Source organism: Streptomyces sp. NBC_01261, assembly GCF_036226385.1.
Lineage (GTDB): Bacteria > Actinomycetota > Actinomycetes > Streptomycetales > Streptomycetaceae > Streptomyces.
Window position 1 is genome coordinate 4,866,890 of record NZ_CP108463.1, and the last position, 53,733, is coordinate 4,920,622.

Here is a 53,733-nt window from a genome sequence, read left to right on the forward strand (position 1 = left end):
GCCCGCCTCACAGGTAGTCCTCCAGGCGGGCCACCGCGTAGCCCTCGGCCGTGACCTTGCCCAGGAAGCGGCGCATGTCGTCGACCATCGTGCCCTTCCAGTCCTCGCGGCCCCGGAAGTGCGTCAGGACGATGTCGCCTGGGTGCAGGGACCGGTCGTCCTCGCGGTACTCCCAGTGGTCGACGAACACCTCCTCGTCCCAGATCGGGGCGTACTTGACGCCGCAGGACTTCGCGGCGACGAGGGTGTCGTGGTTGTAGTTCCCGTACGGCGGCCGGAAGACCGTCGGGGCCTTGCCGAACTGCTTCTTCATGATGTCCTGCATCCCGCAGATCTCGCGCTTCTGCTCGGCGTAGGACAGGCCCGGCAGGTACGGGTGCGTGAGGGTGTGGTTGTTGATGGTGTGGCCCTCGGCCTGCATCTTCCGGAAGTAGCCGTAGTCGTCCTTCACCAGGTAGTTGCTGAGGAAGGCCGTGTACGGGATCTTCAGGTCGCTCATCATCCGCAGGAACGCGGGGTCCTTGTTCTCGCCGTCGTCGATCGTGAGGAAGACGATCTTCTGCTTCGTGGGGATCGTCGTGAACACCGGCGGGAGGTTCAACTCCTCCTGGTCGTCCACCTCGAAGCCCTTGCGCGCGGTGATCTCCGGCTTGTGCGCGGGCGCCGGCGGGGCCGTGAGCGGCACCTTCGCCAGCCCCCAGCGCTTGGCCGCGGCGACCCGCGCGGCGTACGCGGCGCGCAGCTTGGTCGCGTAGGAGTCCAACGCGCGGGCCGGGGGCGCGTGCAGCGGCTGCGCGCCCTGCGCCGGGTGCACGGCCGCACCCGAGCCGGGCTGTCCGCACCCGGAGACGAGAGCGGCCAGCGCGAGGGCGGCGAGCGCGCCACGGGCGCCTCCCGTCATCCGACCCCGGTTGCCGCGGTCGTCCCGGGTTCCCCGATCTTCCCGGCCCCCACGCGCCCGATTGATGTCATTTTGTACGACTACTCGCATGGGGTCGGATCTTTTCAGCCCCTGGCCCCGATCCCGCGCCGACACCGCCAACACACCGCGACCGGAGGCACACCGTCCACCGACTGGCCCACAATGACCCGGTGAACGACCCCGTACTCGCCTTCGCCGCCCTGCTCACCCCCGAGGGCCGCGCCCTCCTCGACGAGGTCCGCGGCACCGACCCGGCCAAGGAACTCGGCGTCGCCACCCGCCTGCGCCGCGACCACCCCGCCGACCTCGTCTCGGCGGCCCTCGGCCAGGCCCGGCTGCGTCAACGCGCGGCAGCGGCGAAGTTCACGCCCGAGGACGCCGACCGGATGTTCTTCACCCCGAACGGCTTCGAACAGTCCACCCGGACAAGCGTCGCCGCCTACCGCGCCACCCGCCTCCTGGACCTCGGCGTGACCTCCGTCGCCGACCTCTGCTGCGGAATCGGCGGCGACGCGATCGCGCTGGCGCGAGCGGGGGTGCGCGTCCTGGCCGTGGACCGCGATCCGCTGACGGTGGCCGTGGCACGGGCCAACGCGGAGGCACTCGGCCTCGCCGACCTGATCGAGGTGCGCGAGGCGGATGTCACCGACGTCGACACGTCCACGTACGACGCCGTGTTCGTCGACCCCGCACGGCGCGGCGGCCGCGGCCGCATCTTCGATCCCGAGGCGTACTCACCGCCGTTGTCCTGGGCCGTCGGCGCCGCTACGACGGCCCCGCTCGCCGCACTGAAGATCGCCCCCGGGGTACCGCACGAGGCGATCCCGGCAGCGGCCGAGGCGGAGTGGATCTCGGACGGGGGTGACGTGAAGGAGGCGGTGCTGTGGTTCGGGACGGGGGCACGGCCGGGAGCGGTACGGGCAACCCTGCTGCCCGGCCCACGAGTTCTGCACGGACGCGGGCTTCCCGACCCCGAAGTCCGTTCCGTGGGGCGGTACTTGTACGAACCCGACGGCGCCGTCATCCGCGCCCACCTCGTCGCCGAGGTCGCGGAGGAGGTCGGAGGCGGACTCATCGACGAGACCATCGCGTACGTGACAGCGGATGAGCCACGGCCGACCGCCTATGCCTCCGCCTACGAGATCACCGATCAACTCCCCTTCGGCGTCAAGAAGTTGAAGGCGCTGCTACGGGAGCGGGAGGTCGGCGTCCTCACCGTGAAGAAGCGGGGGTCGGCCGTCGAACCGGAGGAACTGCGGCGGAAGGTGAAGCCCCAGGGGCCCAACTCGGCGACGGTGTTTCTCACTCGGGTGGCGGGGGCGCCGGCGATGTTGATCGGGCGGCCTGCCTAGGACGCCTCCAGGTCGCCTCATCCACCCGGCGCAGCAGCAGTTGGCGTTCGCGTTCGTTGCGGGCGAGGGAGGCGGCCCGGGTGAACTCCTCCTTCGCTTCCGTCCTACGGCCGAGGCGGAGCAACAGGTCGCCGCGGACGCTCGGTAGCAAGTGGTAGTCGCGCAGGGCCGGTTCGGAGGCGAGGGTGTCGACGATCTCCAGTGCCGGGGCCGGGCCCTCGGCCATCGAGACAGCGACCGCGCGGTTCAACTCGACGACCGGGGAAGGGGATCGGGCGGCGAGGAGGGCGTACAGGGTGGCGATCGTCTGCCAGTCGGTCTCGTCGTAGGTGTACGCGTGGGCGTGGCAGGCGGCGATGGCGGCCTGGAGGGCGTAGGGACCGGGGGCGCCGGTGGACGTGGTGTCCGCGCGGCCCAGGGCGGTGATGCCGCGGGCGATGAGGAGGCGGTTCCAGCGGCGGCGGTTCTGGTCCTTGAGGAGGACGGGGTCGCCGTTCGGGGCGGTGCGGGCGGCCGAGCGGGAGGCCTGGAACTCCAACAGGGAGGCCAGGGCGTGCACTTCGGGTTCCTTCGGCATCAGGCCGGAGAGGAGTCGGGCCAGGCGGAGGGCGTCCTCGCAGAGGCCGGGACGGAGCCAGTCGTCGCCGGCCGTCGCCGCGTACCCCTCGTTGAAGATCAGGTAGATGACGTCCAGGACCGAGCCCAGGCGGGCCTCGCGGTCGGGGCCGTAGGGGACCTCGAAGGCGACGTTCTTGGTGGCGAGGGTGCGTTTGGCGCGGACGATGCGCTGGGCGATGGTCGGCTCGGGGGCGAGGAAGGCGCGGGCGATCTCGGGGGTGGTCAGGCCGCCGAGGAGGCGCAGGGTGAGGGCGGTGCGGGCCTCGGCGGAGAGGACCGGGTGGCAGGTGGTGAAGACGAGGCGCAGGAGGTCGTCGTCGATGTCGTCGGGGGCCGGGGGTTCCTCGGGCGGGGCCGTCGTCTCCAGGGTGCGGCCGATCTCCTGGAGCTTGCGGGCGTAGTTCTCCCGGCGCCGGATCAGGTCGACGGCTCGGTGCCTGGCCGTGGCCATGAGCCAGGCGCCCGGGTTGTCGGGCACCCCGTCCCTGGGCCACTGCTCCAGCGCGGCGACGAGCGCGTCCTGCGCGAGTTCCTCGGCGATGCCGACGTCGCGGACCAGGCGGGCGACGGCGGCGATGATGCGGGGGGACTCGATGCGGAAGACGGTCTCGATGGTGCTGTGCGGGTCCGTGGCGTTGCCGTGCGGGTCTGCGGTGGGCTGTGATTCCGGAGTCACAACCCACCATGCAACACCCCAGGCGGCCTCAGACCAAGGAAGACCGGCGGGACGAGCGGTGCCGAGGAAGGCTCAGCCCTCCGCGATCTCCCGCACCTCGCACGTCACGGTCCAGAACTCCTCGTGCACCTTCAGGAACCGCTTCGTCCACTCGATCGCCTCGGCCATGTCCTTGCACTGCATGAGCGCGTAGCCGCCGACGACCTCCTTGGACTCGGTGAACGGGCCGTCGGTCACGGAGATCTTGCCGCCCTCCCAGTGCACGCGGGCGCCCTGCGCGGTCGGGGTGAGGCCGGCGGTGTCGAGCATGACCCCGGCCTTGGTGATCTCCTCGATCAGCTCGCCCATGCGCTGCATCAGCTCGGGGCTGGGGCCCTCGGCGGGCGTGGTCTTCTCGTCGATCTGCACGAGGGAGAGGTAGCGGGGCATGGTGACTCCTCGGTTCGTTCGCTGGCGTTCTCCGGCCGGGCTCCTCCCGGCCTTTCAACCATGCGTCGAACGAGGGGCGAGCGGATCGACACACTCGCCGGAAAACCCCGAAGATTTTTTCCGCCCACCCGTTTCCGCAGGTCAGCCGATCCCCTCCCTACGATCGCTCAACGCAGCGACTCCCACAGATCGCTCGCCGCGGGCTCCTTCGCCACCACCCGGTTCGGGTCGGACGGTGCCGTGATGTTCGGCATCGTGACCGTGGTCACCGCCTCCGCCGACAGGCTCTTCAGGCTCTGGCCGAGGCTGATCAGTTCGCTGAGGGAGTCGAGGCCGGTGTCGGTGGTGAGGCTGTCGGTGACCGCGTCGGTGACCTCGTAGAGCTTGGTGGGGTCGGTGAGGAGGTCGTGGGTGGAGATCTGCGTCAACAGGGCCTTCACCAGCATCTGTTGGAGGCCTATACGGCCGAGGTCGCTGCCGTCGCCTATGCCGTGCCGGGTGCGGGCGAGGGCCAGGGCCTGCTTGCCGTCGAGGTGATGGGTGCCCTTCTTCAGGTGCAGGTGGCTGTCGTCGTCGTCGATGTCCTGCGTCGTGGTGACCGTGACGCCGCCGAGCGCGTTGACCAGCTTCGCGAAGCCCGCGAAGTCGATCTCCAGGTAGTGGTCCATGCGGACGCCGGTGATCGACTCGACCGTCTTGACCGCGCAGACCGGCCCGCCCACCGAGTACGCCGTGTTGAACATCGCGTTGTACGCCACCGACGTGGACCCGCCCGACGACAGCGGGCACGACGGCCGGGTGACGAGCGTGTCGCGCGGAATGCTGACGATCGTGGCCTTCTTACGGCCCGCGTCGATGTGCACCACCATCGCGGTGTCGGAGCGGGCGCCGGAGCTGTCGCCGCCGCCGAGCGCCTTGTTCTCCTTGCCGCTGCGCGAGTCGGAGCCGAGGACCAGGATGTTCAGGGAGCCGGTAGGCACGGGGACGGCGGACGCTGACGCGGACGGTGTCGTCACCGCTTTCGCGGGGCGGTCGGTGCCGAGCGCGCTGTCGATGTCGACGCTCTTGATGTTGCTGTTGAGGTGCCAGTAGGCCCAGCCGGCCGTGGCGACACCCAGGACGAGGGCGCCGGCCAGAGTGAGGCCGGCGATCTTCAGCACTCTCGACCGCCGGCCAACGCGTCTGTCCTCGTCAACGTTCTCTGTGTCCGTCACGGGGAGGAACGTAAGTCCGAATTATTAGGAGAAAGTTAGGGGAGACGTCCCAGGACGGTTTTCTACGGAAAATCTCACGGTTCTCAGCCCCGCTTCACTCCCCCGAAGCTCCCCCGCGCGCCTCCCCCGCCTCCCTCAGCCCAGGGTCACCACCGGCACCGGATTGCTCCCGCTCCACGACGCGTTGAAGCCGAACGTCACCGAACCGCCGTCCGGGACCGTCCCGTTGTAGCTCGCGTTCGCACAACTCACCGCCGTGCCCGACTGGGTGCAGGCCGCGTTCCAGGCCTGGGTGATCCGCTGGCCCGCGCCGTACGTCCAACTCACCTTCCAGGACGACAGGGAGGCCCCGGAGCAGGCGATCGTCACCTGTCCGGTGAACCCGGTGTTCCACTGACTGCCCACGCTGTACGTCGCCGAGCACGCCCCGGTCGGCGGCGGGGTGGTGGTCGTACCGCCGAGCGCCTCCGAGAGGCCGTAGTACGCCGGTTTCGGCGCGTAGTTGGCGTCGTACGGTGTCGCCGCGCCGTAGCCGGGGAACGTGCTGTCGACCCAGGAGTCTGAGTCGGTGAAGCCCCAGACGGTGACGTTCACGCAGCGTGTCACCGCCACGCAGGCGGCCATGACGCTCTTGAAGTCGGCCTTCTGCTGCGCGAGTTGCGCGCTGTCGGCCGGGAGCGCCATCCGTACGTCCAGCTCGGTGATCGCCACGTCCACGCCCAGGTCGGCGAAGCGCTGGATGTTCTGCTGGAGGGTGGCCGGGACCTGGCCGAGGATGAGGTGGGCCTGGAGGCCGACCCCGTCGATCGGAACGCCCGCCGCCTTCAGGGACTTGACCAGGTTGTAGAGGGCGGTGGACTTCGCGTTGACGCCCTCGACGTTGTAGTCGTTGATGTACAGCTTGGCGGCCGGGTCGGCGGCGTGCGCCCAAGTCAGCGCCTGGGCTATGTAGTTGGCGCCGAGGCCGTTGTACCAGAGGGTCGAGCGGTACGTGCCGTCCTCGTTGAAGGGTTCGTTCACCACGTCCCAGGCGGTGATCTCGCCCTTGTAGCGGCCGACTTCGGTACTGATGTGGTTCTGCAGCAGGCTGCTCAACTGGGCCGACGTCCAGGTGCCGTTGGTCAGCCAGCTCGGGTTCTGGCTGTGCCAGACCAGGGTGTGGCCGCGCACCTGCTGGTTGTGGGCCTGCGCGAAGGCGACGATCTGGTCCGCCTCCGACCAGTTGAAGCTGCCCTGCGTCGGCTCGACCGTCTCCCACTTCATGGCGTTGCCGGGGGTGAGCGAGCTGAACTGACCGCCCGCGATGTCGCCGTACGTGCCGGTGAGCTTGGAGCCGGTGACCGCGGTGCCGATGACTTTGCCCTTCGCGGCGGCGAGGTCGCGCAGCGGGGTGTCGGCGGCGTGCGCGGCGGGTGCCGCGAAGAGCAGGACGGCGCCGGTGAAAAGGGCCGCCAGGGACAAGCCGGTTCTCAGAGATCTCATGCGGGTGCCTCCGAAAGTTTCGGTTGTGCAACCGATTGGCTTCGGAGGAGTGTGGGACGGCTCACCCCACTCGTCAATACGTCACCTTCCGGCCACGTCCGTCACTCACGGAAGCGGGAACGGCCTTACCGCGCAGGTCATTTCGCCGAAGCCGGCGCCGCCGTACTGCTCCGCACCACCAGGCTCGTCGCCAGTTCCACCCGCCGCGCCGCCGAGGTCTCCTGCTCGCGCCCGAGGTCGAGCACCAGTTTGGCCGCCGCCTCGGCCATCTCGGTGAGGGGCTGTCGTACGGTCGTCAGCGGCGGGCCGACCCAGCGCGCCACCGGCAGATCGTCGAAGCCGACCACGCTCAGGTCCTCCGGGATGCGCAGCCCGAGTTCGCGCGCGGCCTCGTACAGGCCGAGGGCCTGGAGGTCGTTGCCGGCGAAGACGGCGGTGGGCCGGTCCGGGCGGCGCAGCAACTCCAGCCCCAGCCGGTAGCCGGCCTCGTGATGGAAGTCGCCGGTGGTGATCAGCGAGGGGTCGACCGGCAGCCCGGCCGTCTCCAGCGCGGCCCGGTATCCGTCCACGCGGGCGCGGCTGCACATCATCCGGGACGGTCCGCTGATCGCGCCGATCCGGGTGTGGCCGAGTTCGACCAGGTGCCGGGTGGCGGCGAGCCCGCCCTGCCAGTTCGTCGCGCCGATCGACGGCACGTCGGCGCCCGGGTCACCGGCCGGGTCCATCACCACGAACGGGATGGAACGGCTGGTGAGCAGCGCCCGCTGGGACTCGTCGAGCCCGGAGAGGACGAGGATCACGCCGTGCGGGCGGCGGGCCGCGACCTGGTCGGCCCAGGTCCGGCCCGGGGTCAGCCGCCCCGCGCTCTCGCTCAGCACCACGCTCAGCCCGGAGTCCCGGGCCACGTTCTCCACGCCCCGGATGACCTCCATCGCCCAGGCGCTCTCCAGCTCGTGGAAGACCAGGTCGATCAACGGGGAGCGGGTCGCCTCGGCGCGGCGGCGCCGGTAGCCGTAGACGCGGAGCAGGTCCTCGACGCGGGTGCGGGTCGCGGGGGCGACGTCGGCACGGCCGTTGAGGACCTTCGAAACAGTCGGAGCCGACACTCCGGCCTCGCGGGCGATCTCGGCGAGCGTGGCGGTCTGCGTCGGCCGACCCGCTGTCTGGGTTTCGGCGGAATCCGGGGCTGTCATGGCGGCGATCGTATCCCTGCGCGACCTCTTGACGAACCCCCCAGCGCGCCTTAGGTTCCCGGAACATTCGTAGAACGGCTCGAAACATTCGCACGAGAGGTGCTGTCCATGGAGCCCAACACGTCCAACGGCGGGCGTACGTTCAGCAGGCGCTGGGTGCTCGGCGCCGGTGCCACCACCCTGCTCACCACCGGGCTCACGGCCTGCGGCTCCAGTGACAGCACCGGCGGCGGCAGCACGGTCACCGCCTTCACCTACGGCGACGACGCGGCGAAGGTGCAGGCCGAGGCCGTCACCCGGTTCAACGCGTCGGCGGCGGCCAAGAAGGCCAAGGGCAGGATCAAGCTGGAGAAGGTGCCCGGCACCGACTACCCGGCCAAGCTGCGCACCGCGATGGGCTCACCGAACGCGCCGGACGTCTTCTTCAACTGGGGCGGCGGCTCGATCAAGGCGTACCAGGAGGCGAACCAGCTGGTCGACCTCACCGACACCATCAAGAGCGACCCGGTCCTCAAGGACGGTTTCCTGCCGTCGGTGCTCGCGGCGGGTGCGCTCAAGGGCAAGAACTACGGCATACCGATGCGCGGCATGCAGCCGGTGATCCTCTTCTACAACAAGACCGTCTTCGCCGCGCACAAGCTCCAACCGCCCACCACCTGGGCCGAGTTGCTCGACATCAACAAGAAGCTGAAGGCGGCGGACATCACGCCGTTCGCGCTCGGCGGGGCCGACATCTGGCCCGAGTTGATGTGGCTGGAGTACCTGGTCGACCGGATCGGCGGGCCCGAGGTCTTCGACAAGATCAAGAACGGGGACGCGTCCGGGTGGGGCGACCCGGCTGTCCTCAAGGCCGCCGAGACCGTCAAGCAGCTCATCGACGACGGGGCGTTCGGCAAGGGGTTCAGTTCCGTGTCGTACGTCAACGGGGGCGCGCCCGCGGTGTTCGCCAAGGGCAAGGCGGCGATGCATCTGATGGGGTCGTGGGAGTACTCGACGCAGCTCGGGAAGTTCCCCGACTTCGCGAAGAACAACCTGGGGTGGTCCGCGTTCCCGAAGTACGAAGGCGGCGCCGGTGATATCCGTAACGTCGTCGGGAACCCCACCAACTACTGGTCCGTGAACGCCCGTACGGGCAACAAGGACGCGGCGATCGCGTTCCTCCGTGACTGTGCGTCGGAGGCGTATGCGAAGGACCTGGTCGCCAACGGAGATATTCCGACCACCTCCAACGCGGAGAAGCTCCTGGACTCCTCGCCCAACCCCGAGTTCGCGAAGTTCCAGTACCAAATGGTGCAGCAGGCACCGGCGTTCACGCTGAGCTGGGACCAGGCGGTGGATCCGGATGTGTCCACGCCGATGCTGACCGAGATCAACAAGCTGTTCGTGGGAAAGAGTTCGCCCAGCCAGTTCGTGTCCGCGCTCAAGGGGTTGAAGTGAGCGAGCGCTCCGCAGGTGGGGTGGTTCGTCGGGTGCCGGTGCGTCGTGGCTGGTCGCGCCCCGCGGCGGAGCCGCGAAAAGACACAGCCCCGCGCCCCTATCGGAGCGCTCCAGCACAGCGGAGTTCATCAGCGCACCGGAATTCACCTCACGTCGTGTGGGCTGTGCCCGGGGTTCTCTTCTTCGTCTTCTTCGCTGTTGCGCCCATGGTGTTGGCCGTCTACCTCTCCTTCACCACGTGGAACGGGCTCGGCGACCCCAAGCCGGTCGGGCTTGCCAACTGGCAGAAGCTGCTGCACGACTCCCGCCTCACCCAATCCCTCACCGTCACCGTCCTGTTGACGGTGACCAGCTGGGCCTTCCAAACCGTCGTGTCGCTGCTCCTCGGTGTCTGGGCGGCCGGGCGGCAGCGCAACCGGGCCATCCTCTCCGCGATCTTCTTCGTGCCGTTCCTGCTCTCCTCGACTGCCATCGCGCTGCTCTTCTACGCGTTGCTCGACCCGAACTTCGGCGTGATCCACCAGGACACGCTCGGGTCGACGAGCGGTGCGTTTCTCGCGATCGTGTTTGTCGGGGGGTGGCAGTTCATCCCGTTCCACACGCTGATCTATCAGGGCGGGGCCCGGCAGATTCCCGAAGTGCTCTATCAGGCGGCGGCGATTGACGGTGCGGGACGGTACCGGCAGTTCTTCTCGATCACGCTGCCCCAGCTCCGCAATACGGCCACGACGTCCAGCGTGCTGATGATCGTCGGCTCGCTCACCTACTTCGAGACCGTCCTGATCCTCACCCAGGGCGGTCCCGGCACGGACACGGCGATCCTGCCGTACCTGATGTACGAAGCCGGCTTCAAGAGCTACGACTTCGGGTACGCGAGCGCGATCGCGACCTTCCTGGTCGTCATCGCCACCGCGCTCTCCCTGGTCCTGGTCAGGCTCACCGGTTTCGGCGCCATGCGCAGTACCCGCGAAGGGATGTGACGGAGTGTCACACGACACGTTGCCGCGTCCGGTGAAGACGGCGGAGGAGCCGGTGGAACCCGCCCGAACGCGAAGGCGCCGGCACTGGACCAAGCGCCCCAACCCCGTCGCCGGCCTCGGCTCCCTCCTCTGGCTCGCGGTCGTCATCATCCCGATCTACGCGATGATCTCGGCCTCCCTCACCCGCCAGGACAAGGCACTGGGCAACAACGCCCTGAAACCGCCCACCGATCCGACCTTCGCCAACTACAACACCGTCCTGCACAACGGCTTCGGCCACTTCCTCGCGAACACGGCACTGGTCGCGGCGGCGGTCGTAGGCATCGTGCTGGTGCTGTGCGTGCCGCTCGCCTACGTGGCCGTCCGCACGAGGACGGTCTGGTCGACCGGCGCCTTCCGCCTGTTCCTGATGGGAGTGGCGATCCCGGCGCAGGCGGTCGTGGTCCCCCTCTACCTGATGATCGCCAAACTCGACCTGTACGACAGCCTGTTGGCGGTGATCCTCCCTACGGCGGCCTTCGCGATGCCGGTCTCCGTGCTGATCCTGACCGGCACGCTGCGGGACATCTCGGAGGACCTGTACGAGGCGATGGCGCTCGACGGCGCGTCGGCGACGCGGATGCTGTTCCAGTTGGTCATCCCGATGACCAAGGGCGGTATCAGCACGGTCGTCATCTACGCGGCGCTGCAGGCCTGGAACGGCTTCCTCTTCCCGCTGATCTTCACCCAGTCCGACGGACCGAGGGTCCTCACGCTCGGACTCTTCAACTACGTCAGCCAGTTCGGCGTGAACATCCCGGCCCTGCTCGCCTCGGTCGTCCTCTCCGGTATCCCGATCTTCGCCGTCTACCTGGTGGCCCGGCGCGCCCTGGTCGGCGGCCTGATGGGCGTGGGCGGCAAGTGAGCTGCCCCAACTCACCCTTTCCGAACGGAGTTTCATGACCACCGCCCCCTGGCGCGACCCCGCCCTGCCCGCCGCCGCCCGCGTCGACGACCTGCTCGCCCGGATGACCCTGGAGGAGAAGACCGCCCAGCTCTACGGCGTCTGGGTGGGCGCCGCGACGGACGGCGACGGGGTCGCCCCGCTCCAGCGGGAGATGACCTCGGAGTACGACTGGGACGAGCTGATCACCCGGGGTCTTGGCCAGCTCACCCGTTCTTTCGGTACGGCGCCGGTGGACCCGGAGCTGGGCGCGCAGGCGCTGGCCCGCGCGCAGCGCCGGATCGCGGCGGCGGGGCGTTTCGGCATCCCGGCGGTCGCCCATGAGGAGTGCCTGGCGGGGTTCACGGCGTGGGGTGCGACGGCGTACCCGGTGCCGTTGGCGTGGGGTGCCAGCTTCGACCCGGGGCTGGTCGAGCAGATGGCCCGGCGCATCGGCGCGGACCTGCGCGCGGCCGGCATCCACCAGGGTCTCGCCCCGGTCCTGGACGTCGTACGGGATCCGCGTTGGGGCCGGGTGGAGGAGACGATCGGGGAGGACCCGTACCTGGTGGGGACCATCGGTACGGCGTATGTGCGGGGGCTGGAGTCGGCCGGGGTCGTCGCGACGCTGAAGCACTTCGCCGGGTACGCGTCGTCCGTGGGGGCGCGGAATCTGGCGCCGGTGCGGGCGGGGGTACGGGAGTTCGCGGACGTCACTCTTCCCCCCTTCGAGATGGCGCTGCGGGAGGGCGGGGCGCGCTCGGTGATGGCGGCGTACAACGAGACGGACGGCGTGCCGGCGTCGGCCGACCCCGCGCTGCTGACCCAACTCCTGCGCGAGGAGTGGGGGTTCACGGGAACGGTGGTCGCCGACTACTTCGGCATCGGCTTCCTGGAGACGCTGCACCGGGTGGCGGGCAGCCCGGCACAGGCGGCGCGGGCGGCGCTGGAGGCGGGCGTCGACGTAGAACTGCCGACGCTGAAGTGCTACGGGAAACCGTTGGTGGAGGCGGTGCGGGCGGGGGAGGTCCCGGAGGCGCTGGTGGACCGGGCGGCGCGGCGAGTGCTGGTGCAGAAGGCCGAGTTGGGGCTCCTGAACGAGGACTGGTCCCCGGAGCCGACCGGGCGGATCGACCTGGACTCGACGGCGAACCGTACCCTGGCCCGCCAACTGGCCGAAGAGTCAGTCGTGTTGCTGGACAACCCGGACGGTCTGCTGCCGCTGGGGGCGGACGCGCGCATCGCCGTGGTCGGCCCGCGGGCGGCGGACGCTCTCGCCATGCTCGGCTGCTACTCCTTCCCGTCCCACGTGGGTACGCACCACCCCGAGGTGCCGATGGGCATCGAGATCCCCACGGTGCTGGAGTCGCTGCGGGCCGAACTCCCGGACGCCAAGGTGACGTTCGCGGAGGGGTGCGACGTCTCCGGCCCGGACACCTCGGGTTTCGCGGAGGCGGTGGCGCGGGCGACGGAGGCGGACGTGTGCGTGGCGGTGCTCGGCGACCGCGCGGGCCTGTTCGGACGCGGCACGTCGGGCGAGGGCTGCGATGTGGCGGACCTCCAACTACCCGGCATACAGGCCGACTTGCTGGACGCACTGGTCTCGACGGGCGTCCCGGTCGTCCTGGTCCTGCTGACCGGCCGCCCCTACGCGCTGGGCCGCTGGCACGGCCAACTGGGCGCGGTGATCCAGGCGTTCTTCCCTGGGGAGGAAGGCGGCCCGGCAGTGGCGGGAGTGCTGTCGGGCCGCGTCAACCCCTCCGGCCGCCTCCCGGTGAGCGTCCCGCACGCACCGGGCGGCCAGCCCTGGACGTACCTCCAACCTCCGCTGGGCCTGGCCGACGAGGTCAGCAGCCTGGACCCGACCCCGCTGTACCCCTTCGGCCACGGCCGCTCGTACACGACGTTCGAGTGGGAGCCCGCCGAATCAGGGGAGTTGGAGATCGACACGGACGGCTCCTACGACCTGCCCGTCACCGTCCGCAACACGGGCGACCGCACCGGCACGGAGATCGTCCAGCTCTACCTCCACGATCCGGTCGCCTCGGTGACCCGCCCGGACGTCCGCCTGATCGGTTACCAGCGACTGGAGTTGGCCCCCGGCGAGGCGACACGGGTGACCTTCCACTTCCACGCAGACCTGTCGGCGTTCACGGACCGCTCGGGCCGCCGGGTCGTCGAACCGGGCGCACTGGAACTGAGGTTGGGGGTGTCCAGCGCGGAGGTGCGGCATACGACACGGGTGACGCTGACGGGTCCCGTGCGGGTGGTGGGGGCGGAGCGGCGGCTGCGGTGCGAGACGGAGGTGCGGCGCGAGGGGTGAAAACCGCCGTTACCCGCCCACCGACTCGAACCGCCACCGGTGCACCGCCCGAGTCACCAACTCCCCGCCCGGCTCGGGCAGTTCAGGCAGGTCCGCGTCGTACTCCGCATCCCACCAGGTGATGACGAGCACCCGGTCCCGGGGTGCGCGCAGGAACTCCCGGCGCAGCGGCTCGGCGGGAAGTCGCTGTGCTCGCGCCCAGGCGAGGAGTTCCGCCCCTCGCCCGTCCGCCGCCCGGGCCTCCCACATCAACGCGACCGTCGTCACGAGTACAGGTTCTCCTTGCTGACCTCGTGCACGTGGTCGTGATCGTGGGAGTGGCCGGGGACGTGCGGGTCCGTCACCGGGAGGGAGGAGTCCGCGGACAGGTCCCAGTCCGAGGGGATCCGGTTCCGCGCGACCATTTCCGCGCCCAGCGCGGCGACCATCGCGCCGTTGTCCGTGCACAGCTTGGGACGCGGGACGCGGAGGCGGATGCCGGCGGCCTCACAGCGTTCCGCAGCCAGGGCGCGCAGGCGGGAGTTGGCCGCGACGCCGCCGCCGATCATCAGGTGGTCGACGCCCTCGTCCTTGCAGGCACGGACGGCCTTGCGGGTCAGGACGTCGACGACGGCCTCCTGGAAGGACGCCGAGACATCGCGGACCGGCACGTCCTCCCCCGCGGCCCGCTTCGCCTCGATCCAGCGGGCCACGGACGTCTTCAGTCCGGAGAAGGAGAAGTCGTACGCCGGGTCGCGCGGACCGGTCAGGCCGCGCGGGAACGTGATCGCCGTGGGGTCGCCCTCCTTCGCGTACCGGTCGATGACCGGCCCGCCCGGGAAACCGAGGTTCAGGACGCGGGCGATCTTGTCGAAGGCCTCGCCCGCCGCGTCGTCGATCGTCGCGCCCAGCGGCCGTACGTCCGAGGTGATGTCCGAGGAGAGGAGGAGGGAGGAGTGGCCGCCGGACACCAGGAGCGCCATCGTCGGTTCCGGCAGCGGGCCGTGTTCGAGCTGGTCCACGCAGATGTGGGAGGCGAGGTGGTTGACGCCGTAGAGGGGCTTGCCGAGCGCGTAGGCGTACGCCTTGGCCGCCGAGACGCCGACCAGCAGGGCGCCGGCGAGACCGGGCCCGGCCGTGACCGCGATGCCGTCCAGGTCCCGCGCGCTCACCCCCGCGTCCTTCAGCGCGCGCTGGATCGTCGGGACCATCGCCTCCAGGTGGGCGCGGGACGCCACCTCCGGTACGACCCCGCCGAAACGGGCGTGCTCGTCGACGCTGGACGCGATCGCGTCCGCCAGCAGGGTGGTGCCGCGGACGATGCCGACGCCGGTCTCGTCGCAGGAGGTCTCGATGCCCAGGACGAGGGGCTCGTCGCGTGAGTCAGTCATGGATCTCGGTTCCTTGTACGGAAGTTGACCCCGCAGCGGAGCTGCTGTCGGGATCTGTGGTCAGGCGCATCACCAGGGCGTCGACGTTGCCCGGCTGGTAGTAGCCGCGCCGGAATCCGATCGGGGCGAAGCCGAAGCGCTCGTACAGTTTCTGCGCGCGGACGTTGTCGACGCGGCATTCGAGCATGACCTCGGCGCACTCGAACTCGCTTGCCGCGCTGAGGAGTTCGGTCAGGAGGGTGGAGCCGAGGCCGGTGCCCCAGTGGTCGCGGGCGACGGCGATGGTCTGGATGTCGGCCTGCTCGCCGGTGGTGGCGAGACCCGCGTAGCCGATGACCCGCACGCCGCTCTCGGTCTCCGCACCGTCCACCTCGGCCACCAGGTACCGCCGGGTCGCCTCAGCCCCCCGCGCATGCGCCAGTTCGGACCAGAACATGCCCCGGGACCAGGCGTCCTCGGGGAAGAGGTCCTTCTCCAGCTCCAGCACGGAGTCGATGTCCCACCAGCGCATCTCGCGCAGCCGAGGACTCAGGGATTCGGTCACTTGGGGGTGACCACCTTGTAGTTCTTGGGCACCTGGGCGTCGGGACGGCGCAGGTACAGCGGCCGGGGCGCGGGCAGTTCGACGCCCGCCGCGAGTCTCTCGACGGCCAACGCGGCGAGCGCGGCGGCGGAGACGTGCTCCGGCTCGTGGGCGGACGGGAAGGTGTCCGGGTAGAGCAGCGCGCCGGCGCCGACGGCGGGCAGTCCGGCCACCCGCTCCGCGATGTCGGCGGGCCGGTCCACGGCCGGGTCGGTGAGGCGGGTGCGGGAGTCGGCGTAGCGCGCCCAGTAGACCTCCTTGCGCCGCGCGTCCGTGGCGACGACGAAGGGGCCGTCGAGGTCGGCGGCGTAGGCGAGGCCGTCCAGGGTGCACACACCGTGCACGGGCACGCCGAGCGCGAGTCCGAAGGTGTCGGCGGTCATGAGGCCGACGCGCAGCCCGGTGTAGGGGCCGGGGCCGATGCCCACGACGATTCCCGTGACGGCGTCGAGCGTGAGCCCCGCGTCGGCGAGCACGTGGTCGACGGCCGGGAGCAGCAGTTCACCGTGGCGGCGCGCGTCCACCTGACTCGACGAGGCGATGACGGCCTCGCCGTCGTGCAGGGCGACGGTGACGGCTGGGGTGGCGGTATCCAGAGCGAGCAAGAGCACGCAAACAGCCTACGGCTCCGGCGCCGCGAGCACGGCCGCCCCGGTCGGCCCGGCCCCGGCTGCTACGGTCACCTGGGGTCACCGGACTTACGGGACGTAAGGGACCGTACGGGGCTGTACGAGGCACCGTCACAGGACGTAGACGTATGAGACGCGGAGGTGGGCGCTGATGGCCGGCAGCAGCTCGGGAATCGTGGCCGGGCTCACCGTGGCGGCCGTCGCCACGGTCGGTTTCCTCGCCTATCAGGCATCGGCGACCGTCCCGCCCGGACTGGCGGACAAGGCCCGTGCGAGCGCCTCACCCGTGGCGGTGGCCACCTCGAAGGCCCCGCGCGACAAGAAGAACCCCGCCGCGCTGCCCGCCGCCTCCGGCAAGGGCGAGCGGGTCGTGTACTCGGTGGACGACGACCGGGTGTGGCTGGTCGCCGAGAACAACAAGGTCAACCGCACGTTCAAGGTCACCCCCGGCACGGTGGACCCGCCCACGGGCACCTATCCGGTCACCTCCCGCTCGAACGCCATCACCGGCACCGACGGGATCCCCATCCAGCACGTCGTCCGTTTCACCAACGCGGACAACGTCGCCATCGGCTTCAGCGCGGCGGTCAGCGGCGCGACGGACGCCCCCGACCCCACGAACAAGTCGGGCGGCATCCGCGAGTCGCCCGAGGACGGCGCGGCAATGTGGGAGTTCGCGACGATCGGCCAGAGCATCGTCGTAATCCGCTGAGCAATTCAACTGGGGGCAGCGCAACCCACCAGGGGCGCGGGGAACTGCGCGACCAGCCACGACGCGCCCGCAGACGAACGACTACGCCGCTTTACGCTGACGCTGCTCGCCCGGCACCTCCACCGGCTCCGGCGCGCGAGGAGGCGTCGAAACGGCCAGCGCCGCATCCCCCGCCGCCAACAGCTCCCGCATGGACACCCCGGCGAACGCATACCGCCGCGCCTGCTCGCACTGGTTCTCTGCAGCCGACATGGACGCCTCCTGGGAGCCGGGGGCAGACGTAGTTAGGTAGACCTAACTACGAACTGGATACCATGTGACCACGCGCGAGACCCGGAACGCAACATCTTGCCGACACCTTGTCGGAACCCACACCCCTCGCACCCCCGGTCAGCCGCCGAGCACGCCCAGTTCCACCGCGGCCCACCGCGCACCGAGCCCGGTGACAGTGACGTGCCGTACCTCGTCGGTCGTATCCCCGACGGCTCGGTGGATGACGAGCGACAGCCGGTCGTCGGTCAACTCCTCGACCTTCCCCTCGCCCCACTCCACGACGATCACGGACTCGGGCAGCGACACATCGAGGTCGAGGTCCTCCATGTCGTCGAGCCCGCCGCCCAGGCGATACGCGTCGACGTGCACAAGCGGCGGCCCGTCCCCCAGCGACGGATGCACCCGGGCGATCACGAAGGTCGGCGAGGTGACCGCGCCGCGGACCCCGAGCCCCTCCCCCAGCCCCCGGGTGAGTGTCGTCTTGCCGGCGCCCAGCTCACCCGTGAGCATCACGAGGTCGCCCGCGCGCAGCAATTCGGCGAGGCGGCGCCCCAACTCCCGCATCTGCTCGGGGGAGTTGACGGTGAGGGAGACGGACAGGGGCTCAGCCGCGTTGTGCGGTGCTGCTGGTGCTTCCATAGCCACTTACGGTAGCCCCTGCCGGCACGGCACCCGCGCGGGTGAGCAGGTCGGCGAGGCGGTCCGTCACCACTTCGGGGTGCTCCAGCATCACCAGGTGCCCGGCGTCCGGCACGAGCACCAGCTCGGCGTCCGGCAGCAGGTCGGCGATGGCCTCGCTGTGCTCACTGGGCGTGACGAGATCGCCGATCCCGGCCAGCACGAGCACCGGCATGTCCTTGAAGTGGGTCAGGGCGGCCGTCTTGTCGTGGTCGGTGAAGGCCGGATAGAACTCCGCCACGACATCGATGGGCGTGCCCTCGATCATCCGCTCGGCGAACCGCGCGACCGCCGGATCGACGTCCCGCGAAGCGAACGAGTACCGCTTGATGATCCCGGCGAACAGATCGGCGGTGGCCCGTCGCCCCCGCTCCACCAGCGCGGCCTGCTGTCCGAGCGCCTTCAGTACCTCGGGCAGCACCCGCCGTACCGCGTTGACCCCCGCGACGGGCAGCCCGAAGTTGACCTCGCCGAGCCGCCCGGAGGACGTACCGACGAAGGCCGTGGCGACGACCCGGTCGCGGATCAGGTCGGGGTACTGGTCGGCGAGCGCCATCACCGTCATGCCGCCCATGGAGTGCCCGACGAGCACGATCGGCCCCTCGGGCACGGCCGCGTCGATCACGGCCTTCAGGTCGCGCCCCAACTGGTCGATGGTGAGCGGCATGTCGTCTTCCAGCTGCGCCACCCCGCGCGCGGAACGCCCATGGCTGCGCTGGTCCCAGTGCACGGTCCGCACGACCCCGCGCAGGGCGGCCCGCTGGAAGTGCCAGGAGTCCTGGTTGAGGCAGTACCCGTGGCTGAAGACGACCGTGACGGGGGCCGGGGCCTTCCGCCCGAAGAGCCGTCGCCGCTTGGGCGTGACGGCGACCTCCGGCTCGATGTCGTCGACCTCGTAGTACAGCTCGGTGCCGTCGTCGGCCTGTGCCGTGCCGGGGGTGCCGCGCAGCGAACCGTACGGTCCGGTGGAGTCGAGCGCCAGCCGGGCCCGCTCGCGCATCCCACGCCCGACGGTCATCCGCTCTATGGCGACACCGGCCGCGGCCCCGGCGGCGATCACCCCTATCGCGGCGCCCGCGATACCGGTGACCTTCCGCCAGTTCCCGCCCGCCCCCGCGGCGGCGGAGGCGACCGCGGCAACCGCCTCCGCACTGCTCTCGCTCACGTGCCGCTCCTCTTCACGTCAAGACCCTGCGCTACGTCGTCTCCCTCATACCCGGGGACGACCTCGGAGACGACCTCGGGGCCGCCCCCGGAACCGCCCTCACCGGCGACCTCATTGACGTAGACGCGGGGAACGCGTGTTCCGATGCGGGTCACGATCTCGTACGCGATGGTTCCGGCGGCCTGCGCCCAGTCCTCGGCGGTGGGCTCACCACGGTCACCGGCCCCGAACAGAATCGCCTCCGCCCCGGCCTCCAGCTCTTCCCCACCCAGGTCCACGACGAACTGGTCCATGGCGACCCGTCCCGCGACGGTCCGCCACTTCCCGCCGACGAGCACCGGCCCGGTACCGGAGGCGTGCCGCGGGATGCCGTCCGCGTACCCGACGGGGATGAGTCCGAGGGTGGTCACGCCCGGGGTGACGTAGTGATGCCCGTAACTGACCCCGTGCCCGCCCGGCACCTGCTTCACCAGCGCGACGGACGCCTTCAGGGACATCACCGGCCGCAGCCCGAAGTCGGCCGAGGACCCCACCTCAGGGCTGGGCGAGATGCCGTAGACGGCGATGCCGGTGCGGACGAGATCGAAGTGCGAGTCGGAACGGGTGAGCGTGGCGGGCGAGTTGGCGATGTGCCGCACCTCAGCCCGCACCCCACGCTCCTCCGCGTACGCCACCATCTCGCGGAAGAGGGCGAGTTGGGCATCGATGGAGGGATGCCCCGGTTCGTCGGCGCAGGCGAGGTGGGACCAGAGCCCGGTAATACGGAGAAGCCCGTCGGCCTCCGCGCGGAGAGCAGCGCCGACCAGCTCGGCCCAATCTTCACCGGGCTGGCACCCATTACGACCCAGCCCGGTATCGGCCTTGAGCTGCACGCGCGCGGGAAGCCCGACAGCACGAGCGGCCGCGACGACCTCCTCCAAGGCCCACATCCCGCTCAAGGACACATCGAGGTCGGCCTCGATGGCCTCCCGCCAGGGCCCGCCCGGGGTCCACAGCCAGCACATGATCCGCACGCCGTCGGGCAGCCCGGCGCGCGCCCGCAGGTCAAGCGCTTCCTCGGGCGTGGCAGTACCGAGCCAGGTGGCCCCGCCCTCCACGGCGGCACGCGCACAGGGCACCGCCCCATGGCCGTAGGCGTCGGACTTCACCACGGCCATGAGGGCCGCGCCCGGCGCGAGGGCGCGCAGGGTCCGCACATTGGCCCGCAGGGCGCCCAGATCGATCTCGGCGCGGGCGCGCAACGGTGCGGTGGGCTGTGTCGCTGTCTCATTCATGGCACCCCCAGTGTCTCAGAGGGGACCGACACCCCCTCTGAGCCCTCCTTGTTCGCTAGTTCCCGGGCCGGTGCCCCCACACATACACACGGTCGCCCTTCTTGAGGACACCCCAGAGCTTGCGGGCGTCGGCCAGCCGCAGATTGACGCAGCCCCAGGAGCCGACGGTGGTGTAGATGCTGCCGTAGACGGCGTGGAAGGCGATGCCGCCGTCGAAGAACTGGGCATACGGCATAGGGCTGTTGTAGAGCGTCGACCAGTGGTTCTTGTGCTTCCAGTAGATCTTGTGCCACCCGCCCCGGGTCACGTGCCCGGTCCGCCCACTGCGCATGGGCACGGGCCCGAAGACGACCTTCTTCCCCTTCTGCACCCAGGTGAGCTGCCGGTCGAGATCGACACAGGCGACGCGGTACGAGCGGACGGGGCATTTCCGGGCGGCGTTCGGATTCCTCTTGGCACCGATCTGCTGCATACGAGCCCAGGTGACAGGCCCGGCGAACCCGATAGCGGGCTTGATGCCCTGCTTCTTCTGAAAGGCACGAATGGCCGTGCAGTCGCGGCCCGACTGCTTCCCGTCCACCGTGAGTTTCAGCCACCGTTCGACGCCCCGCTGATACGGTCCGGTCTGCTTGCTGCAGCTCACCTTGGCGACGGCGTCCGCGATCGGCACGTACTCGACGAGCGCGTAGGTCCCCACGGCGGCGTCGCGCGGCTCGACCCGGTCTTCTTCGGCGGTGGGCGTGTACACCGCCGGCGGAAGCGCCTGATCCGGCGTATCGATCTGCCACGGCTGATACGGCCCCGGCGGCACCCCCGGCACCAACTCGCTCTCCCCCGGCCCCGCCGCCGGCGGCACCGGCCCGTCCGCCCAGGCACTACCGGCCCCGACGGGGAGAGCGATCACCGCGGTGAGCAGCACCGCGATACTTCTGTGCGCGATTCGTGTACTGATCATGTGATCAGAGAAACGCGACGGTACGACCGGAAGTGGGTGCCGCGCGGAGGGGTCACCCTTATTGACGAGCGCGGATGCGTGCGGCGGGGGTACGGCGCTTTCAGCACAGGCCAGTCATATCCAGCCCGTCCGGCGTTTGAGGACGAGGCCGTTCAGGCCGACGGGGGCGAGAAGAGTCAGCCCCGCACATCCCGCCAGGCAAGCCGAACCGCCTCAGCCACATCATGCGCCCCCACAGGCGCCCCATCCGCGGCCAACCTCCCCGCCAGCCCATGCAGATACGCCCCCACACTCCCCGCGTCGAACGCCGACAACCCCGCCGCCAACAACGACCCGCAGAGCCCCGACAACACGTCCCCACTGCCCGCCGTAGCCAGCCACCCCGTTCCCGTCGCATTGACCCGCACAGCCCCACCCCCCGAGTCCGCGACAAGCGTGGTCGACCCCTTCAACAACACGGTCGCCCCGTACCGCCCGGCCAACTCCCGCACGGATTCCAACCGAGCCCCCTCAACGTCCCCCCGAGGAACCCCGAGCAACGCAGCCGCCTCCCCCGCGTGAGGAGTCATCAACGTCGGCGCCCGCCGCCCCCGCACGGCACCCGCATCGACCAACCGCAACCCGTCCGCGTCAATGAGCACAGGCACATCGGCGGTCACCACATCAGCCACGGTCGAGGCGTCATCACCACCCCCGGGCCCCACGACCCAGGCCTGCACCCGCCCGGCCTTGAGCGGACCGCCCTCCGACACCAACACCTCGGGGAACCGGGCGATCACCGCGTCAGAAGCCGGCCCGACATACCGCACGGCCCCCGCCCCACCCCGCAAGGCCCCGGCGACAGCCAGCACAGCGGCCCCCGGATACCGCCCGGACCCGGCGGCGATCCCCACAACTCCCCGCCGGTACTTGTCGCTCTCTGCCCCCGGCACGGGCAACAGCCGCGCCACGTCCGCGTGTTGGAGGGCCTCCAGGGCAGGCCCGTCGGGCAGCTCACCCCCCAGCCCGATGTCAACAAGCCGCACGGCCCCGGCGTAGTCCCGCGCAGGATCGATCAACAACCCAGGCTTGTGCGCCCCGAAGGTGACGGTGACATCGGCCCGCACGGCAGCCCCCCGCACCTCCCCGCTGTCCGCGTCGACCCCGCTGGGCAGATCAACGGCGACGACAATCCCCCGTGCCTCCGAGGCAAGCCCGGCCAAGCGCGCGGCATCGGGCCGCAGCCCACCCTTGCCGCCGATCCCGACGATCCCGTCGAGGACAAGGTCGGCACGGAGAAGCAGCCCCTCGGCATCACCGGGCGCGACGCTCCGCCCACCGGCCCGCACCAACGCCTCAAGCCCCCCGGCATGGGCCCGCTCAGCCGCAAGCAGCACAGCCACCACCCCGGCCCCCCGCCGCGCGAGCCGAGCCCCCGCGTACAGGGCATCACCCCCGTTGTCCCCGCTACCCACCAGCAGCACGACCCGGCTGCCGTAGACCCGCCCCAACAACTGAGCACAGACAACGGCCAGTCCGGCGGCGGCCCGCTGCATGAGCGCACCCTCCGGAACCCGCGCCATCAGCCGTCGCTCGGCGGCCCTTACCGTCTCCACGCTGTACGCAGTACGCATACGTTCGAGTCTGCCCCGCAAGCCCCAAAGCCGCAGCCGCCGACGGCGATCGGCCCCGACAGGGGCACCCGCACCCGGGCGTCACCCCCGAGACCCGCCCCCCAAAAAAAGCCGCACCCGCCAACGGCGATCTACCCCCACAGGGGCCACCCGCAACAGACGACGAAAGCCGCACGGGCGGTGCGGGTGGGAATCAAAAAAGGCCGAAGGTGAAGCCGGGGCCGTACAGCCCCCACCCGCCCGTCACCCCTCCGCAATGACCACCGCCGAGGCCACCCCCGCGTCATGGCTCAACGAAACATGCCAGGAGCGCACCCCCAACTCGGCCGCCCGAGCCGCGACAGTCCCGGTAACCCGCAACCGAGGCCGCCCGCTCTCCTCGACGTACACCTCGGCGTCCGTCCAGTGCAGCCCGGCCGGCGCCCCCAACGCCTTCGCCACCGCCTCCTTCGCCGCGAACCGCGCGGCGAGAGACGCCACCCCCCGCCGCTCCCCGCTCGGCAACGACAACTCGCTGTCCAGGAACAGCCGCCGAGCCATGCCCGGCGTACGCGCCAGCGACGCCGCGAACCGGTCGATCTCGGCCACATCGATACCAACCCCGATGATGCTCATGCCGAGCACCCTACGACCGCGTACACCCCCGTCCCCCTTGTCACATACGGCTGCTAACCTGCGGCAACTCACATCACACGCATGACACCACTCACGTTCGCGCGCCCTGGGGGGCCAGTAGCCGCGCCGTGGGTTCAGGATTCGCCAGGGGGCGGAGCATGACCACCACCAGCACGACGACGGACGACGACGAAAGACCCGTAGCCCTGTCGGAACCGGTCACGGACCCGTTCACCACGCTGCCCGACCTCACCCCGCTGCGGGACGCGGCCCAGGCAGGCGACTGGCAGGCGACGCAGGCCTTCTTCACCACCCTCGACTCGACCGAGAACCCGGTCGAGAACCCGGTGGAGAACTCCGTGGAAAAGATGTCCTTCGCGGCAGGCCAACTCGCGGGCCTGGACGGCGTGGAGACCTACCTGGAGCAGGCGGCGGCCGACCACCCCGCCGACCCCCTCCCCCGCACCCTCCTCGCCGAGCGCTACATCCGCATCGGCTGGGCCATCCGCAGCCGCGCCCGCGCGGAGCGCGTGTCGCGCGACCAGTTCGCCCAGTTCCACGACTGGCTGGGGCGGGCCGAGCGCCTGCTGATCGACGTGTGCGCCGAGCAGCCCGGCAACGCCGCCGCCTGGACCGCCCGGCTGCTCACCGCCCGCGGCCTGGAACTCGGACACGCCGAGGCCCGCCGCCGCTACGACCGCCTCTCCGCCCACCACCCCCACCACTTCCGCGCGCAGTCCCAGCTGCTCCAGCAGGTGTGCCCCAAGTGGAGCGGTTCGTGGGAGGCGGCACACTCCTTCGCGCAGGAGTGCGTGGCCGCGGCCCCCGCCGGTTCGCACGCCGGGGCGCTGGTCGCCGAGGCGCACATCGAGCACTGGGCGGACCTGGACGGCGTCGAGCAGCGCACATACCTGCGGAGTGTCTCCGTCCGCAACGAACTGCGGTCCGCCGCGCGGGAGTCCGTGCTGCACCCGGACTACGCCCCCGGGTGGAACTGGATCGCGGCGGACAGCGCGTTCGCCCTGGCCTTCTCGATCGGCGGCCATGCCGAGGACGCGGCCGCGCACTTCGTCTCCCTCGAAGACCGGGTGAACGAGTACCAGTGGCAGTACCTGCCCGGCTGGCAGGCCGCGTTCGTGAAGTACCGCAAGTCCGCGCTCGCGACGCTCTAGGGGGAGCCGACGATGAAGACCACCGAGTTCGCGCCGGAGGCCCTCGCCGGCCTGATCGGCTGCACGACCACCCAGGGCATTCCCACGCTGTACGCCCCGCGCCAGGGCGGCGAGGTCACGGCCGGCCTCTTCTTCCGGGTGGGCCGCGCCGACGAGACGCTGGCGACGTCCGGGCTCACCCATCTCGTCGAGCATCTGGCCCTGCACCGGCTCCAGTTGACCGACCTGCACTACAACGGCGCGACGGCGAACGCGTACACCCTCTTCCACGCGACCGGCGACGAGGACGAGGTCGTAGCGCACCTCAACAGTGTCTGCGCGGCCCTGCGCGAACTGCCGCTGGCCCGGCTGGACACCGAGCGGGAGATCCTGCGCACGGAGGCCGCGGGCCGCGCGAACGGCGCCAACTCCCAGCTCCCGCTGTGGCGTTACGGCGCTCAGGGCTACGGACTGTCCAGCTACAGCGAGTTGGGAACCTGGGGCGTGACGCCCGACCAGGTCGGCGAGTGGGCGCGGACCCGTTTCACCCGTGAGAACGCGGTGTTGTGGATCACGAGCGAGTCCGTCCCGGAGGGCCTGGACCTCACCCTGCCGTCGGGCACCCGTTTCCCGCCCCCCGCGGCGACGAGCACCCTCCCGACGACCCCCGCGTACATCTGCGGCGAGGACGGCCAGGTGGTCCTGACCTCGGTCGTACGACGGTCGACGGCGGGCGCGGTCTTCGCGGACGTGCTCGGCCGGGCGCTCTTCCAGGACCTGCGCCAGGAGGGCGGTTACTCCTACTCGGCGCAGGCCGACTACACCCCGCGCGACGCCGACTTCGCCACGCTCACCGCGTACGCCGACGCGCTGCCGACGAAGCAGGACGCGGTGGTCGGCGGCTTCGTCGACACCCTCGCGCGCCTCCGCAACGGCACCATCGCGCAGTCCGAACTGGACTCCGTCCGCGGCAAGAAGCTCAAGATGTACGACGCCCCGGACTTCGCCGCCGCCTCCCTCCCCGGGTACGCCCTGAACCTCCTCCTCGGCCATCGCGTCCTCTCCCCCGCCGAGCACCGGGCCGAGCTGGAGGCGGTCGCGGTCGCGGACCTGCGCGAGGTGGCCCGCGAGGTGTGGGCGTCCGCCCTGCTCCAGGTCCCGGGCCACCGGGGCGTCGACTGGGCGGGCCTGACCCTGGCCCCGCAGTACTCCGGGACCACGGTCACGGGGAGCCGCCACCAGTCCCTGGAGAACGAGAACGTCACGCTGGTCATCGGCGAGGAGGGCGTGAGCGTCACGACCCCGCGCGGCGCGGTGACGGTCCCCTACGACACCTGCGTGGCGATGACCACCCGCCCCGACGGAGCCCGCGGCCTCACGGGCCCCGACGGCTTCGTGGTCACCGTGGAACCGACGCTGTACCTCGACGTGACCCCGGACCGGATCGCGACGATCGACGCGGCGGTCCCGGCGACGGCGGTGGTACGACTGCCGGCCCGCGCTCCGCACCACATCCCGCGACCGCGGCAGGGGACGCCGGGGCCCCGGCCGTCCAGGGGCCCCGGACCGGCGACGTGGGTCCCGACGTGGCTCCGGACCGTCGGCGGCTGGCTGCTCGCCGCGGTGGCGGCCGCGTGGGTCCTGATCGGCGGAATCACGATCGTCCGCGACTTCATCGGGCCCGACGGGGACTTGGGTGGCGCGTTCGCCGTCGCCCTCCTTGAGGTCCCACCGTTCATGCTCTTCCGGAGGCTGTACCTGGTGCATCGCGCGCGCCGGCGGCGATGACCGGCCCGGCCTGATCCGGTCCGATCCGGCCGGTTCACGCGGCGTCGAGGGCCCCGGTGATCTTGCGGACCATCTCCAGCATGACGGGGCCGGGCTCGCCCTTCTTGGGCCGGACGGCCGCTTCGAGGGCGACGAGAACGGTACCGCGGAAGTTGTCGGCCTCGGCCGGGTCCTGCTTCTTGAGCAGGCTCATGGCGGTGGTGAGCGCCGGCAGCACCTGATCGGCGATCTCGGCGACGGACTTCCCGTTCAGGTTCGGGATCTTCGAGTTCTCGGCGAGCACGTACCCGACCGGCCCGGTCGCCGAGGCCAGGGCGAGGCTGCCCTGGGTGGCGATCCGGTGCGGCGAGCCGGTGGTGGCACCGGCGGCGGCCATGAGCGTGATGGCGCCGTACGCGGCGGTACGGAGGGTGAGCTTGTCCTGGTCGGTGAGGTTGATGCCCATGATGATGTGCTCCTGTGTTCGTCGGTTCCGCATCGGCTTCCTTCTGACACAGAGCCTGCACGCACCCGGTTTCACGACGCCCTCAGCACGCTTTCAGCGAACCGCAACCAGCCTGAAGGCCATGCGTCGGTCCCGAAGCCGCGACCGGCGGCCCACTCATCACGCGGGGACGGCCCAACACCGGGTTCCGGCCCCGGCAGTTGAGATCGAGGGGCCGACGTGGTGATCGTCGGCTCCTTCTCCGGCGGCGCCAAGAAGATGACGTTGCCCCATTCCTCGCGAACTCTCCTGACCTACGGCAGGGTTCGCGAGGCGGCGACACGCCGCGAGCGGACGAACGCCGACGCGGCGGTCTTCGTGGGCGGCCTGACACAACGTCAATGTCGCTTACTGCCAGGGATGTTGGGTGCCCGGCTGTAAGCCCTGCCGATGCCCTCGCATCCGCGACTCAAAGACCCCGGCCAGGGCCACCCTCACGTTCCCGGCCGGAGCCTTCACCCCTCTCAGGGAAGCCCTGAGGAGCGAGTCCTACTCCACGGTCACCGACTTCGCCAGGTTCCGAGGCTGATCGACCTCGTTTCCCCGAGCCGTGGCCAGCTCACAGGCGAACACCTGCAACGGCACGGTCGCGACGAGCGGTTGGAGCAACGTCGGTGTCGCCGGGATCCGGATCAGGTGGTCGGCGTACGGGACGACCGTCTCGTCCCCCTCCTCCGCGATCACGATGGTCATCGCGCCCCGCGCCCTGATCTCCTGGATGTTGGACACGATCTTGTCGTGGATAACCGACCGCCCACGCGGCGACGGAACCACGACAACGACCGGCATCCCCTCCTCGATCAGAGCGATGGGCCCGTGCTTCAACTCCCCCGCCGCGAAGCCCTCGGCGTGCATGTACGCCAACTCCTTGAGCTTCAGGGCGCCTTCGAGAGCAACGGGATAACCGACATGCCGGCCCAGGAACAGCACGGTGTTCTTCGACGCCACCGACCGCGCCAACTCCCGTACAGGCTCCATCGTTTCCAGCACCCGCTCGACCTCACCGGAGATCTGCGACAGATCCCGGATGACGGCCTGAATCTCGTCCCCCCACTTCGTGCCCCGCACCTGACCGAGATACAGCGCGACCAGATAACACGCCACCAACTGCGTCAGAAACGCCTTCGTCGACGCCACGGCGACCTCGGGCCCGGCATGCGTGTACAGCACCGCGTCCGACTCACGGGGAATCGTCGACCCGTTGGTGTTGCAGATGGCCAGCACCTTCGAGCCCTGCTCCCTCGCGTGCCGTAGAGCCATCAGCGTGTCCATCGTCTCGCCGGACTGGGAGATGGCGATGACCAGGGACCGCGCGCCGAGGATCGGATCCCGGTACCGGAACTCGCTCGCCAGCTCCACCTCGCACGGAATCCGCGTCCAGTGCTCGATGGCGTACTTGGCGATCAGCCCGGCGTGGAAGGCCGTACCGCACGCGACGATGACGACCTTGTCGATCTCCCTCAACTCATGCACGGGGATGCGGACTTCGTCCAGCGTGAGCAGGCCCGCCGCGTCGATCCGGCCCAACAACGTGTCGGCGACCGCCTTCGGCTGCTCGGCGATCTCCTTGAGCATGAAGTAGTCGTAGCCGCCCTTCTCCGCTGCGGACGCGTCCCAGTCGACGTGGTACGAACGCACCTCGGCCGGAGCCCCGTCGAACCCGGTGACGGTCACCCCGTCCCGGCGCAGCTCGACGACCTGGTCCTGCCCCAGCTCGATCGCGGAGCGCGTGTGGGCGATGAACGCGGCGACGTCGGAGGCGAGAAAGGCCTCCCCTTCCCCCACCCCGACCACGAGCGGCGAGTTCCGCCGCGCGCCCACCACCACATCCGGCTCGTCCGCGTGCACGGCGACCAGCGTGAACGCGCCCTCCAGCCGCCGGCACACCAGCCGCATCGCCTCCGCCAGATCCGCGCACCCCGAGAACTCCTCGGCCAGCAGATGCGCGACCACCTCGGTGTCCGTGTCGGAGGCGAGATCGTGCCCGCGCTCCGCCAACTCGGCCCGCAGACAGGCGAAGTTCTCGATGATGCCGTTGTGGACGACCGCGACCCGCCCCGCGTTGTCGAGATGCGGGTGGGCGTTCGCGTCCGTCGGCCCGCCGTGCGTGGCCCAGCGTGTGTGCCCGATGCCCGTCGACCCCGCCGGCAGCGGCTGATCGACCAGTTCCTTCTCCAGATTGACGAGCTTCCCCGCCTTCTTGGCCGCCGCCAGCCCCCCGTCCGCGAGCACGGCGACCCCCGACGAGTCGTACCCCCGGTACTCCAGCCGCTTCAGCCCGGCCATCACCACATCGAGCGCCGACTGCGACCCCACGTATCCCACGATTCCGCACATGCGCCGCAGCCTAGGCGCCGACCCCCGTCCGAACACGGCACTCCGTGCCCGATTTCGGAAATTACGGCCACCGGCCGAAGGGCCTGATAGAGCGTCCGGACACCCCACGTGACGCACCCCACCCACCACCCCGTTCAAACTCCGTTAACAATGGACTGTGATCTCTCCGGTCTCCCCGATGCCCCGGAGCGCCCACCGGCACAAGCCGGAGGCGACTCCCTACGTCGACCTCACCCGAGCCGAGTGGAGCGCGCTGCGCGACAAGACGCCGCTGCCGCTCACCGCCGAGGAGGTCGAGAAGCTGCGCGGCCTGGGCGATGTCATCGACCTCGACGAGGTGCGTGACATCTACCTCCCGCTGTCCAGACTCCTCAACCTCTACGTCGGCGCCACGGACGGCCTGAGAAACGCGCTGAACACCTTCCTGGGCGAGCAGGGCTCCCAGTCCGGCACCCCGTTCGTCATAGGCGTCGCGGGGTCGGTGGCCGTAGGGAAGTCGACCGTCGCGCGGCTTCTCCAGGCGCTGCTCTCGCGCTGGCCCGAGCACCCCCGCGTCGAGCTGGTCACCACCGACGGGTTCCTGCTGCCCACGCGGGAGCTGGAGGCACGCGGGCTGATGTCGCGGAAGGGGTTCCCCGAGTCGTACGACCGCCGCGCGCTCACCCGCTTCGTCGCCGACATCAAGGCCGGCAAGGACGAGGTCACCGCGCCCGTCTACTCCCACCTCATCTACGACATCGTCCCCGACCAGCGGCTCACCGTCCGCCGCCCCGACATCCTCATCGTCGAGGGGCTCAACGTGCTCCAGCCCGCGCTCCCGGGCAAGGACGGCCGGACCCGCGTCGGGCTCGCCGACTACTTCGACTTCAGTGTGTACGTCGACGCGAGCGCCGAGGACATCGAGCGCTGGTACCTGAACCGGTTCCGCAAGCTGCGCGCCACCGCGTTCCAGAACCCGGACTCGTACTTCCGCAAGTACACCCAGGTCTCCGAGGAGGAGGCCGTCGACTACGCCCGCACCCTCTGGCGCACCATCAACAAGCCCAACCTGGTGGAGAACATCGCCCCCACCCGGGGCCGCGCCACCCTCGTCATCCGCAAGGGCACCGACCACAAGGTCCAACGGCTCAGCCTGCGCAAGCTGTAGCCCCGCAGACCCACACCCGCGGCCTGTTAAAAAGGCGTCATGCTGCACCTGCGCCTCATCACCCCCGCCGACAGGACCGACGACGTGGTCCGGCTCATCGAGACGACCGTCGGCACCGCACACCTCATCGTCATGACCGGCGCCGCCCGCAACCCCGTCGGCGACGTCGTCATGTGCGATGTCGCCCGCGAGGCCGGTGACGAACTCATCGGCGCACTAAGGGAGTTGGAGCTGGACCGGACCGGCTCGATCGCCGTCGACAACATCGACCTGTCCCTGTCGGAGCGGGCCGACCGGGCCCAGGACGACGCACCCGGCGAAGGTGCCGACGCCGTGCTGTGGGAGCACCTCGCCGACGCGACGCACGAGGAGTCCACCCTCACGGTCACCTACGTCGCGTTCCTGACCGTCGCCACCATGCTCGCGGCCTGCGGTGTGATGCTGGACAACGCGATCCTGATCGTGGGCGCGATGGCCGTAGGACCGGAGTTCGGGCCGCTCGCGGGGATCTCGACGGCGCTGGTGCGGAAGGCTCCGCAGTTGGTGTGGCGGTCGCTGTGGGCGCTGCTCGCGGGATTCGCCGCGGCCATGGTCCTTACGGTGGGCTTCAGTTGGCTGCTGGACACCCTCGGGCTCTTCGAGAAGTCCATGGTGGAGGCCGCGCGGCCCAACACCGCCTTCATCTGGAAGCCCGACTGGATGTCCTTCGTCGTGGCCTTCCTGGCCGGCATCGCGGGCACCCTGTCCCTGACCTCCGCCAAGTCCGGCGCCCTGATCGGCGTGGCCATCTCGGTGACAACCGTCCCGGCCGCCGCGAACGCCGCCGTCGCCTTCAGCTACCGCGACTACTCCCAGACCTGGGGCTCCACCTGGCAACTCCTCGCCAACCTCGGCGGCATCGTCCTGGCCGGCACGCTCACCCTGCTGACCCAGAAGTGGTTCTGGACCACCCAACGCGAGCGCACCACACAACTCACCTGACCAGGCGCCGACTTCACGGCAGCACCCGCTCAACTCACCGAACCGGACACCGGCTTCACGGCACCCGCCCAGCCGGACGGCGACTTGACGACGTCCGCTCACCTCACCCGACCGAGCACCGATCCCACGGCACCGACACAACTCACCCAGCCGAGCACCGACTCCACAACATCGACTCGGCTCAGCCCACCCAACCGATCGCCGCCTCGACGACACCCGCCCGGCTCACCCGGCCAAGCACCGATCCCACGGCACCGACACAACTCAGCTCACCCGACAGAACGCCGCCTCAACGGCACCGGCTCAACCCACTGAACCGGACGCCACCCCGACCGCACCCGCCCAAGCCACCTACCCCAGCGCCGACTTCACCGCATCGGCCAACCGCCCCGCCACCGACCGGGCACGGCACCGACCCAGCTCACCCGACCGAACGCCGCCTTCACGGCACCAGCTCAACCCACTGAACCGCACGCCACCCCGACGGCACCCGCCCAAGCCACCTACCCCAGCGCCGACTTCACCGCGTCGGCCAACCGCCCCGCCACCGACCGGGCCTGGTCGATGTCAGCGGCCTCGACCATCACGCGTACCAGCGGCTCGGTACCCGACGGACGCAGCAACACGCGCCCCGTGGAGCCGAGTTCACGCTCCGCCTCGGTGACCGCGGCGGCCAGGTCGGCGGACGTGCCGACCCGTGTGCGGTCCACGTCCGGCACATTGATGAGCACCTGCGGCAGCCGCGTCATCACGGACGCGAGGTCCTTGAGCGTGCGGCCCGTGTCGGCGACGCGAGCCGCCAGCATCAGGCCGGTCAGCGTGCCGTCGCCCGTGGTCGCGTGGTCCAGGATGATGACGTGGCCGGACTGCTCGCCGCCCAGCGCGTAGCCGTGCTCCTTCATCTCCTCCAGGACGTAGCGGTCGCCGACCGCGGTCTGGACGAGCTTCAGGCCCTCGCGCTCCATGGCCAGTTTGAAGCCGAGGTTCGACATGACGGTCGCGACGACGGTGTCGGAGCGCAGTGCGGAACGCTCCCGCATCGCCAGCGCGATCACGGCCATGATCTGGTCCCCGTCGACCTCTTCACCGGTGTGGTCCACGGCCAGGCAGCGGTCGGCGTCACCGTCGTGCGCGATGCCGAAGTCGGCGCCGTGCTCGACGACGGCGGCCTTGAGCAGACCCAGGTGGGTCGAGCCGCAACCGTCGTTGATGTTCAGCCCGTTGGGATCCGTGCCGATCGTGATGACCTCGGCGCCGGCCCGCGAGAACGCCTCCGGGGAGACCCGCGCGGCGGCACCGTGCGCCTCGTCGAGGACGATCTTCAGCCCGTCGAGCCGGTTCGGGAGCACGCCCATGAGGTGGGCGACGTACTGGTCGAAGCCCTCGTTGTAGTGCCGGACGCGGCCGACGCCCGAGCCGGTCGGGCGGTCCCAGGGGGCGCCGGTGCGGTGCTCGTCGTAGATCTTCTCGATCCGGTCCTCCAGCTCGTCGTCGAGCTTGTGCCCGCCGCGCGCGAGGAACTTCACACCGTTGTCCGGCATCGCGTTGTGGCTCGCGGAGAGCATCACACCGAGGTCGGCGCCCAGCACACCGGTGAGATACGCCACCGCGGGGGTGGGCAGCACACCGACGAGCAGTACGTCCACTCCCGAGCTGGCCAGGCCCGCGACCACGGCGGCCTCCAGGAACTCCCCGGACGCGCGCGGGTCCCGCCCGACCACGGCCGTAGCCCGGTGGCCCGCGAAGGTGCCCGCCTCGGCGAGTACATGCGCCGCCGCGACGGAGAGCCCGAGGGCCATCTCGGCCGTCAGATCCACGTTGGCGACACCGCGCACGCCGTCCGTGCCGAAGAGTCGTCCCACTTGTCCTCCTGAGGAAGGCGAAAGTCCTGCATTCCAGGCATACGATGCCTGTTCATCCGATCACACAAGCCTTTGAGCGTCTTGTGCCGTTATACGCCCCCGGCTGTGATAAACGAACGCCCCGACGGCACAAGTGGCGTGCCGACGGGGCGTTCGGAGTACAGACAGCAGGCGCGATTTAGCGCTTGCTGTACTGCGGGGCCTTGCGGGCCTTCTTGAGACCGGCCTTCTTGCGCTCGACCGCACGGTCGTCGCGACGGAGGTAACCGGCCTTCTTGAGCGCGGCGCGGTTGTTGTCCACGTCGGCCTCGTTCAGCGCGCGGGCCACGCCGAGGCGCAGGGCACCGGCCTGACCGGAGACGCCGCCACCCGAGATGCGGGCGATGACGTCGTAGCGGCCGTCGAGTTCGAGCACCTTGAAGGGCTCGTTGACTTCCTGCTGGTGGACCTTGTTCGGGAAGTAGTCCTCAAGCGTGCGCCCGTTGACCTTCCACTTGCCGGTGCCGGGCACGATGCGAACGCGCGCGATGGCGTTCTTGCGACGGCCCAGGCCGGCGGCCGGCTGCGGGTCGCCGAAGCGGCCGGCGAGCGACTCCGACGTGTACTCACCCTCGACGGGGACGTCGGACTCGGTGGTGTAGCTCTCGATGTCGACGAGCTCGGTCTCAGTCTCTTCGACCGGCTGCTCAACGGTGGTCTCGGCCACGGTTCTCCTCAGATTCTTTTCTGTCTTAGGGGGTGTGTGGCCGGAACTACTGCGCGACCTGGGTGATCTCGAACGGCACCGGCTGCTGGGCAGCGTGCGGGTGCTGGTCGCCCGAGTAGACCTTCAGCTTGCTGATCATCTGACGGCCCAGGGTGTTCTTGGGGATCATGCCCTTGATGGCCTTCTCGACGGCCTTCTCGGGGTTCTTCGCCAGCAGCTCGTCGTAACGGACGGAGCGCAGACCACCCGGGTAACCGGAGTGGCGGTACGCCAGCTTCTGGGTCTTCTTGTTGCCGGACAGGTGAACCTTGTCGGCGTTGATGATGATGACGAAGTCACCCATGTCCATGTGCGGGGCATAGGTCGGCTTGTGCTTGCCACGGAGGAGGTTCGCAGCAGTGGTAGCCAGACGGCCGAGGACGATGTCCTGGGCGTCGATGACGTGCCACTGGCGAGTCACATCGCCGGGCTTGGGGCTGTACGTACGCACTTCGCAGCCTTCTTCTTCAGTGGATGGGTGCTGACACATGGCATCACTGAAGCGATCGTGCAGTTGGGGACGACAATGGCCGGGGACGATGCCCGTATGCCGCCCACTGGAAACTGCTCCAGGGAACCTACGTAAGGGCCTCTCGCCTGAGAGCGACCAAGCCGATACGCATAACAAACCGTAAGAGTACCCGCGCGGCCCCGGACGGGTCAAAACGCGGTCGGCGCCACCGGAACAGGCACGGAACGCGGCCAGAACAGATGCGCAAAGCAACGGCGGAAATACTTACCGTGACATCACCAACGTCAGTCGCCACAGGCCTCATTGAGGCGCACCGGTACCGCCGTCACCCCGTCTAGGATGCGACCCATGAGCTTCGGACAGGGGGGACCCCAGTCCCAGTGGGATCCCTGGAAACCCAATTCGCAGCAGCCGTGGGGCGGCAGCGTCGACGACGACACGCCTGACTGGGCCGCGCTCGCCGACCAGGCGGAGACGCGCAACAAGCGCAGGAGAGTGCTCCTGATAGGCGGCGGCGCGCTCGCGACGGTGGCCGTCGGGACAGCCGTGGCGATGGCCGTCATGTCGGCGAACGACGACACGAGCGCGTCGGGCAAGCCCACGAACCTGCCCGCGAGCGCCTCCGTGCCCAGCGCCGACGCCACCTCGCCGTCCTTCGCGCCGACCAGCGCGCCCCCGCCGCTGGACCCCAAGGAGTTCATCTCCAGCAAGGCGAAGGACACGGCACCACTCAGCCCCGCGACCCTCTTCCCGGGCACCCAGCTGACGGTCGCCTCGACGGTGTACAAGAAGGGCCCGACGGCCGACACCGCGAACTGCGCCACGGTCGCCTCGGGCACCCTCCCCAAGGTCCTCACCGCGAACGGCTGCACCCGCCTCATGCGGGTCTCCTACATCAAGGACAACGTCGCGGTCACGGTCGGCGTGGCCATCTTCGACACCGAGGCCCAGGCGACGAAGGCCAAGGGCCAGGCGGACACCAAGAGCGCCGTCAGGTCACTGTCCGGCAAGGGCGTCAAGCCCTTCTGCGACGGCGCGATCTGCCGCACGACGACCAACGCCTACGGCCGCTACGCCTACTTCACCGTCGCCGGTTTCACCAACGGCACGGACGTGACGGCGAAGGACACCAAGGTCTTCTCGATCGGCGACGACCTCGCCAAGTTCGCCTTCGACCAGATCCACGCCCGCGGCGAGGCCCAGGCTTCCGCGGCGGCGCAGTAACAAGCTGGGCGCCACCGGGAGTTGGCGCCCAGCGCGCCCACCCGGCCGGCCCTCAGTGCACAGTCCCCCGCACCCGCCGGGCCAGCAACTGCCGCTCCGCCAACAGCCCGTCCGCCGGATACGCGACCTCTTCCAGCGTCAGCCCGTGCGGCCGTACGACATGCACGGCACTGTCCCGCACCCGCGCGTCCAGCACCTTCCGCGGCCACTCGGCGCCCCGGTGCCCATCGCCGACGAACACCAACGCGCCCACCATGGACCGCACTTGGTTATGGCAGAAGGCGTCGGCACGCACCTCGATCTCGACGACACCATCAGCGCGCCGCCGCACCCCGAAGTCGAGGATCTCCCGAACGGTCGACGCGCCCTCGCGCTTCTTCGCATAAGCGGCGAAGTCGTGTTCCCCCACAAGGGACTTGGCGGCGGCGTCCATCACATCGACGTCCAACTCCCAGTCGTGCCACAGCACATGATTCCGCAGCAACGGGTCCACGCCCCCCGGCCGGTCCCCCACCCGGTACACATAACGCCGCCACAGGGCCGCGAACCGCGCGTTGAAGCCCTCGGGAGCCTCCGCAACGCCCCACACCCGCACATCCTTCGGCAACCGCCCCGCAAGCCGCTTCAGCAGCTTCTCGCGGTGCTCCGCCCACAGCTCCCCCGGCAGATCGACATGCGCCACCTGCCCCCGAGCATGCACCCCGGCATCGGTCCGCCCCGCCACGGTCAGGTCGTACGCCACCGCCCCCGACCGCGTCACGGTCCGCAGAGCGTCCTCGACCTCCCCCTGCACGGTCCGCCGCCCCCCGGCCTGCTTGGCCCACCCGGAGAACTCGGTCCCGTCGTAGGAGAGGTCGAGTCGTACGCGTACAAACCCGGCCGCTACTTCATCACTCACACCGAGATCCTTTCACCTACACAAAAGCGGGCCCGCCCCCAGAAAGGAGCGGACCCGCCACACGCCCTGCTTCCAGAGGCGCGGGGAACTGCGCGACCAGCCACGACGGACCGGCAGCCAAGAACGGTGTTACGCGTCCTTGGCCTCTTCGTCGGCCTCAACCTCAGCCGGCTTCGCGTCCTCGACGACCTCAACCGGAGCCGCAGCCTCGGTGTCCTTCGCGGCACGCTTGGTCGCGGCCTCGGCCTCACCCGTCGCAGCCTGCGCGACGGTCAGCGCCTCGACCAGCTCGATGACAGCCATGGGCGCGTTGTCGCCACGACGGTTACCGATCTTGGTGATACGGGTGTAGCCACCGGGACGGTTCTCGTAGCGCGGGCCGATCTCGGTGAAGAGCGTGTGGACGACGCTCTTGTCCGTGATCACCTGAAGCACCTGACGGCGGTTGTGAAGGTCGCCCTTCTTGCCCTTGGTGATCAGACGCTCGGCGTACGGCCGCAGCTTGCGGGCCTTCGCCTCGGTGGTGGTGATACGGCCGTGCTCGAAGAGCGCCTTCGCGAGGTTCGCGATGAGCAGCTTCTCGTGCGCGGCACTGCCGCCCAGACGGGCACCCTTGGTGGGCTTCGGCATGGTCGTTCTCCTCAGTGTCTGCCCCGGCCGTATCAGGTACCGAGGTCAGTGTCCGAGCGGGCGATTGCCCGTCGGAGACCCCGCACCCCATAAGGGGCGCGGGGAACTGCGTGACCAGCCACAGCCGGTCCGCAGCCAAAAATCCGGCGTCCTCGCGGAGCGCCTAGTACTGCTCGGTCTCGACGAACCCGGCGTCCACGTCATCGTCCGCGCCGAAGGCATCCGCGGCAGCGGTCGGGTCGAATCCGGGCGGGCTGTCCTTCAGGGCCAGGCCCATGCCGGCCAGCTTCGCCTTGACCTCGTCGATGGACTTCGCACCGAAGTTGCGGATGTCCAGGAGGTCGGCCTCGGAACGAGCCACGAGCTCACCCACGGAGTGGATGCCCTCGCGCTTGAGGCAGTTGTACGACCGAACGGTGAGCTCAAGCTCCTCGATCGGCAGGGCGAGATCAGCGGCGAGGGCGGCGTCCGTCGGGGACGGGCCCATGTCGATGCCCTCGGCGTCGATGTTCAGCTCGCGGGCGAGACCGAACAGCTCCACCAGGGTCTTGCCGGCGGACGCCATGGCGTCGCGGGGACGCATGGCCTGCTTCGTCTCGACGTCGACGATGAGCTTGTCGAAGTCGGTCCGCTGCTCGACACGCGTGGCCTCGACCTTGTACGTGACCTTCAGCACCGGGCTGTAGATGGAGTCGACCGGAATCCGGCCGATCTCCTGGCCCACCTGCTTGTTCTGCACGGCGGAGACGTAACCGCGGCCACGCTCGACCGTGAGCTCCATCTCCAGCTTGCCCTTGCCGTTGAGCGTGGCGAGGACGAGGTCGGGGTTGTGCACCTCGACACCGGCCGGGGGCGCGATGTCGGCGGCGGTGACCAGACCCGGACCCTGCTTGCGCAGGTACATCACGACCGGCTCGTCGTGCTCCGAGGAGACGACCAGCTGCTTGATGTTGAGGATCAGGTCGGTGACGTCCTCCTTGACGCCCGGCACGGTGGTGAACTCGTGCAGAACGCCGTCGATCCGGATGCTGGTGACAGCCGCACCGGGGATCGAGGAGAGGAGCGTACGGCGCAGGGAGTTGCCGAGGGTGTAGCCGAAGCCCGGCTCCAGCGGCTCGATCACGAACCGGGAGCGGAATTCGTCGACGACCTCTTCGGTCAACGAGGGGCGCTGAGCGATCAGCATGAAGTGAGTCCTTCAGTCATGGACACCCACTATTTGATGTCCTGCTGTTACTGCAAGGGTACGGGCGATACGTCTCCGAAGAGTCGTACCGCCCGAAAACCCGGAACTACCAGCCGTGCGTCAGACGCGGCGGCGCTTCGGCGGACGGCAGCCGTTGTGCGGGGTGGGGGTGACGTCCTGGATGGAGCCGACCTCAAGGCCAGTGGCCTGGAGGGAGCGGATCGCGGTCTCGCGACCGGAGCCCGGGCCCTTCACGAAGACGTCGACCTTGCGCATGCCGTGCTCCTGCGCGCGACGGGCAGCCGACTCGGCGGCCATCTGCGCGGCGAAGGGGGTGGACTTGCGCGAGCCCTTGAAGCCGACATGGCCGGCGGAGGCCCAGGAGATCACGTTGCCCGAGGGGTCCGTGATCGAGACGATCGTGTTGTTGAACGTGCTCTTGATGTGCGCGTGGCCATGAGCGACGTTCTTCTTTTCCTTGCGGCGCACCTTCTTGGCAGCGCCCTGACGACCCTTGGGGGGCATCTATTACTCCTACGGGGAGGTGGTCGGTCCTACAGCGAAGACCGCTGGTGAAGCGTTGTCCGCTGTGGACTACTTCTTGCCCGGCTTCTTCTTGCCGGCGATGGCGCGACGCGGACCCTTGCGGGTACGAGCGTTCGTGCTGGTGCGCTGACCGCGTACGGGCAGACCGCGACGGTGACGGAGACCCTGGTAGCAGCCGATCTCCACCTTGCGGCGAATGTCGGCCTGGATCTCGCGACGGAGGTCACCCTCGGTCTTGATGTTGGCGTCGACGTACTCACGAATCGCGACGAGCTGCTCTTCCGAGAGGTCGCGAACGCGGGTGTTGGGGTCGATACCGGTCTCGGCCAGCGTCAGCTGGGAAAGAGTCCGACCAATGCCGAACACGTAGGTGAGGGCGACCTCCACGCGCTTTTCGCGCGGGATGTCGACACCGGAAACGCGTGCCATTCAATGGCTCCAGTTGATCTTCGGAGGTCTTCCGCAGAACCGGATCCCAGCCGCCGGCCTCTTCTGTCGAAGATTTGGTACGGCGTGGGTCCCCAGCCTCCGAGCCGGGGGTGTCGGGCGCCTACTACGCCCGGGTCCTGCGTATGAACATGTATTGCTCGCGTCGCGCGAAACTCTGCGAAAGATGCAGAGGGAAGGTCGTGCGTCAGCCCTGGCGCTGCTTGTGGCGCGGGTTCTCGCAGATGACCATGACCCGACCGTGACGGCGGATCACCCTGCACTTGTCGCAGATCTTCTTGACGCTCGGCTTGACCTTCATTGGTGAGGTTCTCCGGGTCAGTTGCCTTCGGCGCCGCTTGCGCGGAACCTGGGCAAGATCTACTTGTAGCGGTAGACGATCCGGCCACGCGTCAGGTCGTACGGAGACAGCTCCACCACGACCCGGTCGTCAGGGAGGATGCGGATGTAGTGCATACGCATCTTGCCGCTGATGTGTGCCAGGACCTGGTGGCCGTTCTGGAGCTCCACCTTGAACATGGCGTTCGGGAGAGACTCGACGACAGTGCCTTCGATCTCGATGGCACCTTGCTTCTTGGCCACGCTTCGCCCTTCGAATCGACTACCTTGATCGACTCGGTGCGTTCCCCTTGCGGGGTGCATGCGGACATGCGGGTGCACGAGAGCCGACGAGTCAGTCTACGTCAGGCCACTCGGAAAGACGAATCGAGGAAGGATGCCCCGGAGCGGAGATCACTAAGCATGCGGAGGGCTTTTGGGGGCGCGGGGCTGTGCCATTCGCGGCTCCGCCGCGTGGGCGCGATCAGCCCCCACCGGGCCTGCGGACAGAGAACTACGCGAGCGGATCCGGCGCGGCCGTGATTCCATACTCGGCCAGCTTCGCCTTACCACCATCAGGAGCCGTGAGCACAAGCGGCCCCTCCTCGGTCAGAGCAACCGAGTGCTCCCAGTGCGAGGACCACGTCCCGTCGGTCGTAATGACCGTCCAGTCGTCGGAAAGCACCTCGGTCTTAGGTGTACCCAGGGACACCATGGGCTCGATCGCCAGGCAGAACCCCGGCACCAGCTTCGGCCCCTTGCCCCGCCGCTTCTCGACGTAGTTCAACAGGTGCGGATCCATGTGCATCTCGGTACCGATGCCGTGACCGCCGTAGTCCTCGACGATCCCGTACTTGCCCCCACCCGGCTTCGGCTGCCGACGGATGTACGTCTCGATGGCCCGGGAGATGTCCACGAGCCGGTTGCCGAGCTTCATCGCGGCGATCCCGGCCCACATCGACCCCTCGGTCACCCGCGACAGCTCAAGAAGCTCCGGAGCGTGCCCCGAGCCGACGAACGCCGTGTACGCCGCGTCGCCGTGCCAGCCGTCGATGATCGCGCCGCAGTCGATGGAGATGATGTCGCCGTCCTTCAGCACCACGTCCTCGGACGGGATGCCGTGGACGACGACCTCGTTCACCGAGGTGCAGATCGTCGCGGGGAAGCCGCCGTAGCCGAGGAAGTTCGGCTTCGCGTCGTGGTCGGCGAGGACCTTGCGGGCGACCTCGTCCAGATCCTTCGTGCTGGCGCCGGGCACGGCCGCCTCACGCGTGGCCGCGTGGATCGCGGCGACGACCAGCCCCGCCTCGCGCATCTTGGCGATCTGCTCGGGGGTCTTGATCTGCACCATGGGGGCCTGCGCTCTCCGTCTTCCGCGACACAAAGGAATGGCCGTACACAAAGGCCGTACACAAAAAGGCTGTACACAACAGTACGACCGCGGCACCCCTGCGGGCACCGCGGCCGGATCTGTCGGATGACTACTTCGCGCTCTCGTCCTCGCGCTGCAGCGCGTCCAGCGCCCGCTGCGTGATCTCGTCCACGGGACCGAGCGAGGAGATCGTGACCACCAGGCCCTGGGCCTTGTAGTAGTCGATGATCGGCTCGGTCTGCGTGTGGTAGACCTCCAGCCGGGTGCGGACCGTGTCCTCGGAGTCGTCGTCGCGCTGGTACAGCTCGCCGCCGCAGACGTCACAGACGCCGTCCTGCTTCGCCGGGCTGTACGTCACGTGGAAGACGTGACTGGAGTCCTTGCGGCAGATGCGGCGGCCGGCGATGCGCTTGACCACCTCGTCCTCGGAGACCTCCAGGTCGAGGACCGCGTCCAGCTTGATGTCCTCGGTCTTCAGCAGCTCGTCCAGCGCCTCGGCCTGCGACACATTGCGCGGGAAACCGTCCAGCAGAAAGCCGTTGACGGCGTCCGGCTGCTCCATGCGGTCCTTGGCCATCGCGATGGTGACCTCGTCCGGGACCAGGTTGCCCGCGTCCATGTAGGACTTCGCCAGTTTGCCGAGTTCCGTGGCCTGACTGATGTTGGCACGGAAGAGGTCGCCCGTGGAGATGTGCGGGATGTGCAGCGTCTTGGCGAGACGCACAGCCTGCGTTCCCTTACCGGCACCCGGCGGCCCGACGAGGACGATTCGCATCAGCGGAGGAACCCTTCGTAATTGCGCTGCTGGAGCTGGCTCTCGATCTGCTTCACCGTCTCAAGACCGACACCCACGATGATCAGGATGCTGGTCCCGCCGAACGGGAAGTTGCCGCTTGCGTTGAAACCGACCAACGCCATCGTCGGTACGAGAGCGATCAGACCCAGATACAGCGAACCCGGCCAGGTGATCCGGTTGAGTACGTAACTCAGGTACTCAGCGGTGGGCCGGCCAGCCCGGATGCCCGGGATGAAGCCACCATACTTCTTCATGTTGTCCGCGACTTCCTCGGGGTTGAACGAGATCGCCACGTAGAAGAACGCGAAGAAAACGATCAGAAGGAAGTAGCTGACCAGGTAGATCGGGTGGTCACCCTTGGTCAGGTTGGTCTGGATCCAGGTCTTCCAGGTGGACGTACCGCCGGAGAACTGAGCGACCAGAGCCGGGATGTAGAGCAGCGACGACGCGAAGATGACCGGAATCACACCGGCCTGATTGACCTTCAGCGGGATGTAGGTCGACGTACCGCCGTAGGAACGGCGGCCGATCATGCGCTTCGCGTACTGGACCGGGATCCTGCGCTGCGCCTGCTCGACGAAGACCACGAGGCCGACCATCACCAGGCCGACGAGGATCACGGTGCCGAACTCGATCCAGCCGCCGGCCAGCGTGCCCTGCTTCTTGATGGCCCACAGAGCGGACGGGAAGGTCGCGGCGATCGAGATGAACATGAGGATCGACATGCCGTTGCCGATACCGCGGTCGGTGATGAGCTCGCCGAGCCACATCACGACGCAGGTGCCGGCGGTCATGCAGACCACCATGGTGACGGTGGTGAAGATCGACTGGTCCGGGACGATCTGATTCGCCGCCGGGCAGCCCGAGAAGAGGGCGCCGCTGCGGGCGGTGGCCACCAGACCGGTGCCCTGGAGGATGGCGAGCGCCACGGTCAGATAACGCGTGTACTGCGTGATCTTCGACGTACCGGCCTGCCCCTCCTTCTTGAGGGCCTCCAGACGCGGGATCACCACGGTCAGCAGCTGCAGAATGATGCTCGCCGTGATGTACGGCATGATGCCGAGCGCGAAGATCGTGATCTGGAGCAGCGCGCCACCGCTGAACATGTTGACCAGACCGAACAGACCCTGGTTGCCGTTCGAGACGTCGATACAGGTCTGGACGCTCTTGTAATCGACGCCCGGGATCGGGATGTGCGTACCGACGCGGTACACCACGATGATCCCGAGCGTGAAGAGCAGCTTCTTGCGCAGGTCGGGTGTCCTGAACGCCCGGGCGAACGCGGTGAGCACGGTGCCTCCTGCGACCCCCGCGTGTACGCGCGTGAGGTGACGACTAAGTGTGGTTGATGGCCTGTGGAACGAGATTACGGCATGCCAAGACGACGCTGGGTACCAGCCGCACAGCCTACCTACATCAACGCCCCCAGGGGATACCGATCGAACGTCCCATGAGTCACGACTACTGAAAAAACGGCCGGGGCCGACCCTCCAGAGAGGGCCGACCCCGGCCGCTGATGCTGACGTCGGTCAGGCTCGGTCCGAAAAATCAGACGAGCTCGGTGACCGTACCGCCCGCGGCAGTGATCTTCTCCTTGGCGGAGCCGGAGACGGCGTCAACCGAAACCTGCAGCGCCACGGAGATCTCGCCCTGGCCGAGGACCTTGACGAGGCTGTTCTTGCGAACCGCACCGTTGGCGACGAGACCCTCTACGGTGACCTCGCCACCCTCCGGGTACAGGGACGCCAGCTTGTCGAGGTTCACGACCTGGAACTCGGTCTTGAACGGGTTCCGGAAGCCCTTCAGCTTCGGGAGACGCATGTGGAGGGGCATCTGGCCACCCTCGAAACGCGCCGGAACCTGGTAACGGGCCTTCGTGCCCTTGGTACCACGACCAGCCGTCTTACCCTTCGACGCCTCACCACGACCCACACGGGTCTTGGCGGTCTTGGCGCCCGGGGCGGGACGGAGGTTGTGGATCTTGAGCGGGTTGTTCTCCGCCATGATCAGTCGACCTCCTCAACCGTCACGAGGTGGCGGACGGTGTGCACCATTCCGCGGAACTCGGGGCGGTCCTCCTTGACGACCTGCGTGTTGATGCCCTTGAGACCAAGGGAGCGCAGGGTGTCACGGTGGTTCTGCTTGCTGCCGATGTACGACTTCGTCTGCGTGACCTTGAGGCGAGCCATTACGCACCCGCCCCGGCACGTGCACGAAGGAGAGCCGCGGGAGCGACGTCCTCAAGGGGCAGACCGCGGCGGGCCGCGATCTCCTCGGGACGCTGCAGGCCCTTGAGGGCCGCCACGGTCGCGTGCACGATGTTGATCGCGTTGGACGAGCCGAGCGACTTCGACAGGATGTCGTGAACGCCGGCGCACTCCAGGACAGCTCGCACCGGGCCACCGGCGATGACGCCGGTACCGGGGGAAGCAGGCTTGAGCAGGACGACGCCCGCGGCCTTCTCGCCCGTGATCGGGTGCGGGATGGTGCCCTGGATACGGGGGACCTTGAAGAAGTGCTTCTTGGCCTCTTCAACACCCTTGGCGATCGCGGCCGGCACCTCCTTGGCCTTGCCGTAACCGACACCGACGGTGCCGTCACCGTCGCCCACCACGACGAGCGCGGTGAAGCTGAAGCGACGACCACCCTTGACAACCTTGGCGACGCGGTTGATCGCGACTACGCGCTCAACGTACGCGGTCTTCTCGGCGGCAGCAGCGCCGCCGTCACGGCCCTTCCGGTCCCGCCGCTCGCCGCCACCGGCACCGCTTCCACGGCGCTGGGGTCCAGCCATTGGATTACCTCTCTCTTTCCGCTAGCTACGGAAGCGACTAGAACTTCAGTCCGGCTTCGCGGGCGGCGTCCGCCAGGGCGGCGATGCGCCCCGCGTACTGATTGCCGCCGCGGTCGAATACGACAGCCTCGACACCGGCGGCCTTGGCGCGCTCGGCGACCAGGGCGCCGACCGACTTGGCCTGCGCGGACTTGTCGCTCTCGCCGCCGCGGATCGAGGTGTCCAGGGTCGACGCCGACGCCAGGGTGTGACCCTTGATGTCGTCGATGACCTGGGCCACGATGTGGCGGTTGGAGCGGGTCACGACCAGGCGCGGACGCTCAGCCGTACCGGAGATGTGCTTCCGGATGCGGATGTGACGACGCTTGATGGCAGCACGCTTGTAAGCGTCGCCCTTAGCGATCTTCGTACCGTATGCCATGGCTTACTTACCCGCCTTTCCGACCTTGCGCCGGATGACTTCGCCCTCGTACTTGACGCCCTTGGCCTTGTACGGGTCGGGCTTGCGCAGCTTGCGGATGTTGGCCGCAACCTCGCCGACCTTCTGCTTGTCGATGCCCTCGACCGAGAAGTGCGTCGGGTTCTCGACCTTGAACGAGATGCCCTCGGGCGCCTCGACCGTGATCGAGTGGCTGTAGCCGAGCGCGAACTCAAGGGTGGAACCCTTGGCCGCGACGCGGTAACCGACACCACTGATTTCGAGCTTCTTCACGTAACCCTCGGTCACGCCGGTGATCATGTTCGCCACCAGCGTGCGGGACAGGCCGTGCAGGGCCTTGTTCTGACGCTCGTCGTTGGGGCGGGTGACGCTGAGCACGCCGTCCTCACCCTTGGCGATGTCGATCGGCGCAGCGACGGTGTGGGTCAGCGAGCCCTTGGGGCCCTTGACCGAGACCGTACGGCCGTCGATGGTGACGTCCACGCCGGCGGGAACCGTGATGGGGAGCTTGCCAATACGCGACATAGCTTCTTCCGTTTCCCTTCCGCTACCAGACGTAGGCGAGAACTTCTCCGCCTACGCCCTTCTTGCCGGCCTGCTGTCCAGTGAGGAGACCGTGCGACGTGGAGATGATCGCCACGCCGAGGCCACCGAGCACCTTGGGCAGGGAGGTGGACTTCGCGTACACCCGGAGACCGGGCTTGGAGATCCGCTTGATGCCCGCGATGGAGCGCTCACGGTTCGGGCCGAACTTCAGCTCAAGGACGAGGTTCTTGCCGACCTCGGCGTCCTCGATCTTCCAGCCCGTGATGAAGCCCTCCTGCTGGAGGATCTCCGCGATGTGCGACTTGATCTTCGATGCCGGCATCGTCACGGAGTCGTGGTATGCCGAGTTCGCGTTCCGCAGACGCGTAAGCATGTCTGCGATCGGATCAGTCATGGTCATGAATTGGCCTTCGGCCTCTCTCGCCGGGGTTTCCAGGTGCCCATCCCTCTCCTCGATCCGAGACGAGGCGGGTGCGGTGCGGTGGACCTACGGCGTAGTAAGTCGTATGGGCGGCAATCAGGCGCCCAACCCTCCTAGCCTATGCCATGGAGAGGTGGGCACCTGACCGTGCCCTCTGCTTACCGAGAGCTTCGGGAGTCCGGAACTACCGGACTACCAGGAGCTCTTGGTCACGCCCGGCAGCTCGCCACGGTGAGCCATCTCACGAAGGCAGACGCGGCACAGGCCGAACTTGCGGTACACGGAGTGCGGACGGCCGCAGCGCTGGCAGCGCGTGTAGCCACGTACTCCGAACTTGGGCTTACGAGCAGCCTTGGCAATCAGAGCCTTCTTCGCCATCTCGCTTACGCCTCCTTGAAGGGGAAGCCGAGGTGACGGAGAAGGGCACGGCCTTCGGCGTCGTTGGTCGCCGTGGTCACCACGGTGATGTCCATACCCCGGACGCGGTCGATCTTGTCCTGGTCGATCTCGTGGAACATGACCTGCTCGGTGAGACCGAAGGTGTAGTTGCCACGACCGTCGAACTGCTTGGGAGACAGACCGCGGAAGTCGCGGATGCGCGGAAGCGCGAGCGACAGGGTGCGGTCCAGGAACTCCCACATGCGGTCGCCACGGAGCGTGACGTGGGCACCGATCGGCTGACCCTCGCGCAGCTTGAACTGCGCGATGGACTTGCGGGCCTTGGTGATGGCCGGCTTCTGACCGGTGATCGTGGTCAGGTCACGGACGGCACCGTCCATGAGCTTGGAGTCACGGGCGGCGTCGCCGACACCCATGTTCACCACGATCTTGACGAGGCCGGGGATCTGCATGACGTTCTCGTAGGAGAACTCCTCACGCAGCTTGCCCGCGATCTCGTCGCGGTACTTCGTCTTGAGACGCGGGCTGGTGGTGGTAGTCATCAGATGTCCTCACCCGTCCGCTTGGCAACGCGAACCTTGTTGCCCTCGTCGTCGAAGCGGTAACCGACACGCGTGACAACCTTGTTGCCGTCCTTCTCAACGACCAGCTGGACGTTGGAGACGTGGACGGGCGCCTCGGTCGTGACGATGCCGCCGGCCTGCGAACCCTTGGCGGTGGGGCCGGCCTTGGTGTGCTTCTTGACCCGGTTGACACCCTCGACCAGGACGCGGTCCTCGCGGGGGTAGGCCGCAATGACCTTGCCCTGCTTGCCCTTGTCCTTGCCGGTGATGACCTGAACCGTGTCACCCTTCTTGATCTTCATGCTTACAGCACCTCCGGAGCCAGCGAGATGATCTTCATGAACTTCTTCTCGCGCAGCTCGCGCCCGACCGGGCCGAAGATGCGGGTGCCGCGAGGGTCGCCGTCGTTCTTCAGAATGACGGCGGCGTTCTCGTCGAAGCGGATGTACGAGCCGTCCGGACGGCGGCGCTCCTTCACGGTGCGAACGATGACCGCCTTGACGACGTCACCCTTCTTCACGTTGCCACCGGGGATCGCGTCCTTGACGGTGGCGACGATGACGTCACCGATGCCCGCGTAGCGGCGACCGGAGCCACCGAGCACACGGATGCAAAGGATTTCCTTCGCACCAGTGTTGTCGGCGACGCGCAGTCGCGACTCCTGCTGGATCACGTCTATCTCCTGATCGTCTGCCGGTTCCCCGGGGGCCGTTCAGAGAACGGCCCCCGGAGCCTGGCGGAACTGACCTGCGGGTTTGCCCACAGGCCGCATTCATTGGAATTCCCTTGCGGGAATTACCTACTTGGCCTTTTCGAGGATCTCGACGATGCGCCAGCGCTTCGTCGAGGACAGCGGACGCGTCTCCATCAGGAGGACGCGGTCGCCGACGCCAGCGGCGTTCTGCTCGTCATGGGCCTTGAGCTTGTTCGTACGGCGGATGACCTTGCCGTACAGCGCGTGCTTCACGCGGTCCTCGACGGCGACGACGACGGTCTTGTCCATCTTGTCGCTGACGACGAGACCCTCACGGGTCTTGCGGAAGCCGCGGCTCGCGGTCTGCTCTTCAGTCACGTTGCTCTCGCTCATCAGGCGCTCTCCACCGTCTCGATGCCCAGCTCGCGCTCACGCATCAGGGTGTAGATCCGCGCGATGTCCTTCCGGACGGCCTTGAGCCGACCGTGGTTCTCGAGCTGACCGGTCGCCGCCTGGAAGCGGAGGTTGAACAGCTCTTCCTTGGCTTCGCGGAGCTTGTTGAGAAGCTCCTCGTCACCCAGTTCGCGCAGCTCGGACGCCTTGGTACCGGCCGACATCACGCTTCACCTGCCTCGCGCTTGACGATCCGGCACTTCATCGGCAGCTTGTGCGCTGCGCGAGTGAGGGCCTCACGGGCGATCTTCTCGTTGGGGTAGGACAGCTCGAACATGACCCGGCCCGGGTGCACGTTCGCGATCCACCACTCGGGAGAACCCTTACCGGAACCCATGCGGGTCTCGGCGGGCTTCTTCGTGAGCGGGCGGTCCGGGTAGATGTTGATCCAGACCTTGCCGCCACGCTTGATGTGGCGGGTCATCGCGATACGGGCGGCCTCGATCTGGCGGTTCGTCACGTACGCCGGCGTGAGGGCCTGAATGCCGTACTCGCCGAACGAAACCTGCGTACCGCCCTTGGCCTGACCACGGCGCTTGGGGTGGTGCTGCTTGCGGTGCTTGACCCTACGGGGGATCAGCATTTCGGTCAGGCCTCCGTTCCACCGGTAGAAGAGGGCGCGGCCTCGACCGGAGCGGCAGCCGCCGGAGCCTCGGCCTTGGGGGCCTCGGCAGCGGGAGCGGCCTGCTGCGGCTTGCGGCCGCGGCCGCCACGCTCGCCACCGCGGCCACCGCCGCGGGCCGGGCGGTCGCCGCCCGGGCCGCCACCGCGAGCCGGGCGGTTACCCGCACGGGCAGCGGCGTTCTCGGCGCGGACCTCGGCGATGTTCTTGACGTCGCCCTTGTAGATCCAGACCTTCACACCGATACGGCCGAAGGTCGTCTTGGCCTCGAAGAAGCCGTAGTCGACGTTCGCGCGGAGCGTGTGCAGGGGCACGCGGCCCTCGCGGTAGAACTCCGAGCGGGACATCTCGGCGCCGCCGAGGCGACCGCCGCACTGGATCTTGATGCCCTTGGCGCCGGCCTTCATCGACGACTGCATGCTCTTACGCATGGCCCGACGGAAGGAGACGCGGGAGGAGAGCTGCTCGGCGACGGCCTGGGCGACCAGCTGGGCATCGAGCTCGGGGTTCTTGACCTCGAGGATGTTCAGCTGGACCTGCTTGCCGGTCAGCTTCTCCAGGTCGCCGCGGATGCGGTCGGCCTCGGCGCCGCGGCGGCCGATGACGATGCCCGGGCGAGCGGTGTGGATGTCCACACGCACGCGGTCACGGGTGCGCTCGATCTCCACCTTCGAGATGCCGGCGCGCTCCATGCCGGACGTCATCATCCGACGGATGGCGACGTCTTCCTTGACGTAGTCCTTGTACAGCTTGTCGGCGTACCACCGGGACTTGAAGTCCGTGGTGATGCCGAGCCGGAACCCGTGCGGGTTAACCTTCTGGCCCATTACCGGGTTCCTTCCTTGCTGCTGACGACCACGGTGATGTGGCTGGTCCGCTTGCGGATCCGGTAGGCACGGCCCTGGGCACGCGGCCGGAACCGCTTCAGGGTCGGACCCTCGTCGACGTAGGCCTCGGAGATGACGAGGCTGCCGGCGTCGGTGTGGTCGTAGTTGTGCGCGGCGTTGGCAATGGCGCTGTCAAGCACCTTGCCGACCGGCACGCTCGCGGCCTGCGGGGCGAAACGCAGGACCGCCTGAGCCTCCGTGGCATCCATGCCACGGATGAGGTCCACCACGCGGCGGGCCTTCATGGGCGTGACGCGGATGTACCGCGCCTGGGCCCTGGCTTCCATGGTTGTCCCTTCAGTGTTTGTCATGGTCAGTCACCCCGCGCTAGCGGCGCTTCGACTTCCGGTCGTCCTTGACGTGACCCCGGAAGGTGCGCGTCGGCGAGAACTCGCCGAGCTTGTGGCCGACCATCGACTCGGTGACAAACACCGGGATGTGGATCTTGCCATTGTGCACCGCGATCGTGTGGCCGAGCATGGCCGGGACGATCATCGAGCGGCGGGACCAGGTCTTGATGACGTTCTTGGAGCCGGCCTCGTTCTGTACGTCCACCTTCTTGATGAGGTGGCCGTCGACGAAGGGCCCCTTCTTGAGACTGCGCGGCATCTAAACCCGCTCCTAGCGCTTCTTGTTCGTCTTGCGGCGGCGGACGATGTACTTGCTCGATGCCTTCTTCGGCGAGCGAGTACGACCCTCCTTCTGACCCCACGGGGAGACCGGGTGGCGACCACCGGAGGTCTTGCCCTCACCACCACCGTGCGGGTGGTCGACCGGGTTCATCGCAACACCGCGGACGGACGGGCGGACGCCCAGCCAGCGCTTGCGGCCTGCCTTGCCCCAGTTGATGTTGCTCTGCTCGGCGTTGCCGACCTCGCCGACCGTGGCGCGGCAGCGCTGGTCGACCAGGCGGATCTCACCGGAGGGCATGCGGAGGTGGGCCATGGTGCCCTCCTTCGCGAGCAGCTGCACCGAGGCACCGGCGGAGCGGGCGAACTTGGCGCCGCCACCGGGACGGAGCTCGATCGCGTGGATCGTGGTACCGACCGGGATGTTGCGGAGCGCCAGGTTGTTGCCCGGCTTGATGTCGGCCCCGGGACCGTTCTCGACGCGGTCGCCCTGCGACAGGTTGCGGGGGGCGAGGATGTAGCGCTTCTCGCCGTCCGCGTAGTGCAGCAGCGCGATGCGCGCGGTGCGGTTGGGGTCGTACTCGATGTGCGCGACCTTCGCCGGCACGCCGTCCTTGTCATGGCGACGGAAGTCGATGACGCGGTAGGCGCGCTTGTGTCCGCCACCCTGGTGGCGAACGGTCACACGACCGGAATTGTTACGGCCGCCCTTGCTGTGCAGGGGGCGAACCAGCGACTTCTCCGGCGTGGACCGCGTGACCTCGACGAAGTCGGCGACGCTGGAGCCACGGCGGCCCGGCGTAGTCGGCTTGTACTTGCGGATTCCCATTTCTCAGTCCTCGTCCGATATCGGACGATCCGACCCGCTTACGCGGCCGGACCGCCGAAGATGTCGATACGGTCGCCCTCAGCGAGGGTCACGATCGCGCGCTTGGAGCCCGCGCGCTGACCGAAACCGGTCTTGGTGCGCTTGCGCTTGCCCTGGCGGTTGATCGTGTTGACCCCGGTGACCTTGACCGAGAAGACCGCCTGGACGGCCTGCTTGATCTGGGTCTTGTTGGCGCCCGGGGCCACGATGAAGGTGTACTTGCCCTCGTCGAGGAGCGCGTAGCTCTTCTCCGAGACGACCGGCTTCAGCAGCACGTCACGGGGGTCCGTGAACGACTTGCTGATCGGCGTCTCGACGGTGTTCTTGCCCTCGGTCTCGTGGCGCTTCGCCTTGGCGATGCGCGCGACCTTCTTGGCCTTGGCGGCCTTCGAGGCGATGCTCGGGTGACGCGTAGCCATCAGGCTTCGCTCCCTTCGGTGTCAGCGGCCTGGGGGCCAGACACGAAGGACTCGAAAGCGGCCTGGGTGAAGACCACGTCGTCCGAGACGAGAACGTCGTACGTGTTCAGCTGGCCCGGCTCCAGGATGTGGACCTGGGGCAGGTTGCGCGCGGAAAGCAGCGCGGCCTCGTCGGAGCGCTCGATGACCAGGAGCACGTTCTTGCGCTCGCTGACCTTGCCGAGGAAGCTCCGGGCGGCCTTGGTGGAGGGGGTCTCGCCCTCGATCACGCCGGTGATGACGTGGATGCGAGCGTTGCGGGCCCGGTCGGTGAGGGCGTGGCGCAGGGCCGCGGCCTTCATCTTCTTCGGGGTCCGCTGCGAGTAGTCGCGCGGCGTCGGGCCGTGCACGACACCACCGCCGGCGAACTGCGGGGCGCGGGTCGAACCCTGACGGGCGCGGCCGGTGCCCTTCTGGCGGTACGGCTTCCTACCGCCACCGCGGACCTCGCCACGACGCTTGACCTTGTGCGTGCCCTGACGGGCGGCGGCCAGCTGTGCGACGACGACCTGGTGAAGCAGCGGAATGCTGATCTTCTCTACGTCGAAGATCTCGGCCGGGAGCTCAACGGTCCCGGCGTTGTCGCCGGAGGGCGACAGAATGTCAATGGTGCTCATGTCAGGCCCCCTTGGCGGCGGTACGGACCAGGACGAGGCCGCCGTTCGGACCGGGGATGGCTCCCTTGATGAGGAGCAGTCCCTTCTCCGCGTCGACAGCGTGAACGGTCAGGTTCTGGGTGGTGACCCGCTCATTGCCCATACGGCCCGCCATGCGCATGCCCTTGAAGACACGGCCAGGGGTGGCACAGCCACCGATGGAGCCGGGAGAGCGGTGCTTGCGCTGGACACCGTGGCCGGCGCCGAGGCCACGGAAGTTGTGACGCTTCATGACACCGGCGAAGCCCTTGCCCTTGCTCTTGCCGGTCACGTCCACCTTGACGCCGGCCTCGAAGGTCGCGGCGGTGATCTCCTGGCCGAGGGTGTACTCGCTGGCACCAGCGGTACGGATCTCGACGAGGTGACGACGGGGAGTGACGTCGGCCTTGGCGAAGTGACCCTTGAGGGGCTTGTTCACCTTGCGCGGGTCGATCTCGCCGAAGGCGATCTGGACCGACTCGTAGCCGTCGGAGTCATTCGTACGGACCTGGGTCACGACGTTGGGGCCGGCCTTGACGACGGTGACGGGAACAACACGGTTGTTCTCGTCCCACACCTGCGTCATGCCGAGCTTCTCGCCCAGGATGCCCTTGATCTGCTTAGCCATCTTCAGCTCACCGGCCCCTAGAGCTTGATCTCGATGTCGACACCGGCCGGGAGGTCGAGTCGCATCAGAGAGTCAACGGTCTTGGGGGTGGGGTCGAGGATGTCGATCAGGCGCTTGTGCGTGCGCATCTCGAAGTGCTCGCGCGAGTCCTTGTACTTGTGCGGCGACTTGATGACGCAGTACACGTTCTTCTCAGTGGGCAGCGGCACCGGGCCCGCGACCGACGCACCAGTGCGCGTCACCGTCTCGACGATCTTCTTCGCCGAGGAATCGATGACCTCGTGGTCGTAGGCCTTGAGCCGGATGCGGATCTTCTGTCCCGCCATGGCTACTCAGTAGTCCTGTCTCTAGTAACGCTCTGCACCCCGGTAAGTCCTTCTGCTCTCTGCGATTCCTCCGACCCACGCGGTCGGGTGTGTCGCGCTCTCACCGACACAGAAGTCCTATATACGGAACTTCCCTACTGGGAAAGCACGGCCCTTCCGGAACCGCAAGCCGAGGGCGAAGAAGCCCACCGGGTGCCTGGCCGGCGCCGCACTGACACTTCCCGAAAGATTCCCGTACGTCCGCCCCAGCGCTGCCCGTAAGGCAGTTGGGACGACGAGTACCGTGGGACTCGCTTCCGGTCCTCCCGACGGGAGGCGCGCAGCATCAACACTCGACCGAGCAACTCCGACAGTCTGCCATATGGCGCAGGCGGCTGGCCAATCGGGGCGTAGAGATTACCCCTGGAGTGACGTAGGTCAAACACATGCTCCCGGCGCGCACCCACGACGGCCGCCGACCGGGGGTTTCCCTCACCCCGATGCGCGGGTGTGCCGGATGGCGGGGGTGACGGGCTGGCGGCCAGGGTGATGAGGCACACAGATGTGCGCTGTCACGTCACGGGGAGAACAGA

General features: G+C 68.6%; 66 protein-coding genes and 1 pseudogene (1 of these 67 running past the window's edge). 13 read left to right on the forward strand and 54 right to left on the reverse strand.

The genetic code is table 11. The features are described from left to right. Together OG226_RS21130 and OG226_RS21135 are read right to left on the reverse strand one after the other, a co-directional pair. Positions 1-11 carry the 5' portion of a hypothetical protein gene (locus tag OG226_RS21130; RefSeq protein ID WP_328680029.1) on the reverse strand. The gene continues 715 nt to the left of window position 1, outside the view, so 11 of the gene's 726 nt are visible here — the first part of the coding sequence; the start codon lies at positions 9-11; its stop codon lies beyond the left edge, outside the window. Beyond that, positions 8-901, reverse strand: coding sequence for a polysaccharide deacetylase family protein (locus OG226_RS21135; protein WP_443066899.1), 894 nt, complete (start codon positions 899-901; stop codon positions 8-10). Before OG226_RS21135 ends, OG226_RS21130 begins: the two co-directional genes overlap by 4 nt. Before the next feature lie 191 nt (positions 902-1,092). Between OG226_RS21135 and OG226_RS21140 the strand changes: the two genes are divergently transcribed. Continuing rightward, positions 1,093-2,274, forward strand: a complete 1,182-nt coding sequence (locus tag OG226_RS21140) for a class I SAM-dependent methyltransferase (RefSeq protein WP_329349722.1) — start codon at positions 1,093-1,095, stop codon at positions 2,272-2,274. Here OG226_RS21140 and OG226_RS21145 read toward each other — a convergent pair. The 5 genes from OG226_RS21145 to OG226_RS21165 all read right to left on the reverse strand — a co-directional run bounded on the left by OG226_RS21145 (position 2,225) and on the right by OG226_RS21165 (position 7,886). Further along, positions 2,225-3,568, reverse strand: coding sequence for an RNA polymerase sigma factor (locus tag OG226_RS21145; protein ID WP_328680034.1), 1,344 nt, complete (start codon positions 3,566-3,568; stop codon positions 2,225-2,227). The two genes, OG226_RS21140 and OG226_RS21145, sit on opposite strands and share 50 nt — an antisense overlap. A gap of 72 nt (positions 3,569-3,640) precedes the next feature. Beyond that, a complete protein-coding gene (locus tag OG226_RS21150) occupies positions 3,641-3,997 on the reverse strand; it encodes a YciI family protein (RefSeq protein WP_327401882.1) in 357 nt (118 codons plus the stop codon). Positions 3,998-4,164: 167 nt separating this feature from the next. Next, positions 4,165-5,211, reverse strand: coding sequence for an LCP family protein (locus tag OG226_RS21155; protein ID WP_329349723.1), 1,047 nt, complete (start codon positions 5,209-5,211; stop codon positions 4,165-4,167). Between the two features lie 135 nt (positions 5,212-5,346). Further along, positions 5,347-6,693 carry an endo-1,4-beta-xylanase gene (locus OG226_RS21160; RefSeq protein ID WP_329349724.1) on the reverse strand — a complete coding sequence of 449 codons (1,347 nt, stop codon included), beginning with the start codon at positions 6,691-6,693 and terminating at the stop codon, positions 5,347-5,349. A 137-nt stretch (positions 6,694-6,830) separates the two neighbouring features. Further along, positions 6,831-7,886: a LacI family DNA-binding transcriptional regulator gene (locus OG226_RS21165; protein ID WP_328680041.1), complete on the reverse strand. Its 1,056-nt coding sequence runs from the start codon at positions 7,884-7,886 to the stop codon at positions 6,831-6,833. Between the two features lie 108 nt (positions 7,887-7,994). Here OG226_RS21165 and OG226_RS21170 point away from each other — a divergent pair, with 108 nt between their 5' ends. From OG226_RS21170 to OG226_RS21185, 4 genes are all read left to right on the forward strand, one after another. After that, the gene (locus OG226_RS21170; RefSeq protein WP_329349725.1) at positions 7,995-9,323 is read left to right on the forward strand and encodes an ABC transporter substrate-binding protein; all 1,329 of its coding nucleotides are present in this window, start codon (positions 7,995-7,997) and stop codon (positions 9,321-9,323) included. 155 nt (positions 9,324-9,478) lie between these two features. Beyond that, positions 9,479-10,303, forward strand: coding sequence for a carbohydrate ABC transporter permease (locus OG226_RS21175; protein ID WP_328680046.1), 825 nt, complete (start codon positions 9,479-9,481; stop codon positions 10,301-10,303). A gap of 4 nt (positions 10,304-10,307) precedes the next feature. After that, positions 10,308-11,207 carry a carbohydrate ABC transporter permease gene (locus OG226_RS21180; RefSeq protein WP_443044729.1) on the forward strand — a complete coding sequence of 300 codons (900 nt, stop codon included), beginning with the start codon at positions 10,308-10,310 and terminating at the stop codon, positions 11,205-11,207. A 34-nt stretch (positions 11,208-11,241) separates the two neighbouring features. Beyond that, a complete protein-coding gene (locus tag OG226_RS21185; protein WP_329349726.1) occupies positions 11,242-13,548 on the forward strand; it encodes a glycoside hydrolase family 3 N-terminal domain-containing protein in 2,307 nt (768 codons plus the stop codon). A 9-nt stretch (positions 13,549-13,557) separates the two neighbouring features. On the opposite strand, the gene OG226_RS21190 is transcribed toward OG226_RS21185, so the two are convergent. Genes OG226_RS21190 through tsaB form a run of 4 tightly spaced genes read right to left on the reverse strand, consistent with a single transcriptional unit; the run spans position 13,558 to position 16,112 of the window. Beyond that, on the reverse strand, positions 13,558-13,797 hold the full coding sequence (locus OG226_RS21190; protein ID WP_329353465.1) for a hypothetical protein: 240 nt from the start codon (positions 13,795-13,797) through the stop codon (positions 13,558-13,560). Positions 13,798-13,811: 14 nt separating this feature from the next. After that, positions 13,812-14,918, reverse strand: a complete 1,107-nt coding sequence (tsaD, locus tag OG226_RS21195; RefSeq protein WP_328680049.1) for a tRNA (adenosine(37)-N6)-threonylcarbamoyltransferase complex transferase subunit TsaD — start codon at positions 14,916-14,918, stop codon at positions 13,812-13,814. After that, entirely contained in the window at positions 14,911-15,429 is a 519-nt protein-coding gene (gene rimI / locus OG226_RS21200; protein WP_443044935.1) for a ribosomal protein S18-alanine N-acetyltransferase, read from the reverse strand. The genes tsaD and rimI overlap by 8 nt, the downstream gene beginning before the upstream one ends. A gap of 29 nt (positions 15,430-15,458) precedes the next feature. Further along, complete coding sequence (gene tsaB / locus OG226_RS21205; protein WP_328680055.1) at positions 15,459-16,112, reverse strand: tRNA (adenosine(37)-N6)-threonylcarbamoyltransferase complex dimerization subunit type 1 TsaB; 654 nt, start codon at positions 16,110-16,112, stop codon at positions 15,459-15,461. 169 nt (positions 16,113-16,281) lie between these two features. Here tsaB and OG226_RS21210 point away from each other — a divergent pair, with 169 nt between their 5' ends. Then, entirely contained in the window at positions 16,282-16,842 is a 561-nt protein-coding gene (locus OG226_RS21210) for a L,D-transpeptidase (RefSeq protein ID WP_329349727.1), read from the forward strand. 81 nt (positions 16,843-16,923) lie between these two features. Here the strand turns inward: OG226_RS21210 and OG226_RS21215 are convergent, their stop codons facing one another. From OG226_RS21215 to OG226_RS21245, 7 genes are all read right to left on the reverse strand, one after another. Further along, complete coding sequence (locus OG226_RS21215; RefSeq protein WP_328680057.1) at positions 16,924-17,094, reverse strand: hypothetical protein; 171 nt, start codon at positions 17,092-17,094, stop codon at positions 16,924-16,926. Positions 17,095-17,232: 138 nt separating this feature from the next. Continuing rightward, positions 17,233-17,754 carry a tRNA (adenosine(37)-N6)-threonylcarbamoyltransferase complex ATPase subunit type 1 TsaE gene (gene tsaE / locus OG226_RS21220; RefSeq protein ID WP_328680058.1) on the reverse strand — a complete coding sequence of 174 codons (522 nt, stop codon included), beginning with the start codon at positions 17,752-17,754 and terminating at the stop codon, positions 17,233-17,235. Further along, positions 17,720-18,958, reverse strand: a complete 1,239-nt coding sequence (locus tag OG226_RS21225; RefSeq protein ID WP_329349728.1) for an alpha/beta fold hydrolase — start codon at positions 18,956-18,958, stop codon at positions 17,720-17,722. Before OG226_RS21225 ends, tsaE begins: the two co-directional genes overlap by 35 nt. Continuing rightward, positions 18,955-20,232, reverse strand: a complete 1,278-nt coding sequence (alr, locus tag OG226_RS21230) for an alanine racemase (protein WP_329349729.1) — start codon at positions 20,230-20,232, stop codon at positions 18,955-18,957. Before alr ends, OG226_RS21225 begins: the two co-directional genes overlap by 4 nt. Before the next feature lie 55 nt (positions 20,233-20,287). Then, positions 20,288-21,187, reverse strand: coding sequence for a L,D-transpeptidase family protein (locus OG226_RS21235; RefSeq protein ID WP_328680063.1), 900 nt, complete (start codon positions 21,185-21,187; stop codon positions 20,288-20,290). 176 nt (positions 21,188-21,363) lie between these two features. Continuing rightward, positions 21,364-22,800, reverse strand: a complete 1,437-nt coding sequence (locus OG226_RS21240; protein ID WP_329349730.1) for an NAD(P)H-hydrate dehydratase — start codon at positions 22,798-22,800, stop codon at positions 21,364-21,366. A 243-nt stretch (positions 22,801-23,043) separates the two neighbouring features. Further along, the gene (locus OG226_RS21245) at positions 23,044-23,415 is read right to left on the reverse strand and encodes a holo-ACP synthase (RefSeq protein WP_328680067.1); all 372 of its coding nucleotides are present in this window, start codon (positions 23,413-23,415) and stop codon (positions 23,044-23,046) included. Positions 23,416-23,573: 158 nt separating this feature from the next. Between OG226_RS21245 and OG226_RS21250 the strand changes: the two genes are divergently transcribed. Both OG226_RS21250 and OG226_RS21255 read left to right on the forward strand, forming a co-directional pair. After that, complete coding sequence (locus OG226_RS21250; RefSeq protein ID WP_329349731.1) at positions 23,574-24,587, forward strand: hypothetical protein; 1,014 nt, start codon at positions 23,574-23,576, stop codon at positions 24,585-24,587. A 12-nt stretch (positions 24,588-24,599) separates the two neighbouring features. Next, entirely contained in the window at positions 24,600-26,354 is a 1,755-nt protein-coding gene (locus tag OG226_RS21255; protein ID WP_329349732.1) for a M16 family metallopeptidase, read from the forward strand. Positions 26,355-26,388: 34 nt separating this feature from the next. Here the strand turns inward: OG226_RS21255 and OG226_RS21260 are convergent, their stop codons facing one another. After that, on the reverse strand, positions 26,389-26,832 hold the full coding sequence (locus OG226_RS21260; RefSeq protein WP_328680074.1) for a hypothetical protein: 444 nt from the start codon (positions 26,830-26,832) through the stop codon (positions 26,389-26,391). 186 nt (positions 26,833-27,018) lie between these two features. On the opposite strand from OG226_RS21260, the gene OG226_RS21265 reads away from it, so the two are divergent. Together OG226_RS21265 and OG226_RS51575 are read left to right on the forward strand one after the other, a co-directional pair. Then, positions 27,019-27,219: a hypothetical protein gene (locus OG226_RS21265; RefSeq protein ID WP_329349733.1), complete on the forward strand. Its 201-nt coding sequence runs from the start codon at positions 27,019-27,021 to the stop codon at positions 27,217-27,219. 19 nt (positions 27,220-27,238) lie between these two features. Beyond that, positions 27,239-27,367, forward strand: a pseudogene (locus OG226_RS51575) (DUF397 domain-containing protein); the annotation flags it as partial. On the opposite strand, the gene glmS reads toward OG226_RS51575, so the two are convergent. Then, complete coding sequence (glmS, locus tag OG226_RS21270) at positions 27,328-29,175, reverse strand: glutamine--fructose-6-phosphate transaminase (isomerizing) (RefSeq protein ID WP_328680076.1); 1,848 nt, start codon at positions 29,173-29,175, stop codon at positions 27,328-27,330. The pseudogene OG226_RS51575 and the gene glmS overlap by 40 nt on opposite strands. A gap of 178 nt (positions 29,176-29,353) precedes the next feature. Here glmS and coaA point away from each other — a divergent pair, with 178 nt between their 5' ends. Then, positions 29,354-30,322 carry a type I pantothenate kinase gene (gene coaA / locus OG226_RS21275; protein WP_328680078.1) on the forward strand — a complete coding sequence of 323 codons (969 nt, stop codon included), beginning with the start codon at positions 29,354-29,356 and terminating at the stop codon, positions 30,320-30,322. 39 nt (positions 30,323-30,361) lie between these two features. Beyond that, positions 30,362-31,303, forward strand: coding sequence for a DUF389 domain-containing protein (locus OG226_RS21280; protein WP_328680080.1), 942 nt, complete (start codon positions 30,362-30,364; stop codon positions 31,301-31,303). A 503-nt stretch (positions 31,304-31,806) separates the two neighbouring features. Here the strand turns inward: OG226_RS21280 and glmM are convergent. The 3 genes from glmM to rplM form a co-directional block, all read right to left on the reverse strand. Further along, on the reverse strand, positions 31,807-33,165 hold the full coding sequence (gene glmM / locus OG226_RS21285; protein ID WP_328680081.1) for a phosphoglucosamine mutase: 1,359 nt from the start codon (positions 33,163-33,165) through the stop codon (positions 31,807-31,809). A gap of 178 nt (positions 33,166-33,343) precedes the next feature. Further along, complete coding sequence (rpsI, locus tag OG226_RS21290) at positions 33,344-33,871, reverse strand: 30S ribosomal protein S9 (RefSeq protein ID WP_019055538.1); 528 nt, start codon at positions 33,869-33,871, stop codon at positions 33,344-33,346. Positions 33,872-33,917: 46 nt separating this feature from the next. After that, entirely contained in the window at positions 33,918-34,361 is a 444-nt protein-coding gene (gene rplM, locus OG226_RS21295) for a 50S ribosomal protein L13 (protein WP_013001400.1), read from the reverse strand. 369 nt (positions 34,362-34,730) lie between these two features. On the opposite strand from rplM, the gene OG226_RS21300 reads away from it, so the two are divergent. After that, positions 34,731-35,606 carry a hypothetical protein gene (locus OG226_RS21300; RefSeq protein WP_329349734.1) on the forward strand — a complete coding sequence of 292 codons (876 nt, stop codon included), beginning with the start codon at positions 34,731-34,733 and terminating at the stop codon, positions 35,604-35,606. A gap of 52 nt (positions 35,607-35,658) precedes the next feature. Here OG226_RS21300 and truA read toward each other — a convergent pair whose 3' ends face one another. The 31 genes from truA to rpsJ form a co-directional block, all read right to left on the reverse strand. Beyond that, positions 35,659-36,504, reverse strand: a complete 846-nt coding sequence (gene truA / locus OG226_RS21305) for a tRNA pseudouridine(38-40) synthase TruA (RefSeq protein ID WP_328680089.1) — start codon at positions 36,502-36,504, stop codon at positions 35,659-35,661. Positions 36,505-36,633: 129 nt separating this feature from the next. Further along, positions 36,634-37,134 (reverse strand): 50S ribosomal protein L17, encoded by a 501-nt coding sequence (gene rplQ / locus OG226_RS21310; protein ID WP_328680091.1) that lies wholly within the window; start codon positions 37,132-37,134, stop codon positions 36,634-36,636. 163 nt (positions 37,135-37,297) lie between these two features. Next, entirely contained in the window at positions 37,298-38,320 is a 1,023-nt protein-coding gene (locus OG226_RS21315) for a DNA-directed RNA polymerase subunit alpha (RefSeq protein ID WP_019055532.1), read from the reverse strand. 120 nt (positions 38,321-38,440) lie between these two features. After that, entirely contained in the window at positions 38,441-38,845 is a 405-nt protein-coding gene (gene rpsK / locus OG226_RS21320; RefSeq protein WP_003956432.1) for a 30S ribosomal protein S11, read from the reverse strand. 69 nt (positions 38,846-38,914) lie between these two features. Continuing rightward, entirely contained in the window at positions 38,915-39,295 is a 381-nt protein-coding gene (rpsM, locus tag OG226_RS21325; RefSeq protein WP_019055531.1) for a 30S ribosomal protein S13, read from the reverse strand. Between the two features lie 205 nt (positions 39,296-39,500). Further along, a complete protein-coding gene (rpmJ, locus tag OG226_RS21330; RefSeq protein WP_003998809.1) occupies positions 39,501-39,614 on the reverse strand; it encodes a 50S ribosomal protein L36 in 114 nt (37 codons plus the stop codon). A gap of 59 nt (positions 39,615-39,673) precedes the next feature. Further along, the gene (gene infA, locus OG226_RS21335; RefSeq protein WP_003948620.1) at positions 39,674-39,895 is read right to left on the reverse strand and encodes a translation initiation factor IF-1; all 222 of its coding nucleotides are present in this window, start codon (positions 39,893-39,895) and stop codon (positions 39,674-39,676) included. Positions 39,896-40,145: 250 nt separating this feature from the next. After that, positions 40,146-40,982, reverse strand: a complete 837-nt coding sequence (gene map / locus OG226_RS21340) for a type I methionyl aminopeptidase (protein ID WP_328680094.1) — start codon at positions 40,980-40,982, stop codon at positions 40,146-40,148. 130 nt (positions 40,983-41,112) lie between these two features. Then, positions 41,113-41,778 (reverse strand): adenylate kinase, encoded by a 666-nt coding sequence (locus tag OG226_RS21345; RefSeq protein ID WP_328680095.1) that lies wholly within the window; start codon positions 41,776-41,778, stop codon positions 41,113-41,115. Next, positions 41,778-43,091 carry a preprotein translocase subunit SecY gene (gene secY, locus OG226_RS21350; protein WP_328680096.1) on the reverse strand — a complete coding sequence of 438 codons (1,314 nt, stop codon included), beginning with the start codon at positions 43,089-43,091 and terminating at the stop codon, positions 41,778-41,780. Before secY ends, OG226_RS21345 begins: the two co-directional genes overlap by 1 nt. Positions 43,092-43,347: 256 nt before the next feature. Next, positions 43,348-43,803 carry a 50S ribosomal protein L15 gene (rplO, locus tag OG226_RS21355; protein ID WP_328680097.1) on the reverse strand — a complete coding sequence of 152 codons (456 nt, stop codon included), beginning with the start codon at positions 43,801-43,803 and terminating at the stop codon, positions 43,348-43,350. Positions 43,804-43,805: 2 nt separating this feature from the next. Beyond that, positions 43,806-43,988, reverse strand: coding sequence for a 50S ribosomal protein L30 (gene rpmD, locus OG226_RS21360; protein ID WP_055553514.1), 183 nt, complete (start codon positions 43,986-43,988; stop codon positions 43,806-43,808). Further along, positions 43,988-44,593 carry a 30S ribosomal protein S5 gene (gene rpsE, locus OG226_RS21365; protein ID WP_006376045.1) on the reverse strand — a complete coding sequence of 202 codons (606 nt, stop codon included), beginning with the start codon at positions 44,591-44,593 and terminating at the stop codon, positions 43,988-43,990. The genes rpmD and rpsE overlap by 1 nt, the downstream gene beginning before the upstream one ends. A 37-nt stretch (positions 44,594-44,630) precedes the next feature. Continuing rightward, entirely contained in the window at positions 44,631-45,014 is a 384-nt protein-coding gene (gene rplR / locus OG226_RS21370) for a 50S ribosomal protein L18 (RefSeq protein ID WP_019055526.1), read from the reverse strand. 3 nt (positions 45,015-45,017) lie between these two features. Next, positions 45,018-45,557 carry a 50S ribosomal protein L6 gene (gene rplF / locus OG226_RS21375; RefSeq protein WP_019055525.1) on the reverse strand — a complete coding sequence of 180 codons (540 nt, stop codon included), beginning with the start codon at positions 45,555-45,557 and terminating at the stop codon, positions 45,018-45,020. A gap of 22 nt (positions 45,558-45,579) precedes the next feature. Then, complete coding sequence (rpsH, locus tag OG226_RS21380) at positions 45,580-45,978, reverse strand: 30S ribosomal protein S8 (RefSeq protein WP_266769350.1); 399 nt, start codon at positions 45,976-45,978, stop codon at positions 45,580-45,582. Positions 45,979-46,191: 213 nt separating this feature from the next. Continuing rightward, complete coding sequence (locus OG226_RS21385; protein ID WP_003948630.1) at positions 46,192-46,377, reverse strand: type Z 30S ribosomal protein S14; 186 nt, start codon at positions 46,375-46,377, stop codon at positions 46,192-46,194. A 5-nt stretch (positions 46,378-46,382) separates the two neighbouring features. Beyond that, positions 46,383-46,940, reverse strand: a complete 558-nt coding sequence (gene rplE / locus OG226_RS21390) for a 50S ribosomal protein L5 (RefSeq protein ID WP_328680109.1) — start codon at positions 46,938-46,940, stop codon at positions 46,383-46,385. Then, positions 46,940-47,263 (reverse strand): 50S ribosomal protein L24, encoded by a 324-nt coding sequence (gene rplX, locus OG226_RS21395; protein WP_019055522.1) that lies wholly within the window; start codon positions 47,261-47,263, stop codon positions 46,940-46,942. The genes rplE and rplX overlap by 1 nt, the downstream gene beginning before the upstream one ends. A gap of 2 nt (positions 47,264-47,265) precedes the next feature. Continuing rightward, positions 47,266-47,634 (reverse strand): 50S ribosomal protein L14, encoded by a 369-nt coding sequence (gene rplN / locus OG226_RS21400; protein ID WP_003998823.1) that lies wholly within the window; start codon positions 47,632-47,634, stop codon positions 47,266-47,268. 126 nt (positions 47,635-47,760) lie between these two features. Continuing rightward, positions 47,761-48,048, reverse strand: a complete 288-nt coding sequence (gene rpsQ / locus OG226_RS21405) for a 30S ribosomal protein S17 (RefSeq protein WP_019055521.1) — start codon at positions 48,046-48,048, stop codon at positions 47,761-47,763. Further along, positions 48,048-48,272 (reverse strand): 50S ribosomal protein L29, encoded by a 225-nt coding sequence (gene rpmC / locus OG226_RS21410; protein ID WP_005481220.1) that lies wholly within the window; start codon positions 48,270-48,272, stop codon positions 48,048-48,050. Before rpmC ends, rpsQ begins: the two co-directional genes overlap by 1 nt. Beyond that, positions 48,272-48,691: a 50S ribosomal protein L16 gene (gene rplP / locus OG226_RS21415; protein WP_010986348.1), complete on the reverse strand. Its 420-nt coding sequence runs from the start codon at positions 48,689-48,691 to the stop codon at positions 48,272-48,274. The genes rpmC and rplP overlap by 1 nt, the downstream gene beginning before the upstream one ends. Positions 48,692-48,696: 5 nt before the next feature. Continuing rightward, positions 48,697-49,557, reverse strand: a complete 861-nt coding sequence (gene rpsC / locus OG226_RS21420) for a 30S ribosomal protein S3 (RefSeq protein ID WP_327401913.1) — start codon at positions 49,555-49,557, stop codon at positions 48,697-48,699. Next, positions 49,557-49,904, reverse strand: a complete 348-nt coding sequence (rplV, locus tag OG226_RS21425; RefSeq protein WP_006604878.1) for a 50S ribosomal protein L22 — start codon at positions 49,902-49,904, stop codon at positions 49,557-49,559. The genes rpsC and rplV overlap by 1 nt, the downstream gene beginning before the upstream one ends. Before the next feature lie 40 nt (positions 49,905-49,944). Then, positions 49,945-50,226, reverse strand: a complete 282-nt coding sequence (rpsS, locus tag OG226_RS21430; protein WP_328680113.1) for a 30S ribosomal protein S19 — start codon at positions 50,224-50,226, stop codon at positions 49,945-49,947. 12 nt (positions 50,227-50,238) lie between these two features. Further along, positions 50,239-51,075, reverse strand: a complete 837-nt coding sequence (gene rplB / locus OG226_RS21435; protein ID WP_327401914.1) for a 50S ribosomal protein L2 — start codon at positions 51,073-51,075, stop codon at positions 50,239-50,241. Positions 51,076-51,113: 38 nt separating this feature from the next. After that, positions 51,114-51,533 carry a 50S ribosomal protein L23 gene (gene rplW, locus OG226_RS21440; RefSeq protein ID WP_200681734.1) on the reverse strand — a complete coding sequence of 140 codons (420 nt, stop codon included), beginning with the start codon at positions 51,531-51,533 and terminating at the stop codon, positions 51,114-51,116. Further along, positions 51,533-52,189: a 50S ribosomal protein L4 gene (gene rplD, locus OG226_RS21445; protein WP_328680117.1), complete on the reverse strand. Its 657-nt coding sequence runs from the start codon at positions 52,187-52,189 to the stop codon at positions 51,533-51,535. Before rplD ends, rplW begins: the two co-directional genes overlap by 1 nt. Position 52,190: 1 nt before the next feature. Further along, positions 52,191-52,835, reverse strand: a complete 645-nt coding sequence (gene rplC / locus OG226_RS21450) for a 50S ribosomal protein L3 (protein WP_328680119.1) — start codon at positions 52,833-52,835, stop codon at positions 52,191-52,193. A 17-nt stretch (positions 52,836-52,852) separates the two neighbouring features. Then, complete coding sequence (gene rpsJ, locus OG226_RS21455) at positions 52,853-53,161, reverse strand: 30S ribosomal protein S10 (RefSeq protein ID WP_003948644.1); 309 nt, start codon at positions 53,159-53,161, stop codon at positions 52,853-52,855. Positions 53,162-53,733: the final 572 nt, after the last annotated feature.

Bases quoted from the DNA above. Each gene is read 5' to 3' on its own strand.
- OG226_RS21135 (WP_443066899.1), bottom strand. From the start codon at position 901: ATGACGGGAGGCGCCCGTGGCGCGCTCGCCGCCCTCGCGCTGGCCGCT.
- OG226_RS21150 (WP_327401882.1), bottom strand. From the start codon at position 3,997: ATGCCCCGCTACCTCTCCCTCGTGCAGATCGACGAGAAGACCACGCCC.
- OG226_RS21160 (WP_329349724.1), bottom strand. From the start codon at position 6,693: ATGAGATCTCTGAGAACCGGCTTGTCCCTGGCGGCCCTTTTCACCGGC.
- OG226_RS21165 (WP_328680041.1), bottom strand. From the start codon at position 7,886: ATGACAGCCCCGGATTCCGCCGAAACCCAGACAGCGGGTCGGCCGACG.
- OG226_RS21170 (WP_329349725.1), top strand. From the start codon at position 7,995: ATGGAGCCCAACACGTCCAACGGCGGGCGTACGTTCAGCAGGCGCTGG.
- OG226_RS21185 (WP_329349726.1), top strand. From the start codon at position 11,242: ATGACCACCGCCCCCTGGCGCGACCCCGCCCTGCCCGCCGCCGCCCGC.
- OG226_RS21190 (WP_329353465.1), bottom strand. From the start codon at position 13,797: ATGTGGGAGGCCCGGGCGGCGGACGGGCGAGGGGCGGAACTCCTCGCC.
- tsaD (WP_328680049.1), bottom strand. From the start codon at position 14,918: ATGACTGACTCACGCGACGAGCCCCTCGTCCTGGGCATCGAGACCTCC.
- rimI (WP_443044935.1), bottom strand. From the start codon at position 15,429: ATGCGCTGGTGGGACATCGACTCCGTGCTGGAGCTGGAGAAGGACCTC.
- OG226_RS21210 (WP_329349727.1), top strand. From the start codon at position 16,282: ATGGCCGGCAGCAGCTCGGGAATCGTGGCCGGGCTCACCGTGGCGGCC.
- OG226_RS21215 (WP_328680057.1), bottom strand. From the start codon at position 17,094: ATGTCGGCTGCAGAGAACCAGTGCGAGCAGGCGCGGCGGTATGCGTTC.
- tsaE (WP_328680058.1), bottom strand. From the start codon at position 17,754: ATGGAAGCACCAGCAGCACCGCACAACGCGGCTGAGCCCCTGTCCGTC.
- alr (WP_329349729.1), bottom strand. From the start codon at position 20,232: ATGAATGAGACAGCGACACAGCCCACCGCACCGTTGCGCGCCCGCGCC.
- OG226_RS21235 (WP_328680063.1), bottom strand. From the start codon at position 21,187: ATGATCAGTACACGAATCGCGCACAGAAGTATCGCGGTGCTGCTCACC.
- OG226_RS21240 (WP_329349730.1), bottom strand. From the start codon at position 22,800: ATGCGTACTGCGTACAGCGTGGAGACGGTAAGGGCCGCCGAGCGACGG.
- OG226_RS21245 (WP_328680067.1), bottom strand. From the start codon at position 23,415: ATGAGCATCATCGGGGTTGGTATCGATGTGGCCGAGATCGACCGGTTC.
- OG226_RS21250 (WP_329349731.1), top strand. From the start codon at position 23,574: ATGACCACCACCAGCACGACGACGGACGACGACGAAAGACCCGTAGCC.
- OG226_RS21255 (WP_329349732.1), top strand. From the start codon at position 24,600: ATGAAGACCACCGAGTTCGCGCCGGAGGCCCTCGCCGGCCTGATCGGC.
- OG226_RS21260 (WP_328680074.1), bottom strand. From the start codon at position 26,832: ATGCGGAACCGACGAACACAGGAGCACATCATCATGGGCATCAACCTC.
- glmS (WP_328680076.1), bottom strand. From the start codon at position 29,175: ATGTGCGGAATCGTGGGATACGTGGGGTCGCAGTCGGCGCTCGATGTG.
- coaA (WP_328680078.1), top strand. From the start codon at position 29,354: ATGCCCCGGAGCGCCCACCGGCACAAGCCGGAGGCGACTCCCTACGTC.
- OG226_RS21280 (WP_328680080.1), top strand. From the start codon at position 30,362: ATGCTGCACCTGCGCCTCATCACCCCCGCCGACAGGACCGACGACGTG.
- OG226_RS21300 (WP_329349734.1), top strand. From the start codon at position 34,731: ATGAGCTTCGGACAGGGGGGACCCCAGTCCCAGTGGGATCCCTGGAAA.
- rplQ (WP_328680091.1), bottom strand. From the start codon at position 37,134: ATGCCGAAGCCCACCAAGGGTGCCCGTCTGGGCGGCAGTGCCGCGCAC.
- OG226_RS21315 (WP_019055532.1), bottom strand. From the start codon at position 38,320: ATGCTGATCGCTCAGCGCCCCTCGTTGACCGAAGAGGTCGTCGACGAA.
- rpsK (WP_003956432.1), bottom strand. From the start codon at position 38,845: ATGCCCCCCAAGGGTCGTCAGGGCGCTGCCAAGAAGGTGCGCCGCAAG.
- rpsM (WP_019055531.1), bottom strand. From the start codon at position 39,295: ATGGCACGCGTTTCCGGTGTCGACATCCCGCGCGAAAAGCGCGTGGAG.
- rpmJ (WP_003998809.1), bottom strand. From the start codon at position 39,614: ATGAAGGTCAAGCCGAGCGTCAAGAAGATCTGCGACAAGTGCAGGGTG.
- map (WP_328680094.1), bottom strand. From the start codon at position 40,982: ATGGTGCAGATCAAGACCCCCGAGCAGATCGCCAAGATGCGCGAGGCG.
- OG226_RS21345 (WP_328680095.1), bottom strand. From the start codon at position 41,778: ATGCGAATCGTCCTCGTCGGGCCGCCGGGTGCCGGTAAGGGAACGCAG.
- rplO (WP_328680097.1), bottom strand. From the start codon at position 43,803: ATGGCGGAGAACAACCCGCTCAAGATCCACAACCTCCGTCCCGCCCCG.
- rpmD (WP_055553514.1), bottom strand. From the start codon at position 43,988: ATGGCTCGCCTCAAGGTCACGCAGACGAAGTCGTACATCGGCAGCAAG.
- rpsE (WP_006376045.1), bottom strand. From the start codon at position 44,593: ATGGCTGGACCCCAGCGCCGTGGAAGCGGTGCCGGTGGCGGCGAGCGG.
- rplR (WP_019055526.1), bottom strand. From the start codon at position 45,014: ATGGCATACGGTACGAAGATCGCTAAGGGCGACGCTTACAAGCGTGCT.
- rplF (WP_019055525.1), bottom strand. From the start codon at position 45,557: ATGTCGCGTATTGGCAAGCTCCCCATCACGGTTCCCGCCGGCGTGGAC.
- rpsH (WP_266769350.1), bottom strand. From the start codon at position 45,978: ATGACCATGACTGATCCGATCGCAGACATGCTTACGCGTCTGCGGAAC.
- OG226_RS21385 (WP_003948630.1), bottom strand. From the start codon at position 46,377: ATGGCGAAGAAGGCTCTGATTGCCAAGGCTGCTCGTAAGCCCAAGTTC.
- rplE (WP_328680109.1), bottom strand. From the start codon at position 46,940: ATGACTACCACCACCAGCCCGCGTCTCAAGACGAAGTACCGCGACGAG.
- rplX (WP_019055522.1), bottom strand. From the start codon at position 47,263: ATGAAGATCAAGAAGGGTGACACGGTTCAGGTCATCACCGGCAAGGAC.
- rpsQ (WP_019055521.1), bottom strand. From the start codon at position 48,048: ATGAGCGAGAGCAACGTGACTGAAGAGCAGACCGCGAGCCGCGGCTTC.
- rpmC (WP_005481220.1), bottom strand. From the start codon at position 48,272: ATGTCGGCCGGTACCAAGGCGTCCGAGCTGCGCGAACTGGGTGACGAG.
- rplP (WP_010986348.1), bottom strand. From the start codon at position 48,691: ATGCTGATCCCCCGTAGGGTCAAGCACCGCAAGCAGCACCACCCCAAG.
- rpsC (WP_327401913.1), bottom strand. From the start codon at position 49,557: ATGGGCCAGAAGGTTAACCCGCACGGGTTCCGGCTCGGCATCACCACG.
- rplV (WP_006604878.1), bottom strand. From the start codon at position 49,904: ATGGAAGCCAGGGCCCAGGCGCGGTACATCCGCGTCACGCCCATGAAG.
- rpsS (WP_328680113.1), bottom strand. From the start codon at position 50,226: ATGCCGCGCAGTCTCAAGAAGGGGCCCTTCGTCGACGGCCACCTCATC.
- rplB (WP_327401914.1), bottom strand. From the start codon at position 51,075: ATGGGAATCCGCAAGTACAAGCCGACTACGCCGGGCCGCCGTGGCTCC.
- rplW (WP_200681734.1), bottom strand. From the start codon at position 51,533: ATGGCTACGCGTCACCCGAGCATCGCCTCGAAGGCCGCCAAGGCCAAG.
- rplD (WP_328680117.1), bottom strand. From the start codon at position 52,189: ATGAGCACCATTGACATTCTGTCGCCCTCCGGCGACAACGCCGGGACC.
- rplC (WP_328680119.1), bottom strand. From the start codon at position 52,835: ATGGCTAAGCAGATCAAGGGCATCCTGGGCGAGAAGCTCGGCATGACG.
- rpsJ (WP_003948644.1), bottom strand. From the start codon at position 53,161: ATGGCGGGACAGAAGATCCGCATCCGGCTCAAGGCCTACGACCACGAG.